The sequence below is a fragment of the Chromobacterium sinusclupearum genome, from assembly GCF_002902845.1.
Taxonomy (GTDB): Bacteria; Pseudomonadota; Gammaproteobacteria; order Burkholderiales; family Chromobacteriaceae; genus Chromobacterium; species Chromobacterium sinusclupearum.
Map to the genome: position 1 here is coordinate 206,492 of NZ_PPTF01000060.1, position 52,261 is coordinate 258,752.

Consider the following 52,261-nt stretch of genomic DNA (forward strand, 5'->3'; position numbering starts at 1 on the left):
GCCGCTGTTTCTGATCGGCGTCTACGTTTGCGATGTCACCGGCAAAGCGCTGGGCGTGCATGACTATGGCGGCATCGTTTGGGACGAAGTGGTGGGCATGCTGCTGGTGCTGGCCTTTGCGCCAGCCGCCTGGGCGGGCTGGTTGCTGGCTTTCGCGCTGTTCCGGTTATTCGACATCGTCAAGCCATGGCCGATCCGCTGGTTTGATCAGCGTGTCGGCGGCGGTTTCGGCGTGATGATCGACGATGTGATCGCCGCTTTGTTCGCGATCGCCGTGCAGGCGCTGATCTGGCGCTGATTTAGCGCGGGGCTAGGCATGCCCGCTGCCGCCGCGCCGGTAAAACCGTTACAATTCGGACATAAAGTGACAGGCGGCTTGGCGGATGCATCCCATCATCAGGCTGCCATGAATAATACTGCCGCGCGCCAGGCGCGGGCGGATTCGATTCGGGGTTTGCGATTGTGTGGTTTGTAGTCATTGCGTTGGTATTGCTGGGGCTGGCCGGCTGGCTGATCAAGAGCGGCCGGATGCCGCTGGACCGCTTGAAGCAAAAGCTGGATAGTGTGCTCGGCGTGGAGGGGCGCGCCGAGCGTTACGAGCCGGATTATTTCGCAGAAGAAGCCGAGCGGCCGTCGGAAGATGAGCCTGCCATGGCGCCGAAGCCTCCCCGCGAGCCAGCGGCGCAGGTCGCGGCTGCGGAGCCGTCACGCGCCGCGCCCGCTACGCCTGAGCCGCCGCTCGCCACGCCGCGGCCCGCTCCCCGTCAGCGTCCGGCCCCATTCCATGCCAGCGCGGAAAAGCCCCGCGAAACCATCACGTTGCCTAAGCGGCGGCCGCCGCAGTTCAGCGCTCCGCCAGCGGATCTGCCGACGCTGGAGCTTTCCCGCGAGCACCGCAAGAAGCCACGCCAGCAGCCGCGCCTGCCCGAGTCCAGTGATCTGCCGGTAATCGGCCTGTCTGAAATGCAAAGCAATATGCGGCAGGATTATCGACGCCGCCAACGCGTGCGCGGCATCGAGCCGGCGGGCAAGGATGAGAAACCCTTGCCGACGATAGCCAGCCAGGAAGTGCGCGCCGCCGTGGCCAATCTGCATGCGCATCGGCGCGCTCCCGAACCTGCCCCCAGGCCGCTGCCGCCGGTGGAGCTGGTGCCGATTCCGCGATCCAAACCGGAGGCCAAGCCGGAGCCGGTCCGCCCCCTGGTGGTGTTGGAGCACTTGCGCAAGCCGGAACCGGCGGCGCCGAGAATCAGCGCAGACCCTATATGGCGCATCACGCCGACCGAGACGCCGCCACAGCCTGCCCAAGCCACTCCCGGAGATGCCGCTCCTCGCGAGCCGATTGTAGTCAACGCAACGCCGCAGGCTGAAAGTGGAGCCGAGCCAGCGCTGCAGTCGCCGATGCCCCTCCAGGTCGAGGCAGACGGCGCCTCCGCCGAGCCTTGGCCGGTGTTGGGCGCGATTGATGAATCCTCTGTTCAAGAGCAGGCGGCGGAGCCGCAGCCCGCCGCATCGGAGGCCGTTGCCCGTATGGACGGTGATGTTGAGGCCGCGCTCGAGCCGACGACGTTTGAGCCATCGGTGGCTCCGGGACTGGCACCGCTGCCGGCGCCTGTGGCGTCGGAGCGCGTCGAGACGACGGCCATGCGCACGCCGTGGCGCTGGCCGCAGACCCGCGAGGTGTTGCCGTCGCCATCTGACGTCAAGCCGGAAAGTGAGCGGAAAGCCCCCGCGCCCGCGGGTATCGAACCTGCCGCCCCGACCCTGGCGGCGGCTGCCTCCAGCCTGGCTGCCACGCCCATGCCGTGGGTGCTGATGGAGGCGCCGGTAGTTGAGCCGGCATCGGAGCCTGAGGCGGACGTTCCGTCGCAGGCTGAAGCCATCTCGGAAACTGCGCCGCAACCGCTTGCCGTCGCCACATCCGCCGAAGAAGAAGGGGCTGCTCCGGTGGCTGAAGCCGAGCCCGCTGTTTCTTTGCCCTGGGTCTTGATCGACAAGCCGGCCGCTGCGATGCCGGCGCCCGTTGCCGACAACGCGCCGCAATCGGAGTCGGCGCTTGCGCCGGAGCCGGTCCCGCGGTCAAGCTACGATGACGCCATGCTGCCGGGCTTGGATTTGCTGCGGCCGGCCGATGGCGTCCAGGAAGCGTGCAGCCAGGACGAATTGATCGAACGCGGCATCGTGATCGAGGAGAAGTGCGCCGAGTTCAAGGTCAAGGTGAGCGTGGTGGATGCTTACGCCGGCCCGGTGATCACCCGTTACGAGGTGGAGCCGGCGGTGGGCGTGCGCGGCAATCAGGTGGTGAACCTGATGAAAGACCTGTCGCGCGCGCTGGGCCTGGCATCGATCCGCGTGGTGGAAACCATACCGGGCAAGACCTGCATGGGGCTGGAGTTGCCGAATCCCAAGCGGCAGATGATCCGCCTGTCGGAAATCTTCTGCGCCGACGTGTTTCAGCAGAATGCCTCGCGCTTGACCTTGGCGCTGGGCAAGGACATCACCGGCGAGCCGGTGGTGATGGATCTGGCCAAGGCGCCGCACCTGCTGGTGGCGGGCACCACCGGCTCCGGCAAGTCGGTGGGCGTCAACGCGATGATTCTGTCCATGCTGTACAAGGCCACGCCGGATGAAGTGCGCTTCATCATGATCGACCCGAAGATGCTGGAATTGTCGGTCTACAACGATATTCCGCACCTGCTGGCGCCGGTGGTGACCGATATGAAGCTGGCCGCCAACGCGCTCAACTGGTGCGTGGGCGAGATGGAGCGCCGCTATCGGCTGATGAGCGCCATGGGCGTGCGCAATCTGGCCGGCTACAACCAGAAGGTGGCGGAAGCCGCGGCAGCCGGGCGGCGCATCGACAATCCGTTCAGCCTGACGCCGGAAACGCCGGAGCCATTGGACAAGCTGCCTTTCATCGTGGTGGTGGTCGACGAGTTTGCCGACTTGATGATGGTGGCCGGCAAGAAGATCGAGGAGTTGATCGCGCGCCTGGCGCAGAAGGCCCGCGCCGCCGGCATCCACCTGATTCTGGCCACTCAGCGGCCTTCGGTGGACGTGATCACCGGCCTGATCAAGGCCAATATTCCGACGCGGATCGCCTTCCAGGTGTCCAGCAAGGTGGATAGCCGGACCATTCTGGACCAGATGGGCGCCGAATCGCTGCTGGGACAGGGCGACATGCTGTTCCTGCCGCCCGGCACCGGCTATCCGCAGCGCGTGCACGGGGCCTTCGTCACCGACGACGAAGTGCATGCCGTGGTGGAGCACTTGAAGCAGTTTGGCGAGCCGGATTATGTAGAAGGCTTGCTGACCGGAGAAAGCGAAGCGGACGAGGAGTCGGCCGCCGCCACCGCCAAGGCGCAGGCGGCGACGGAAACCGACCCGCTGTACGATGAGGCGGTGGAGATCGTGCTGCGCACGCGCAAACCGTCTATTTCGGGCGTGCAGCGCCATCTGCGCATCGGCTACAACCGCGCGGCTCGGCTGATCGAGGAAATGGAAGCCGCCGGCATCGTCAGCCCGATGGAAAGCAATGGCAACCGGACCGTGCTGGTGCCGCAAAGGGACTTCTAAGCTGTCTGGCTGGCCAAGCAAAAGCGCACCCTCGGGTGCGCTTTTTTCATGGCTGCCGCAGAGGCGGGCTTACGGCCACAGCTGGCAGTATTCGGTATTCGCTTCGTAGTTGCCGCTGACCGAACCATCGGCATTGATCTTCTTGACCCAGCCATTGGGCTGGCGGCGAGTGGGCTGCGCGCCGCAATTGGTATGCACCCAGTGGATGCCGACGCCGCTGGTATACAGCTGGCCGCACAGTTGCAGGCGGTCGCCGGCCTGGATGGTGTTCAGCGGGTACGGCACGTCTTCGCCGGCGGAGTCATAACCGGAGGCGAATACATTGTCCATGGCTACGTCATAGGTGCGGCCGTCTTGGTCCGCTTTCAGGCGGACGTGGGTGTGCGACAGCTCCACGCCATTCAGGTTCTGGCCATAGGCATAGCTGGGGCCGCTCACCACGGTGCCGGTCAGGTAGCTGCCGGCGGCAGCGCGGCAGTCGGATTTGGCGTCGGCCAGGGCGGCCAGGGGCAGGGCGAGCAGACAGGCAGCAAGAACGAGTTTCTTCACGACATGATCCTTTGCGGTTATGAATGACATTGTTTTAATGCGCGGCCATTCTAGTGGCAATCAGTCGTGATTGTGTTGCAGCTTTAAGAAGACATGTGAATTTGTATTTCAAGCGGTTTGCAATGCGTGCTTGGCGCGGCAGCAACAAAAAAGCGCGCCAGAGGCGCGCTTTTGCGGGACAAGACGCGATGGGATCAGCGGCGGCGACGAGTTTGCTCGTCAGTCCGGATGCGGATCGGCACCAGCTTTCCTTGCTGTTGAACCGGGGTAGCCAGCAATTTGGCGACAGCGATCACCGCAATGAACAGGGCGGCTAAAAGAAGGATTTGCATGGTATGACTCCCCGTGGCTGAATCCGAGGCGGGTTTCGGATCATGTGTGGCCGCCTCTGAGTTCATTCTGGGCTACAACTTGCTTGGGACTCAAGCAAAAATTTGTGTGCCGACGTTAATTTTTGACCGGAGCGGCGGTTTTTTTCAGATCGCGCATCGCTTGGTCCAGTCCAGCCAGCGTGAGCGGATGCATTCGTTCTCCCATCAGCTGCTTCAGCATGCTCACAGACTGGGTGTAGGGCCAGGCTTCTTCGGCCAAGGGGTTGAGCCAGACGGCGTGTTTGAAGTGCTCCAGCAGCCGGCGCAGCCAGACTTCGCCGGATTCCTCGTTCATGTGCTCGACGCTGCCGCCGGGGAAGGTGATTTCGTACGGACTCATGCTGGCGTCGCCGACGATGATCAGCTTGTAGTCGCGGCCGAAGGTGTGGATCAGATCCCAGGTGGGGAAGCGTTGGCTGTGGCGGCGGTTGTTGTCCTTCCATACCGATTCGTAGACGCAGTTGTGGAAGTAGAAATACTCCAGGTGCTTGAATTCGGTCTTTACGGCGGAAAACAGTTCCTCGCAGGCGCGGATATGGTCGTCCATCGAGCCGCCCACGTCGAACAGCACAAGAACCTTGACGCTATTGTGCTGTTCGCGCTGCATCTTGATATCCAGCATGCCGGCCTTGCGAGCGGTGGCGGCGATGGTGGCGTCGAGATCCAGCACTTCTTCGGCGCCGTCGCGGGCAAACTCGCGCAGCCGGCGCAGCGCCAGTTTGATGTTGCGGGTGCCTAATTCCGTCTTGTCGTCGAAGTTGCGGAATTCGCGCTGGTCCCACACCTTCACCGCGCGGCGGTGGCGCGACTGGTTCTGGCCTATGCGCACGCCCTCCGGGTTATAGCCCCAGGCGCCGAACGGGCTGGTGCCGCCGGTGCCTATCCACTTGTTGCCGCCCTGGTGGCGTTCCTTTTGCTCCTCCAGCCGCTGGCGCAGGGTTTCCATCAGCTTGTCCCAGCCCATGGCCTGCAGCTGCCGCTTTTCTTCTTCGCTGAGATATTTTTCCACCTGCTTGCGCAGCCAGTCCTCGGGAATGGCGCGCTGCAGGTCATCCAGCGCCATTTCCAGCCCCTGGAAGTGATGGCCGAACACTTGGTCGAAGCGGTCGAAGTATTTTTCGTCCTTGACCAGGGCGGCCCGCGACAGATAGTAAAACTCATCCAGATTGCCGAAGGCGACATTGCGTTGCAGCGCCTCCAACAGCAGCAGGAATTCTTTCAGGGTGACCGGCAGGCCGGCATTGCGCAGCGCGTAAAAGAAATCGATCAGCATGGAGTCAGGCGATGGCTAGAGTGGCGATACTGCCGACGATGATACTACGGACGAGGCCGCGTGGCTGTTTGGACTGAGACATAAGCGGCCGGCATAGTGACAGGCGAGGGGGCTGGTGCTAATCTAGGCTAGAGCGCGAACTCTAAACGGTTGTTCGGCTCTTGCAAGCAAGAAGGATCATACATGGACGCCATCAAAATGCCCACAGAAGCCGAGAGCGCGCTGCTCGAGTCGTTTTCCCGGCTCAAGGCCGTCGCGCGGGCGGCGCCGTATCCGTCAGCGGAAACCCGGCGCGCCTGGCTGGCCGCGTTGGAACGCTTGATGCAGGAAAACCGCCAGGCGCTGGTTGACGCCGTCAGCCGCGATTTCGGTCATCGCAGCGATGTGGAAACCCGCCTGGCGGAGCTCTTCCCTTCACTGGAAGGAGTGCGCCATGCCCGTCGCCATTTGCGAACCTGGATGAAGCCACGCCGCCGCAGCGTTTCCATCTGGTTCCAACCGGCCAGCGCCAGCGTGATTCCGCAGCCGCTGGGCGTGGTCGGCGTGGTGGTGCCGTGGAATTATCCGCTGTTTCTGTCTTTTGGCCCTGTCGCCGCTGCGCTGGCGGCAGGCAACCGAGTCATGGTCAAGATGTCCGAATACACGCCGGCCACGGGCGAGCTGCTGCAAAAGCTGGCGCGGCAGTATTTCGGCGATGATCTGCTGACGGTGGTGAATGGCGACGCCGAGCTGGCCCAGGCCTTCACCCGGCTGCCGTTCGATCATCTGCTGTTCACCGGTTCCACCGCGGTAGGCCGCCATGTGATGCGCGCGGCGGCAGAAAACCTGACGCCGGTGACGCTGGAGCTTGGAGGCAAGTCTCCGGCGCTGGTGGCGCGCGGCGCCAATCTCAAACGCGCGGCGGAAGCCATCGTCGCCGGCAAGATGCTGAACGCCGGGCAGACCTGCGTGGCGCCGGATTATCTGCTGGTCAATGCCAAGGATTGCGAGGCGCTGCTCGAGGAGATCCGCGCCGCCGCCAAGCGCATGTATCCGACGCTGGCGGACAACCCGGATTACAGCGCCATCGTCAATCAACGGCATTACAGCCGGCTGCAATGCTGGTTGGATGCCGCCCGCCAGGCCGGGGCCCGCATCGAGAGCCTGAGCCCCGACGGCGAGGCGGCGGAGGGCAGCCGCAAGCTGCCGTTGACGCTGGTGCAAAACTGCCCGGATGACTGCGAGTTGATGCGCGAGGAGATTTTTGGCCCCATCCTGCCGGTGGTCAGCTACGACAAGTTCGACGAGGCGCTGGCCTATATCAACGCCCGGCCGCGGCCGCTGGCCTTGTATTTGTTCGACGATGACGCTTTGCGCGTCGAGCGGGTGCTGAAAGAAACGGTTTCAGGCGGCGTCAGCGTCAACGACACCCTGCTGCATGTGGTGCAGGAGAGCCTGCCGTTCGGCGGCGTTGGCCCTTCCGGCATGGGGCATTACCATGGGCGCGAGGGTTTTCTGACCTTTTCCAAGCTCAAGCCGGTATTCCGGCAGAGCCGTCTGGCCGGCACCTGGATGACCCGGCCGCCTTATGGCCGCCTGGTGGAGTGGATGTTGAAGTTGATGTTGCGGCGCTGACATGCCAAGCAGACGACAGTTTTTGCAGACGGGCGCGCTGGGCGCGGCGGCCTTGGCGCTGGCAGGCTATCTGGCGGCGCCGGCAGTCGAAGACTCGGCTCAAACGGAATGGGGCGCGCTGCGCTGGCTGCGGCCGGCGGATGCGCAGATCATCGCCGCGCTGGCGCCGGTGATGCTGGGGCTTCGTGACCTGCCGCTGGCCGCCGTTGTCGCGGGCGTGGACCAGGCGGTGGCCGGACTGCCGCCGGCCAGCCGCGACGAAGTGCGGCAGCTGTTTGATCTGTTGGGCAATCGTTGGGCAAGGCGTTGGCTGGCCGGCGTGCCCGCGCCGTGGGGGCAGGCTGCGCCGGATGCGCTGGCCAGCTTTCTGCAAAGCTGGCGCAACAGCCGCTTTCTGCTGCTGCGCAGCGCCTATCAAGGACTCCATCAATTGATCAATGCCGCCTGGTATGGAAACCCGGCAAGCTGGGCGGCCATAGGCTATCAGCAGCCTGCCATGGTGATGGAGCGTTTGCCGTGAGCGATAAAATAGTCGATCCCATACGGCAGGGCATCGCGGGAGGCTGGAAGGTCATCGATGGCGCGGCGCAGCGCCAGGATCTCAAGCTGGAAGCCGATGTGGTGATCATAGGGAGCGGTGCCGGCGGCGGCATCACGGCCGAGGTGCTGAGCCAGGCCGGGTTGGATGTGCTGATTCTGGAAGAAGGCGGCCTGTATAGTTCGTCCGATTTCCGCTTGAGCGAGGCGAAAGCCTATCCGCAGTTGTACCAGGAATCGGCCGCGCGCCAGACAGCGGACAAGGGCATATCGATTCTGCAGGGCCGCGCGGTTGGCGGCGGCACCACGGTCAACTGGACCAGTTCGTTCCGTACGCCGGGCGATACTCTGCGCTGGTGGCGGGATCAGCACGGCCTGACGGCTCTCAGCGAAGACGCCATGCGGCCGTGGTTCGACAAAGTCGAGCAGCGGCTGGGCATCGCGCCTTGGCAGGGTGAGCCGAACGCCAACAATCTGGTGCTGGAGCGCGGCTGTCTGGCGCTGGGGCTGCGCCACGCCCGGATCAGCCGCAATGTGCGCGGTTGCTGGAATTTGGGGTATTGCGGCATGGGTTGTCCGACCAATGCCAAGCAATCCATGCTGGTGACCTGTATTCCCGCCGCGCTGGACAAGGGCGCGCGGCTGTTGACGCGGGCTCGGGTAGACCGCTTGCAGCCTGACCAGGCGCAGCGCCGCATCGCCGAGGTGCAGGGCAGCCTGCTGTCGGCCGACGGGGTTACGCCCAGCGGGCGCACATTGTCGGTGCGCGCGCGCCATGTGGTGCTGGCGGCCGGCGCGATCGGCACGCCCGCCATCATGCTGCGCAGCGGACTGGCCGACCCGTCCGGCTTGACCGGAAAACGCACCTTTCTGCATCCGGTGGCGCTGTCTGCAGCGCTGATGCCGGAGCGGGTGGAGCCTTACAATGGCGCGCCGCAAACCGTCTATTCCGACCATTACATGCATACCCAGCCGCTGGATGGCCCGCTTGGCTTCAAGCTGGAGGTGCCGCCTATCCATCCTTTGCTCGCCAGCGTGACGTTTCCGGGCTTCGGCCCGGAGCAGGCCGGGCTGTGGCGCAAGTTTCCGCATCTGCATGCCACCTTGGCGCTGCTGCGTGATGGCTTCAATGAAGACAGCGTCGGCGGCGAAGTGAAGCTGCGCGGCGATGGCTCGCCGCTGCTTGATTATCCGCTGAATGACGTGTTGTGGGATGGCGTGCGGCGCAGTTGGCTGGCGATGGCGGAGATACAGTTCGCGGCCGGCGCGAAAATCGTGCTGCCCTTGCACGAGCAGTCCAATCCGGCAAGCCGTCTTGGCCAGGCCAAGGCGATGATAGAGGCACTGCCCTTGCAGGCGCTGCAGGCCAAGTTAGTCAGCGCCCATGTCATGGGCGGCATGGCGATGGGCGACGATCCGGCGCGCAGCGTGGTCGATGACCATGGACGCCACTGGTCATGGCGCAATCTGACGGTGGCGGATGGTTCGATATTTCCCACCAGCATAGGCGCCAATCCGCAGCTTTCCATCTATGCCTTTGCCTGGCGGGCGGCGATGGCCTTGTCTGCGCAGCTGGCTAGGCGAAGTTAGGGGCGGCTCGCCAGGCTTGATGAGGCGGGGCGCACTGGCTGCATCATCGATTCTGGAAAGCCGCATCCAAACGCGGCCGTGATGTTCATGCGGACTCTGGCTTGTCCTCGCCTATCGCCTGCCGCAGCAGGTGGATTGACGAAGCGGCCGCGCTGATCGCCACATCCAGGGCATCATCGTCCAAGGCGCGCGCCGCGTCTTGAAACCGGCGCTGATTGATCAGGCGCGCGATCTGGCCGGCTTCGCGATGGAGCATGGCATGGCGGCTGATGCAGGTCTGCAGGATGCCCAGGCCGCCATAGGCGCCTTTGGCATGACTGTGCAGCCATTGGCCCAGTTCGCAGCGGTCGTCACGGGAGACCGTATCAGCATCCAGGGTGTTCTGCCTGGACAGCGCTTCTTTCAGGCATTGTTTCAACTCGGCGTGGTTGGCTAGTTCTTGTTCCAAATCCATGGCTACCTCGGCAGGCCGGTGGCGACCGGGCGAGCCATCCTGCGCAACTCGCCGGGTTCGAGAGATCAGTATCCTAGGTATTTATAACTAGAAGATCGCCGATTGTCTGCGTTAGAACTTAGATTCTGGCATGACGAACCAAGCGCCAGCGTATGCGCTAGCGCCTGGCGCGGGTCAGTTCTTGGTGGTGTCGGCCGGCGCAGTTTCGGCTTCCGCGGCCGGCGCCACAGAAGCGGGAGGGATGAAGAAGCGCAGCGGCTGGCGCAGGAAGCTCTTGGCCAGCATGGGAATCAGCGGCAGCAGCAGCGAACCGGACAGCTTGCGCGAGCGCAACGCCACCCACAGCGCGAGGAAGAAGCTGACCGCCAGGTTGACCACGCCGATCAAGGCTACCCCGGCGACGCCCAGCAGCACGACGGTCAGCGGCACCTGGAAATCCAGCGCCACGGTGGCGAAGGCAAGGTTCGCCGACGAGAAGGTGATGTGGCGGATATCCAGCGGCAGGCCCAGGATGGTGCCTATGGTGCCGGTCAGACCCAGGAACATGCCGAAGTAGAAGTTGCCGGCCAGCGCGCCCAGATTATGCTCGATGTAATGCCCAAGCCGCCAGGCGCGGTTCTCTCCCAGCACCTTGCGCAGCAGGCGGTGGCCGGCGATCCGCTCCGGAATGCGCCGGTAGATGGCCTTGTTGTCGTAGTAGCCGGCGATCAGGCCAGACAGGAACAGGAATATCCCGGCGATGGCGGCGTGCGGCAGTGCCAGGCTGTGGATGGGATCGATCTCGTGCAGCAGCTTTTGCGCCTTGGCAGCGTCGACCACCGGCGCGCCGAACAGCGCGTTCCAGCCCAGCGCGATCAGCGCCGCCGTCGGGATGGCCAGCATCACGTTGCCCATGATGGCGACGAACTGGGTGCGCACCACCTTGACGATCAGCTCCGCCAGTTGTTCCAGCTGCTTCTTGCGGCCGTGTTGTTCATGCAAGACCGCGGCCAACCGGGCCGCCGTCATGGCCGGCTGCTTGGTGGCGATGGTGAAGTGCAGGATCTGCACGATGATGAAGCCGATGGCGTAGTTCAGGCCAAAGCCTATGCCCTCCCACAGCAGCGGAAGGTGGCCGCGCGCCAGCATCAGCTTGATCAGGGCCATGAAGCCGACGATGAAGCCCGCGCCCATCGCCGCCTTGCCCATCTTGGACCAGTCGCGGCGGTCTTCTGCGATGTAATGCTCGCCGTGGCGGCCGGCGTGCTCGGTTACCTGCAGCGCCAGCAGTTCGGTATTGGATTTGAACAGGTCGCGCACGCTGTACTTGCGGTTTTCGGCGCGGGCGAAATCCACCAGCAGGCGGAACAGCTGCGGTCGCTGCGCCGGATCATGTTCCGGAGATAGCAGCTCCAGCAGCGCGCGCAGCCGCGCGATGCTTTGCGCCAGGCGCAGGCTGTGATAGGTCAGATTGACTGAGATGCCGTAGCGCGCGGCGTTTTTGCGTACCCGGCCCAGGATGGCCTCGCACTGCTCCAGCAGCACCAGCACCTGTTTTTCGTCTTCCGGCGGCGGCACGCCATCCACCAGCGCCTGCCGATAGCTGTCGACGTAACGCTGCACTTCGGCGTTCAGGTGCATGAAAGGCGAGGCGAAGCGTTCCACTTCCGGACACACCCGCACCAGTTCCGGCTCCAGGCCGATGGCGGTGATGCGCGCCGACAGCACCTGCACTGATTCCAGCAATTGCAGGCGCGTCTGGCGCTCGCTGTCCTGGCGCGGCGTTTCATGCCAGGCCATGGCGCGCCACAGGGCGTGCCAGGTGACGTCCGGCACCGCGCCCAGCCATTGGTAATCATCCTGTCGGTTGAACAGCAGGCCGAAGCGGTCGCGCAGGGAGTCGGGGTTGTAGGGCATGGGCAGCATGCGCTCGCCCAGGCGGTGCAGCAGGGTGGCGCCGAAGCCGTCATTGGCCAGAATGCCGGCCTCGGTGTACAGCGGAATCTGCCGGCTCTCCGCCAGCAGCGTGCTGAGCGACTGCCGCAATGCCTGGCGGTAGTCGGCGTGATGTTCCAGCAGGAAGGACAGCGCCTGCAGGCTGATGGTCGCCTGTTGAGGCGCTTGTCGCTTATCGGGTCGCAGCGCGGCGATCAGCCCCGCCAGGGCTTCGGTCTGGCCGGGTTCGCGGCACAGGCGGCGCAGGGCGGATTCCAGATCGGGAGCAATGTGTTCGGTCATGTTTTGGCAGAATGGGCGCGCGGGGCGCGCGTTTCGGGAATAGGAGCAGCCATCATTTTAGTTTATGTGGCACCGCTCCGGACAGAGGAACGCCGCAGCGGGAGCGGCGATTGACACCTTACTAACCAGTAAGTAGAGTGTTTCGATGCATAATGGTTCCGACAGCAAAACCGACACCCGCAAGCGCATTCTCGATCTGGCCGAGGAGTTGCTGCTGACGCGCGGCTTCAACGGTTTCAGTTACCAGCACATCAGCAGCGAGCTGGGTGTGCGCAATGCCGCCATCCATTACCATTTTCCCAAAAAAAACGATCTGGGGGTGGCGTTGATCCAGCGCTATCGCCGGCGTTTTCAACGCTTTATCGAGCAGCAGGCCGGCTGGGGCGCAGCCGAGCAGTTGGAAAGCTACTTCGGACTGTCGGACCAGTATTACCAGCAACGCAAGCAGATCTGCCCCAGCGGAATTTTCAGCACCGAATTCCAAACGCTGCCGGAAGACATGCGGCAGGAAGCCGCCGCCTTCATCGACGAGATGCGGCAGTGGGCGGTGGCCATCGTGCGCAAGGGCCGCGAAGTCGGCGCCATGCGCTATGCCGGCACCCCGGAAGCGGTAGGCATGCTGCTGTTCGCCGCGCTGCAGGGCGGCTTGCAGTTGGCGCGCATCGACGAGAACGCATTGCCGCTGTTGAAGGAGCAGGCAAGGGTGATGCTGGGCCTGAAACAAATATAACGACACGAGAACCATAATAGAGGGGGTAGCATGGAGTATCGCAAGAACAGCATGAGTCGTATCGCGGACAAAGTCGGCAAGTTGCCGGTAGGCTGGCGCCGGCCTGTGCTGTCGATGATGTTCGGCAAGATCGTCCCGTTCCTGGCCACCGCGGGCCTGCGCTTCGAGGAAGTCGGCCATGACCGGCTGACGGTATCGATCCGCAATCGCAAGAAAGTGCAGAACCATATCCGCGGCGTCCATGCGGCGGCGATGGCCTTGCTGGCGGAAACCTCCACCGGCTTTGTGGTGGGGATGAATATGCCCGACGACAAGCTGATGCTGCTCAAATCGATGAAGGTCAACTACATCAAGCGCTCGCAGGGCGATATGCGAGCCGTGGCGACGCTGACCCCGCAACAGATCCAGTCCATGTACGATCAGGACAAGGGCGAAGTGCTGGTTGCCGTGAACGTCACCGACGAATCGGGCGAGTCGCCCATCGTCTGCGAGATGCTGTGGGCCTGGATTCCCAAAAAACGTCCCGAGGTAAGCGCGGCATGATCTCTTTGCAAACGCTGACGGTTGAGCTTGACGACAAGGTGGCGCTGATCCGCTTCAATCGCGCCGACAAGGCCAATGCTTTGAATTGGCAGATGTGGCAGGACTTGCGCAGCGCCATGGACTGGGCCGATGGCGAGCCTTCGGTGCGGGTGGTGGTGTTGGCTGGCAACGGCAAGCACTTTTGCTCCGGCATCGATCTGACCATGATGGTGGGGCTGCAGTCGCAGATCGACGACAAATGCGAGGCGCGCAAGCGCGACAAGCTGCGCCGCCTCATTCTGGACCTGCAGGACTGCGTGAGCAGCCTGGAGCGTTGCCGCAAGCCGGTGATCGCCGCGATCCACGGCGCCTGTCTGGGCGGCGGGCTGGACATCGCGCTGGCCGCGGATTTCCGCCTGGCGGCCAAGGATGCGGTATTCGGCGTGCGCGAAGTGGATATCGGCATGGTGGCGGATGTCGGTTCTTTGCAGCGGCTGCCTCGGGTCGTCGGGGAAGGCGTGGCGCGCGAGATGGCGCTGACCGGACGCGATGTGGTGGCGGACGAGGCGCTGGATGTCGGCTTGGTCAACCGGGTGCTGGCGGACGAAGAGGCCCTGCTGGCCGCCGCCATGCAAAGCGCCTGGCTGATTGCCGGCAAGTCCCCGCTGGCGGTGCGCGGCACCAAGGAAGTGATGAACTACAGCCGCGATCGCAGCGTGGCCGATGGGCTGCAGTTTGTCGCGGGATGGAACGCGGCGATGCTGATCTCGGAAGACATTCAGAAAGCCGCGATGGCGGCGATGATGAAGCAGCAGGTCAGCTTCCGCGATTGATGGGCGGGCATGGCCGCCGCTGGATCCGGCGGAATAAAAAAAAGAGGCGCCGGTGGCGCCTCTTTCTGTTTCCATCTCTGCGCTTACTTGGCTTCGCCGCCGACGGTGGACACCACTTCCCACTTGCCGTTCTTCACCTGGTACACGGTGACGGCGCCGTTCTTGATGTCGCCCTTGTCGTCAAAGGCGATGTGGCCGGTCACGCCCTGATAGTCGGTCTTGCCCACTTCCGGCAGATAGACTTTCGGGTCGGAGGACTTGGCGCGCTTCATCGCGTCAACCAGCACCATCACGGCGTCGTATTCAAACGGCGCGTAGATCTGCACGTCGGTGTTGAATTCCTTCTTGAACTTGTCGTCGAAGGCCTTGAAGCCCGGCATCTTGTCGCGCGAAATGCCGCAGCTGGAGGCGTATTGGCCATCGGAAGCGTCGCCGGCCAGCTTGATGAACTCCGGAGTCTGCCAGCCGTCGCCGCCCATCAGCTTGGCCTTGATGCCTAGGCGCTGCATCTGCTTGGCCAGCGGGCCGGCCTGCGCGTCCATGCCGCCGTAGAACACCAGGTCAGGCTTGGTGGACTTGATCGAGGTCAGGATGGCGTTGAAGTCGGTGGCGGTGTTGTTGGTGAACTCGCGCTTGACCACTTCCGCGCCATTGGCTTTGACCGAACCCTCGAACTGGTCGGCCAGGCCTTGGCCGTAGGCGGTGCGATCGTCAATGATGGCGATCTTCTTGGCCTTCAGCTCCTTGGTGGCGAACTCGCCCAGCGCCTTGCCTTGCTGCACGTCGTTGGCGATCACGCGGAAGGTGGTCTTGAAGCCCTGCTTGGTGTAGTCCGGGTTGGTGGCGGACGGGGAGATTTGCGGAATGCCGGCATCGGAGTAGATCTTGGAGGCCGGGATGGTGGTGCCGGAGTTCAAGTGGCCAACGACGCCCACTACGCCGGCGTCAACCAGGCGCTGCGCGACTTGCGTGCCGATTTTCGGGTCGCCCTGGTCGTCTTCCGACACCAGTTCGAACTTGACCTTCTTGCCGCCGATCTCGACGCCTTGGGCGTTCAGGTCTTCAATGGCCAGCTTGGCGCCGTATTCGTTGTCCTTGCCCAGGTGGGAGATCGGACCCGACATCGGCGAAACCTGGCCGATCTTGACGGTGGAGCTGTCGCCGCCGGAAGCGGCTTGGGCAGGAGCGGAGGCGGCCTGTCCCGAGGCCGGCTGTTCCTGTTTGCTGCAGGCAACCATGGCGAGCGCGGCGGTGGCGATCAGGCTGAGGCGAGCATATTTATTCATAGAGATTTCCCCTGAATCTTTCTGTGTAGACTTTGATGATCTCTTTCGGTAAACCAACTACACCTTTTTGCGGTGGTCAGTTGCAACTGATTATGGTGACCAGTTTATCGGGGTGTCAATGTGGAATGCCGCAGACCTAGTGAATATAGGATTATTATTTACATTTTGCGCAAAACAAATTGAAAACGGGCATGTCGCGAAAATCGCAATATGCCCGATGACGGTTTTTTGTCTTTGATTTGTAAGGATTTGTCAGAATGAGGGGCGCGGTCGTCTTGCGCTTGATGTCAGTGGGTTGCCCCCATGTCATGGGCGCGGGCGGCGCGGGTACGGCCATCTTCTGCCGGCTTTTCCAGCCAACCCGGCAGATTGTTTTTTACAATTGTCGCCAAGCCGGTGATCCATTGCGGGTCTTCGTTCAGGCAGGGGATGTAGCGGAATTCGCCACCGCCGTTGCTGAGAAAGGTTTCCTTGCCTTCCATGGCGATTTCTTCCAGCGTTTCCAGACAATCGCCGACAAAGCCCGGGCAAATGACATCCACTTTGCCGGTTTTCTCCTTGCCTAGCTGGGCCAGCACTTCGCTGGTATACGGTTTGAGCCATTCGGTGCGGCCGAAGCGGCTCTGGAAAGTGATGACGTATTGATCCGGCCGCAGTTGCAGGGCCTCAGCCAGCAGGCGGCCGGTTTTCTGGCATTCGCAGTGATACGGATCGCCCTTGTCGCGTGTGAAGCGCGGCACGCCGTGGAAGCTCATCACCAGCTTGTCCGGCTGTTGGCCGTATTGCCAGTGCTTGCGCACCTGCGCAGCCAAGGCGGCGATATAGCCCGGATCGTCGTGAAAATGCCGCACGGTGCGGACTTCCGGCATATTGCGCAGCCGCGTCAAGACGCGGAAGGCTTCATCCAACGCGGTGGCGCTGGACGAGGCGGCATATTGCGGATACAGCGGCAGCAGGAGCAGCTTTTCCACGCCTTGCTCGCGCATTTTGCCGATGACGCTTTCGATGGACGGATTGCCATAGCGCATCGCGTAATCCACCACCAAGTCGCGCAACCCCATTTCGCCCAGCTGGCCTTTGAGCAATTTGGCCATATTGCGGGTGTGCAGCAGCAGCGGCGAGCCGTCCTTGGTCCAGATGCTGGCGTACTTCTTGGCCGATTGCTTGGGACGGGTGTTGAGGATGATGCCGTTGAGGATCAGCCACCATGGCAGGCGCGGAATCTCGATCACGCGCGGATCGGACAGGAATTGCTTCAGATACGGGCGCAGCGCCTGCGGGGTAGGCGCGTCTGGCGTCCCCAGGTTCATCAGCAGCACGCCGATTTTGGGCGTGTAATCGTGGCGGAATGCGGGTTCGGGCAGATAGCGGGGCATGGCCATCCTTATTGATATCGAAGAAAGGGCGCGCGGCGCCCCGAGGGCTTAATCGTCTTGCCGGGCCGGCGCCAGCACGGTGCGGTTGCCATTGCTTTCCATCGGCGAAACCAGGCCGGCGCTTTCCATCTGCTCGATCAGCCGCGCCGCGCGGTTATAGCCTATGCGCAGATGGCGCTGCACCGAGGAGATCGATGCTTTGCGCGTTTTGACCACGATGGCGACGGCTTCGTCGTACAGCGGGTCGGACTCGGCATCGCTTTCGCCGTCGATGCCGGCGCCGGCGGCGCTGTCGTCTCCGTCAGCCTGGCCGGTGAGGATGCCTTCGATGTAGTCCGGTTCGCCGGTTGTCTTCAGGAACTCCACTACGTGGTGGACTTCCTCGTCGGATACGAAGGCGCCATGCACGCGGTTGGGGTAGCCGGTGCCCGGCGGCAGGAACAACATATCGCCCTGTCCCAGCAAGGCTTCCGCGCCCATCTGGTCCAGAATGGTGCGGCTGTCTATCTTGCTGGATACCTGGAAGGCGATCCGCGTCGGAATATTGGCCTTGATCAGGCCGGTGATGACGTCGACCGATGGCCGCTGGGTGGCCAGAATCAGGTGGATGCCGGCGGCGCGGGCTTTCTGCGCCAGGCGGGCGATCAGCTCCTCGATCTTTTTGCCCGCCACCATCATCAGGTCGGCCAGTTCGTCAATCACCACCACCACCAGCGGCAGGGTGTCCAGCGGCTCGGGCGTTTCCGGCGTCAGGCTGAACGGATTGGGAATCTTCTCGCCGCTCTTTTCGGCATCTTTGATCTTTTGGTTGAAGCCCGCCAGATTGCGCACGCCCAGCTTGGACATCAGCTTGTAGCGGCGCTCCATCTCGCCGACGCACCAGTTCAGCGCGTTGGCTGCCTGCTTCATATCGGTCACCACCGGCGCCAGCAGGTGCGGGATGCCTTCGTAGACAGATAGCTCCAGCATTTTCGGGTCTACCATGATCAGCCGCACTTCCTTGGGCGTGGCCTTGTACAGCAGCGACAGAATCATCGCGTTGATCGCCACCGATTTGCCGGAGCCGGTGGTGCCGGCCACCAGCACGTGCGGCATTTTGGCCAGGTCGGCCGATACCGGCTGACCGGCGATGTCCTTGCCGAAGGCGATGGTGAGCTTGGACGCCATGTTCTGGTAGCTGTCCGAGCCTATGATCTCGGTCAGGCGGACGATCTGGCGTTTGGGGTTAGGCAGCTCCAGACCCATATAGGTCTTGCCCGGTATGGTTTCCACTACCCGGATGGAGACCAGCGACAGCGCGCGCGCCAAATCCTTCATCAAATTGACGATCTGCGCGCCCTTGACGCCGACGGCGGGTTCGATCTCGTAGCGGGTGATCACCGGGCCGGGATAGGCGGCGATCACCTTCACCTCCACGCCAAAGTCCGCCAGCTTGCGCTCGATCAGCCGCGATGTGTACTCCACGGTCTCCTGCGATACCGGCTCCTGCTGCTCCTTGGGCGCGTCGAGCAGGCTCAGGCCGGGCAGGGCGGCGTCCTTGGGGTCGGCGAACAGCGATTGTTGCACCGGCTTCTGCGCCTTGGCCGATACCGGCACGTCTAGCACCGGCGGTTCGATGCGAACCGGCGCGGCTTCTTCAATCTTCTTCTTGGCGACGGAAACCTTCTCTTCGCGCTTCTGCGCGGTTTCCTTGCCGATTTCCCTGTCTTTTTTCGCTTGCCAGCTCTGCCAAAGATTAATGACTCCGTCTTCGATCGCGCCGCCTATTTTTTCCATCAGGTCCAGCCAGGACAGGCCGGTGAACAGGGAAAAGCCGATGGCGGACAGCACGCCCAGCAACAGATAGGCGCCGGACAGCCCCAGGCCATGGGCAAAGTGCTTGCCCAGGTAGTGGCCCAGCATGCCGCCCGCGTCCAGCGGCAGCGTCACCATTTTGCCATCCAGCACAATGGCCTCGAAGCTGGCGCTGGAAAGCAGCAACAGGAAGAAGCCGCCGACGGCGGCGGCGGTGATGGGATTGAACTTGAAGCCCAGGCTTTCGATTCGGCGGTAACCCCAGCCTATGGCTACCAGGCAGAACACCACCAGCCACCAAGCGGAGAAGCCGAAGACATACAGCAGCATGTCGGACAGCCAAGCGCCGAACGAACCGCCGTAATTGCGCACGGTGGGGTCGGATGAGCTGTGCGACCAGGACGGGTCAAGCGGCGAATAGCTGGCCAGCACCAGCACCAGATAGACAGCCGCCACCGCCATCAGCAGCCACCATGCTTCGCGGAGCAGGGAGACCAGCTGCGGCGGCAGCGGTGTTTGATTATTCTTGACTACGGCCTTGCGCTTGAAAAATCGCATTTTTTTCATATTTGGCTATGACAGCTGCTGATTATAGCCTGATGTGCCGTTTTCAGCTCACCGCGGATGCAACACGCCAAGAATGCGCGGGCCTTGCGCGCCGGTCACCGCCGGCAGATTGCCCGGCTGGCGGTGGACGAAGCGCCAGCCCAGCCAGGCGAAGGCGATGGCTTCGATCAATTGCGCCGGCATGCCCAGCGTCTCGATGGGCAAGACGCGCTGGCCATCCAGCAGGCGCGCGATCTGATTCAGCAGCGCGCCGTTGCGCGCGCCGCCGCCGCAGACGTAGACCGCCTGATTGCCGGGGCAGTGCGCCAGGATGGCGTCGGCGATGCTGCGCGCGCTGAAGGCGAGCAGCGTGGCCTGCACGTCTTGCGGCGACGGCATGGATTGCTGCGCCGCCAGCTTGGCTTCCAGCCAGGCGTCGTCGAACAGGTCTCGGCCGGTGCTTTTGGGCGGAGGCTGTTGCAGATACGGCTCGGCCAGCATGGCCGCCAGCAAGGGAGGGTGAATATTGCCGCCGGCGGCCCAGCGGCCATCGTCGTCAAACGGCTGCCCGGTATGGCGCAGACACCAGGCATCCATCAGCATATTGCCGGGGCCACAATCGAAGCCGATGGCGGGCTGGCCGTGGTGCAGCCGGGCGAGGTTGCTGATGCCGCCGATATTCAGGATCACCCGTTTTTCATCGGGCGACGCGAACACGCTCTGCTGGAAGGCCGGCACCAGCGGCGCGCCGTGGCCGCCGGCCGCCACATCGCGGCTGCGGAAGTCCGCTATCACGTCGATGCCGGAGAGCTCCGCCAGCCGCGACATATTGCCCAGCTGTATCGTGTAGCCGTCTTGCGGCGCATGGCGTATGGTCTGGCCGTGGCAGGCGATGGCGCGGATGGCGTCGGCTTGCAGGCCGGATTTGGCCAGCAATTCGCCAACGGTCTGGGCGTAGATTTCGGCCAGGCGCGCGGCCAGCGTTTCGCTGCGGTGCAGTTCATCGTGGCCGCGCGGCTGCAGCGCCAGGACGTCGGCCTTGATCTCGGCCGGATAGGGCAGGGCGTGGTCGGCCAGCAGCTCGGGGCGGCCGGCCTCGTCAAAGCGCACCAGCACGGCGTCCACGCCGTCCAGGCTGGTGCCGGACATCATTCCGATATATAGGTCGTTCATCAATCGATCATGGCAACGTTGGCCGGGATGCTCTGCAGCAGATTCAGCTTGGCGCTCAGCGCGACGCGTTTGGCGCCGAACTGGGCGAGCTGGGTCTGGCTTAGCCCCGGCGTGGGCAGGGCGTTGGTGGCCGGATCCACCGGCTGATCATTGATTCTAACCTCAAAATGCAGATGCGCGCCGGTGGAGCGCCCCGTGCTGCCGACATAGCCGATGATGTCGCCAGCCTTGACTTTGACGCCCGGCTTGATGCCCTTGCCGAAAGCGCTCATGTGGGCGTACAGCGTGGTCAGCCTGCCGTTGTGGCGTATCATCGCCACATTGCCGTAGCCGCTTTCGCGTTGCGCCTTCACCAGCTCGCCGTCGGCTGGCGCCACGATGGGGGTGCCGGCGCTGGCGGCGTAGTCGATGCCGGAGTGCATGCGCAGCGTGCGCAAGATGGGATGCTTGCGCAGGCCGAAGCCAGAGCTGATGCGGGCGCCGGCCACAGGCTGCCGGCTGAAGCCCTTTTTCACCGGCTTGCCGGCGGCGTCGTAGAAGGCGCCGCTTTCGCTGTCATGGGCAAAGTAAAAGGCCTGGTACAGTTGCCCCGCGCGTTGAATGGAAACCGCCAGCAGGTTGCCGCTGGCGATGGGGGTGCCGGCGTACACCATGGTCTCGTATACCAGATTGATGCTGTCGCCCGCTTTCAGGCTGGACAGCTCGAACTGGTCGGAGAACACTTCGGCCAGTTGATTGCGGATGTCGGCCGGCACGCGGGCGGCGGCCAATTCGCTGGCCGCGTTGCGTTTGATGGTGAGGGAGCGCACGGTTTCCATGCTGTCCGCCGCCACCGGATCGGCGCTGGCCTGCCATTTGCCGTCGCGTTGCTCCAGCGCCACCAGGTTTTGCTCGCCGTTGTCGTCATCCTGCAGGAAGCGCAGGCCGAACAACTCTCCGGCATCGTTGGTCTGCACTGACAGCGTCGCGCCGACTTTCAGCTTCAGCAGATTCTTGGCTTGGGCGTTGTCGCCGTAGAGCAGGGCGCGCACCTCGTTGGCGCGTATGCCCACGCGGTTCAGCACGCGGGCGATGGTGTCGCCGCGCTTGACGGACTCGTCGCGCCAGTAGCGCGTTTGGCTGTCGACAAAACGAAACTCCGGCAGCGCCAGCCGCTCCACCACCTGTTGCTGTAGGATCGGCGGCGGGAGGGTTTCCTGAGCGCCGTTGGCCACGGCGAAGGCGGTGGCGGTGCCCAGAAGCGGCAGGCAAGCGGCCGCGCCCAGCCAGCTCAGGTGGTGGTTGATCAAGCGGTCGGCGCACTTTTGCGGGATGTGTAGCAGTTTGCGATAATCCATCACTTTTCCAGGCGGGCGGCGGCCCGCCTTGATGCAAGATATTGACGAGGTTGGGCACCGCGGCGGCGAATGCCAAAGCGTGTTTGGCGAGCGGCCGGGGCGATAGTTCCAGCTAGATGCGACAGTTTGCCTGATATCATGGTCCCCGCCTAATTCCTATCGGCCAAAATGGCCTTTGCTTTCAATCATTTGGCAAGAAGATGAAACTGACTCTGTTATTGCCCGGCCTGTGTTGGCTGGATGCGCACGACGGCGCGGAAGTCAGCAAGGGGCTGAGCCTGCCTGCGCTGCAGCGGCTGCTGGGCCAAGGTGTCCTGCAGCGCCGCGGGCAGGGTTTTTCGGCCAGCATCGCCGGCCTATGGGGCGCGCCGCCGGCCGGTCTGGCCCGGCTCGCCGCGCGCCAGGCCGGCCTGGACGCGGGGGCTGGCGAGTGGCTGCTGGCCGATCCGGTGCATCTGCGCATAGACCGCGACCGCGCGCTGCTGGCCGATGTCGGCGTGATGCAGGTGGCGCGCGACGAGGCCGTCAAGCTGACCGACGCGCTGAACAGGCACTTTGGCGAGGATGGCCTGACTTTCCATCCGCTGCAGCCCGGACGCTGGCTGCTGCACGCGGCCAAGCCGCTGGCCGCCAGCTTCACGCCCTTGTGGGACGTGGTGGGAGAGGACATCAACCATCATCTGCCGCAGGGTGAAGCCGGCCTGGCCTGGAGCCGCATGTTGAACGAGCTGCAGATGCTGCTGTACACCCAGCCAGTCAACGACGAGCGCGAAATGCGCGGCGAACTCGCCATCAACAGCGTGTGGCTGTGGGGCGAGGGCCAGCCGGCAGCGTGGCGCGCGCCGGCGCCGCGCCTGTTGGCGGACGACGAGGTTTTGCACTGGCTGGCCGCTGAATCCGGCATGCAGGCGGACAGCGCGCCGTTCGCCTTCGATGGTTTGGAGGGCGAGGCGGACGCGCTGCTGGTGCTGGACGCCTTGCAGGCGGCGGCGCAATATCGCGACGCCTGGGGCTGGCGCGAGGCGCTGGAGCGCCTGGAGCGCGACTGGTTTGCCCCGCTGTTACAGGCTTTGCGTCGCAGAAAGCTGGCGCAACTGACGATTATCGCCACCGGTCCGGCCGGTTTTGAGCTGAGCATCGCGCCGGCGGATCTGTGGAAATTCTGGAAACGAGCGCGGCCGCTGGCGGCGCTGTATTGAGAGACCATGTCGCAAATCGTTACCCGAGAAGTCCCCGCCGAGCTGCAGCAGAAATTGCTGGGGCAAGGCCTGACGCCGCTGCAGGCGCGGCTGTACGCCGCCCGCGGCATTGTCGACAGCACGGAACTGGATTATGGCCTGAAAGGCCTGCTGCCTTATCAAACGCTCAAAAACGTCGAGACTATGGCGCGCCGCCTGGCCGATGCCATCGCCGCCGGCCAAAGGCTGCTGGTGGTGGCCGACTATGACGCCGACGGCGCCACCGCCTGCGCGGTGGCGGTGAAGGGCCTGTCCGCCCTGGGCGCGACCATAAGCTACATTGTCCCCAACCGTTTCGAGTACGGCTACGGCCTGACGCCGGAAATCGTCGAGCTGGCGGCGCAGAAACGGCCAGACATCATCGTCACCGTGGACAACGGCATCGCCAGCGTGGCCGGCGTCGAGGCCGCCAAGGCGCGCGGCATCGACGTGCTGGTGACCGACCACCATCTGCCGGGCGACACCTTGCCGGATGCCTTGATCGTCAACCCCAATCAGCCGGGTTGCGAGTTCCCATCGAAAAACCTGGCCGGCGTCGGTGTGATGTTCTACGTGCTGATGGCCTTACGGGTGGAGATGCGGCGGCGCGGGGTGTTCGACGAAAAGACCCAGCCCAATCTAGGCGAACTGCTGGACCTGGTGGCGCTGGGTACGGTGGCCGATGTGGTGCGGCTGGACCGCAACAACCGCACCTTGGTGGAAAACGGCCTCAAGCGCATGCGCGCCGGCCGGATGGCGCCCGGCATCGCCGCCTTGTTCCGCGTGGCCGGCCGCGCCCACTTCAAGGCCAATACCTTCGACCTGGGCTTCACGCTGGGGCCGCGGCTCAATGCCGCCGGCCGGCTGGACGATATGAGTCTGGGCATCGCCTGCCTGCTGTCCAGCAACGAAGAGCAAGCGATGCGGCTGGCGCAGGAGCTGGACAAGCTGAACCGCGAGCGGCGCGGCATCGAGGCCGGCATGCAGGACGAGGCGCTGGCCGCGCTGTCCGGCATCGACGCCGGCAACCGCTACACGCTGAGCCTGTATCGCGACGACTGGCACCAGGGCGTAGTGGGGATTGTGGCTTCCCGCTTGAAGGAGCGCTTCCATCGGCCATCCATCGTCTTCGCGCCCGGCGACGAAGGCGAGATCAAGGGTTCCGGCCGCTCGATTCCCGGTTTTCACCTGCGCGACGCGCTCGATCTGGTGTACAAGCGCCATCCGGGGCTGATCCTGAAGTTTGGCGGCCATGCGATGGCGGCCGGCCTGAGCCTGGATGAAAGCCGCTTCGGCGAATTTCAGCAGGCTTTCGAGGCGGTGGCGCGCGAGTTGATGGATGAGAAGCAGCTTACCCGCACCATTGAAACCGACGGCAGCCTGCCTGCGCGCGAATTGAGTCTGAATCTGGCAGAGACCTTGGCGGCCGAAGTGTGGGGGCAGGGCTTCCCCGTGCCTTACTTTCACGATCAGTTCATGGTGGTGAACCAGAAGCTGGTGGGCGACAAGCACTTGAAGCTGCGCCTGGCCCGCGAGGGCTGCGAATTTGACGCGATGCTGTTCAATCACGCCGATTGGCTGCCCGACCGCATCCAGGCGGTGTACCAGCTGATCGCCAACGAATGGCAGGGGCGCAAGGAGCTGCAGGTCTATCTGCAACACTGGGCGGCGGCGTGACGTAGGGCGGAAGCCCGGCAAAGCCGGGCGTTCCGCCTGTTTATGGCAAGCGATACATGGCGGATCGCCCTGTGGGCATCCGCCCTACGCCTGGCATCGATGGGGGAGATGGAATGGAAATGTTGATCATCGGCCTGCTGGTCGGTTTGATGGGCGGCGGCGCGGCCTGGTTTGCCGCGCGCAGCAGGGCGGCCAGGGAGCTGGCGCAAATCAGCCAGCAGGCCGCTCAGTTAGACGCGCAATGCCAGGGATTGCGCATGCAGCTGGACGAGGCGAGGGCGCGCGAGCAGGAGGCCGTCCGCGCGCAGCAAGCGCAAGCGCAGCAACTGGCCGACAGCCAGACTCAGCTTGGCGCCTATATTGCCCGCGCCCAGCGTGTGCCGGAACTGGAGAAGCAGTTGCAGGAGCGCGAGCAGGCGCTGGCCTCGGCTCAGCGCGAGTTGCGCGAGCTGGCGTCGCAACTCGCGGCGCGTGAGGAGCAGGGGCGGGTGCTGGAAGCGCTGGAGGCGCGCAGTCTGCAGCAGGGGCAGGACATCGTGCGCCTGACCGCGCGCGAGCAGGAACTGGTCACCACGCTGCAGCAGGAGCGCCAGCAGAGCCAGGAAAAGCTGGCTTTGCTGATGGAGGCGCGGCAGACCCTGTCCGACCAGTTCAAGGCCCTGGCCGGCGACATCCTGGAGGAGAAATCCAAGCGCTTCACCGAGCAGAATCAGCAAAACCTTGGCGCGCTGCTGACGCCGCTGCACGAGCGCATCCAGAACTTCGGCAAGCTGGTGCAGGACACCTATGACAAGGACAGCAAGGAGCGGCTGACGCTGGAAACCGAGCTGAAACGCTTGCAGGAGCTGAATACGCGCCTGGGCGACGATGCGGTGGCGTTGACCAACGCGCTGACCGGCGCCAGCAGCAAGGCCCAGGGCACCTGGGGCGAAATGGTGCTGGAGAAGGTGCTGGAGACCTCTGGCCTGACCAAGGATCGCGAGTATCGGGTTCAGGTGTCGGACACGCTGGAAACCGAGGACGGCAACAAGCGTTACCAGCCGGACGTGGTGATAGACCTGCCGGAAGGCAAGCAACTGGTGGTGGACTCCAAGGTGTCCTTGAACGCCTATGTCCGCTACACCGCCGCCGACAACGACGCCGCGCGCGAGGCGGAGCTGAAAGGCCATATCGCCGCCATCCGCGCCCATATCCGCGCGTTGTCGGAAAAGCGCTACCAGGACTTGTACAAGCTGAACACGCTGGACTTCGTGTTCATGTTCATACCCGTTGAGCCGGCTTATCTGCTGGCGGTGCAGCACGATATGAGCCTGTTCAACGAGGCCTTCGAGCGCCGCATCATGATCGTCGGCCCCAGCACGCTGCTGGCCACGCTGCGCACGGTCGCCAGCATCTGGCGCTATGAGTACCAGAACCAGAACGCGCAGGAGATCGCGCGCCAGGGCGGGGCGATGTACGACAAATTCGTCGGCTTCGTCGGCAATATGGAAAAGCTGGGCAAGCAGCTGGATGCCGGTCGCGACACCTTTGCCGATGCGATGAAACAGCTGTCCAGCGGCCGCGGCAACTTGATGACCAGCGCGGAAAAATTGCGCAAGCTGGGCATACGCAACAACAAGCAGCTGACCGCCCCGCTGCAGCTGGAGGACGATGGCGACGAGTAAGTTGTATTGCCCATGTCATGCTTGCGGAAGTTCGCTAAGATGAGTGCTTTTGAGCGAACAGGCGATGGCGCATGAGCAAGATACGGGTGGGTTTGATTTTCGGCGGGCAGTCGTCCGAGCATGAGGTGTCGCTGCAGTCGGCCAGAAACATTCTGGATGCGCTGGATAAAGACAAGTTTGAAGCATCGCTGATCGGCATCGACAAACACGGGCAATGGCATGTCAGCCAGCCGGCCAATTTCCTGCTGAATGCTGACGACCCGGCGCGGATCGCGCTGCGCCAGTCCGGTGATGGCGTGGCCCTGGTGCCGGGACAGAGCGAGCAGCAACTGGTGGCTGCCGCCGACGCGCATCCGCTGGCGCAGATCGACGTGGCGTTTCCCATTGTTCACGGCACCTTGGGCGAAGACGGTTCGCTGCAAGGCTTGTTGACCATGGCCAATATCCCCTTCGTCGGCGCGGATGTGCTCGGTTCGGCCATCTGCATGGACAAGGACGTGGCCAAGCGGCTGCTGCGGGATGCAGGCCTCAAGGTGGCGCCGTTCGTCACGCTGACGCGAACCCGCGCGGCCCAGGCGGATTTCGCCGCCATCGTCGCTCAACTGGGGCTGCCGCTGTTCGTCAAGCCTGCCAATCAGGGCTCGTCCGTCGGCGTGAGCAAGGTGCGCAACGAGGACGAGTTTCATGCGGCGCTGGCGCACGCGCTGCGCTTTGATCACAAGGTGCTGGTGGAGCAGGCCGTGACGGGCCGCGAGATTGAGTGCGCGGTATTGGGCAATGCCCATCCGCAGGCCAGCGGCTGCGGCGAGATCGCGCTGAACGATGAGTTCTATGCCTACGACACCAAGTATCTGAACGAAGACGGCGCCCGAGTGGTGGTGCCGGCCGATATCCCGGATCAAGCCTGCCAGCGTATCCGCCGCATTGCCGTTGAGGCCTTCCAGGCGCTGGAGTGCAGCGGCATGGCACGCGTCGATGTGTTCCTGACGCCGGATGGCGAGGTGGTGATCAACGAGTTGAACACCTTGCCCGGCTTCACCAATATCAGCATGTACCCTAAGCTATGGCAGGCCGCCGGCTTGTCTTACCGCGATCTGATCAGCGCCCTGATCGAGCTGGCCTTGGAAAAAGGCAGGCAGGACGCGGCATTGTGCCGCAGCGCGGAGCTGCCGATGTGAGCGCTTGTTTTTAGATTTTCAGACAATCTTATCTATATTTGTTTACACGAGGGGTGGTGCTGGGTAGAATCTCGCCGCTTCAATTGGCGAGTTGTATGCGCCGCCCGCGGGCGGCGCTTTGCATATGCCATCTGTCCCGTTCGCCGCGCTCCAGGGAGCTTAACGGCGCGACGCGTGCCTCGTTGAAGCGCCGGTTCGACCCGGTCGGCCGGCAGTCCATCTCAAAACTACTACTAGAAAAGTTGATGAAAATGACATTTGCGATCAAGACCGCAGCTTGCGCCGTAGCCGCAGCTCTGGTGGCCGGCCCGGCGCTGGCCAAGGACTTCTCCGTTGCCGTGGTCTACGACCAGGCCGGCAAGTTCGACAAGAGCTTCAACGAAGCCGCCTACACCGGCGCGGAACGCTTCAAGAAAGAGTTCAAGATTGATTACCGCGAAGGTCAGCCCACCAACGACGCGCAGAAGGACCAAGTGCTGCGCAATATGGCGCGCAAAGGCGCCGATCTGGTAGTGGCCGTCGGCTTCGCTTACACCCAGTCCATCGAGACCGTGGCCAAGGAATTCCCCAACACCAAGTTCACACTGGTGGATGCCGTGGCCAAGGGTCCCAATGTGCAGAGCATCGCCTTCAAGGAGCAGGAAGGCTCCTTCCTGGTCGGCATGGCCGCCGCGCTGAAGTCCAAAACCGGCAAGGTAGGCTACCTGGGCGGCATGGATGTGCCGCTGATCCGCGCCTTTGGCTGCGGTTACGCGCAGGGCGCCCGCTATGTGAATCCGAAGGCCGTCGTCCTGCAGAACATGCTGGGCACCACCCATACTGCTTTCAACGATCCGTCCCGCGGCAACGAACTGGCCAAGAGCCAGTTTGATCGCGGCGCCGACGTGATTTTCGCCGCCGCCGCGCTGTCCAATGTGGGCGTGATCCAGGCCGCCAAGGGCGCCGGCAAGTTCTACATCGGCGTGGACAGCAATCAGAACTACATGCAACCGGGCACGGTGCTGACCTCCATGGTCAAACGCGTCGACAACGCCGTGTATGAAACCATGCGCGACGCCAAGAACGGCACCTGGAAGCCCAGCGTCAAGCTGATGGGCCTGAAGGAAAACGGCGTGGATTGGGCTTTGGACAAGTACAACCGCGCGCTGATCACGCCGGAAATGGAAAAGAAGATCGTTGCCGCACGCCAGGACATCGTCGCCGGCAAGATCAAGGTGGTGGACTACCGCGCCAACAACAGCTGCCCGGTCAACTGATAATCGGTAGCCGCGTCAGACAAATAGCCTCGAAATAGCCTCGAGAGAGGCAATGCCGTTCACTGAAGCAAGTGAGCGGCATTTTTTTTGACGCGTCGCGTTAGCCGTGAGGACCATTTCCATGGTGTTTCTGCCCGTCAGGCGGGCCAAGGGGATTTGCCGGGTGCAAGCGGCTTTATTTTAAATGCATTTTGTTGTCGGGGTGGGTGGTCGTTTGTCGTTTTCACTGCGCACGGTCTGCAACAGGAGTGATATGATTTTACCCATGAAAACGTCATCTCATTCTTCCTGCCCCTTTCATGCTGGCGGTCAGCCGCCTGTTCCTACTCAGCATCCGATTGGCCGCTGGCCGCCCGGACCGAAGTCTGGCTTGACCGGCTGGGGGGTGCTTGGGCAGATGTCGCGCGATTTGATGGGCACGCTCGCGGGGTGGCAGCGCGAGTTTGGCGACTTGGTGCATGTGCGGACCTGGCCCGAGCATCAAATCATTGTGGCCGATCCGCAATTGGCGCGGGAGCTGCTGGTCAATCAGGCCGATGCGCTGCAGCGCTGGGAGCGCGCCTTGAGCGTGTACCGGCGCGTGCATGGCCATAGCGTGCTGATTGCGGAAGGCCAGGCCTGGCGCGATAAGCGGCAGGCTCTGCAACCGGATTTCACGCGCAAATCCGTTCAGGCTTTTTCTCCGTCGATCGTCGAGGCGGCGCGCCTCGCTTTCGAGCAATGGCCGGCGGGCGACAAGGCCTGGCCCATCGAGAGCGAACTGACTTCGCTGACGATGGAGGTGATTCTCCGCATGATGTTCTCCAGCGGCATGGGCGATGAGGCCCAGCAGGCGGAGGAGGCGGTGCATACCTTGATGGTGGCTTCCACCGCCGAATTATGGCGGCCGGCCAGCTTGCCGGATTGGGTGCCGTGGCAGCATAAAAGACGACGCGCGCGCCTGCTGCTGAATGGATTGATCGAACGGCACTTGCAGGCCCGGCTGGCTATGCCGCAGGATGCCTGGCCGGATGATTTGCTGGGCCGGCTGCTGCGCCTGCATCGAGAGCATCCGCAAGACTGGCCTTTGCAAGCGGTGCGGGACGAGTGCAAGACGGCTTTTCTGGCTGGGCATGAAACCGTTGCCGCCTCCCTGGTCTGGTGGTCATGGAACATGGCTGCCCACCCGGAGATTCAGGACCGGGCACGCGCCGAGGCGCAGGCGGCCTGGCCTGGCGCGGAAGGCGACGCGGTGGAGATGTCCGCTCTGCAATACGTGAGCCAGACGCTTCTGGAGTCCATGCGCTTGCATCCGGCGGTGCCGTTGCTGATGAGCCGGCGCGCAGTCAAGCCGGTAACGCTGGGGGCGTGGACTTTCCCGGCCAGAACGGTCTTTATGGTGCCCATGCAATTGATGCAGCATGACGCACGCTGGTTTCCGGAGCCGCTGGCCTATCGCCCGGAGCGATTCGATCCGGATGCGGCCAAGCCGCCGCTGGGGGCTTACCTCCCCTTTGGCGGCGGGCCGCGCGTGTGTCTTGGCCAGCATCTGGCTTTGGCAGAGATGACGCTGGTGGCGGCGCAGCTATTGCGTCGTTACCGACTGTCCATACCCGATGGCGCGTTGCCGCCTAAGCCGGTGTTCCATGTGTCGCAACGGCCTGATCAGCCATTGAGGCTGCATATCGAGCGGGCGTGAGGAATTCGATGCTTGCGCGGCGGCGGGTAGGCATTCACCGTTGCTGGCCATGGCGGATGGTGTCATTGCCGCTGATGGCATGTAATGATTGAATTGACTTGAGCATTTCCATTTTTGAAAATGCCAAGCCAAATCCAATTGGCATTTCTGGCTGGCGCGTCAGGCGGGTGATCGGCAATATGTGCAGCGGCAAAACCGTTTCTGTATTGCCGTTGCTATCTTGAAGATTATTTTTCTTATATCGCGGTGATGAAGGACTCGCCTTGATAGCTTGCTGTGGCGATGCCATAGGCCGAGCGGAAAGTCACCAGAAAGCGGCGGCCAATTTGCTTGATGGACAGTACTTCAAAAAGGACGGTGGCATTGTCCAGGTGTTGGGTGATTTTGTCGCCCTGTTTTAGTTCTTGGATTTTCATTTTATATTTCCTGCGGGCCATATTGATGGCCCTTGATAATGATCCTCGCGAAAAGCATGGTGAGAAATGCCATGGCTATGGCTTATGGAATCGGATTCCATATGGGATCGAGTAATGGTCCCTTGCTGCTTCAATCCATCTTTGGATAATCGATGTATTGCCGCTGCGGCATCTTGTTTTTATAACGGCAGACGAGAGCGACATTGGGTTGCAGCAAGTGCTGAGCCAGCTGCTGCGTGAAAGACAAGATGTGGCGGTGAGGCTATTCAAAATCTCAGCGCCATTATTGTTTTGATAGAATTTCAAACGAAATTCACAGGCAGGAACAAGGCGGGTACTTGGTCCGATGATCAACTCCATTACAGAGAATGTCAGCGGACGGATTTGTGAAGCTTGTCTTGTTTAGATAGGCACACAATTTTCCAATTATAAAGGAAAAATCTCACTTGTCAATATGGTGCTGCCAGAAGCGGTGATCCGGCAGGGCTTCAGGCGGATTTGTCACGCGCCTTTAACGGCAATTCTTCGTTGCTTCGCACTGGCAGTGCGTGCCATGCCAGTGCGGTGTGCCTCGCTTCGTTGCGAGATCCGCGCTGGCGCGACCGCTCAGCAAACATCAGCCGCCGCCAGCGGCAGACAGAACACGATGAAACGCCCGGCCGCGCCATGGCCGGAAACGCCTTGGCAACCCACTTGATTGAAGCGGCCGCGCGTTTCGCCATCCACGACTTCCGGGGTGCCCATGTCCACATGGCGGGACAGGTGGGTCAGATACGGCGTGATCTTGCCGACGATGGTATTGGCGATTTCCGCGCCCACGCTATCGGCGAGTCCGGCGATCTCCTCATCCGCGCAGTCCGGCTCAAAGCGCCGCGTCATTTCCAGCAGCAGCGGACGGTCAACTGAAATGCCCATGGCGATGTCGACGCCGCTGCGCAATGGCACCATGGCGGTGAATTCCAGCAGGTCCGCGGCAGCCAGTTGACGACTGCCGCCATCCAGCGCCACGGCCATTCCCAAATGGCCGCGGCAAAAATCCGCGGTAAGCTGCGCAAGCGGTTGCAGCAGCTCGCCGCCGGCGCCAGCCGACCGCGGGGGATGCCGCGGCTGCAGCGCAGCTTCATAGGGCAGGATGAAGCTCATGCGGGTGCCTTGGCCTATGGAGGATTCAATGCGTAGTTCGCCGCCCAGGCGCAGCAGCTCCTGGTGAGCGGCGGACAGGCCCACGCCGCGGCCGGATACGGCGTTGGCAGCGGAGGCGGTGGACAATCCATCCGCAAGCACCAGCCTCAGCGCTTCCTGATCGTTCATATCGCTAGCGTCGGCGATGCTGATCAGGCCCTTGTCGATGGCGGCGGCGCGCACCGCGGCCGGGTCCATGCCTTGCCCGTCATCCGTAATGGCGATCGTCAGCGTCTCGGCCGATGCCGAGATATGGCAGTGTATGGCGGCAAGTTCGCTTTTATCGGCCAGCAGGCGGGCATCGGCGTCTTCTATGCCGTGGTCAACCGCATTGCGGAACACATGGATCAGCGTTTTGCAGAATGCGCCGTAGCGCAGCGGGTCCACCAGGGGATCGTCGCCCTCGCACGTCAGCGGGGCCAATGGCTTGCCTTGCCGCAAGGCGAGTTGCTCTGCCGCCTTGAAATGCGGCGCGATCATCCGGCTGATAGGCACGAAGCGCAATTGCCGGACCAGCGCGGCCAGGCGGGAGTCTGGCCCGCAGGTCTGGCGCACCTCGGCTTCCAGGCCATCCAGAACCGGAGCGGGCACCTGGATCAGACGCTCTGCATCAAGATAATCGGGGCCGAGTTTTTCGCGCAGCACGGCCAAGTCCGCCTCCAGCGCCGCGCCCAGGTCGGTCTGGCCTAGGGCGAGTTTGATGTCGTTGACGTCCGCCTCCCGCTCCCGCAACGGATTCAGGCGGGACTCCAGCTCATGCAGGGCGCGCGGCAGAGTGGGCAGGCAGGCTTGAGCGAACAGGCCTTTGAAGGTATGGACGCGGCGAAACAGCTCGGCGAGCAAGGCCTTGGCATCGGGTTGGAAGTTCAGCAGATTGGGCAGCGCGCAGCGTCGGAAGTCATCGTAGTCGCGCAGCATTTCCAGCAGGTCATCGCGATTTTCCAGCGCGTTGACGATGAAGGCCAGCCGCAATTGCTCGCTGGCCAGGCGGGCTTGCAGCTTTTTCTGGGCGCTGACGTCAGTGAGGATCAGCATCATCTGATCGCCGCTCAGCAAACGGTATTCCGCTCGGAGAAATTGCTCGCCCAACTGATATTCCGCAGGCAATAGATTGAGATAGGCGTCGCGGCGCAAGTCGTTGTCAGCGCTGTCTAGGGCCAGGCGCAAGGTCTTGGCGACGAATTCGCGCTGCCCGGCGTCGTCAGGCGCCAGCAGCTCGGGCAGCGGCAAACCCTGGATTTCGCGGCCGAAGATGCGGGTGCATTCGCGGCTGTAGCCCGGGTGGATGCGCAGATCTGCGTCGAAGGACAGGAAGCCCTGCCCGGAGTTGTCCAGCAATCGGGCGACTTCTTCGCTCTTTTGCAACAAATCGCTCGTGCGTTGCCGCACGCGAGACTCCAACGCCTCTACCTGGCCGGCCAGCGCTTGGCGACTGGATTCCAGACTCAGCGCCAATTGGCCGATCTCGTCCTCGCTGGCGCAGGCAATCGGGTCGGTCAGATTGCCTTGTTTCAGCGCCAGCGCGGCGCGGGCCAGATCGAGTATCGGTTTGGTTAGCCGCTCCGAATAGAGTATGGCGCCTAGCGTGCCGATGGCTAGAGCAAGCAGGCCAAACAGGCCGGAATACAGAATCAGCTGGGCGATGGGTTCCCGAATGTCATTGCTGGAGGCGACGCCGATCAGGGTCAGCGGCCCGGCTTGTAGCGGGTGGTGGCGGATGACCAGCGAGCCGAATTGCTCGGGCAGATCGGCGGCGCGCCGCAGCTGTGACGTGACGGCATGGAAATCGGCAAGCGATTCCGCATTGCCATCGATGCGGGAGGGGACCGCGATGCCGCCATCCGGCAGCGAGGCGGCGATGGCGACGAAGCCATGGCCGCCGATATGCATTCTTTCGAACAATGCCCGCTGCACTTGGTCCAGGTCCAGCACCAGCGCGATGAATGCGCCCTGCAAGGCTGTGCCTTCCTTGAGCAGCGGGCGCTTGAGCACCAGGGCGTAGCGGTCCGATCCGCCATCCAGCCGCTTCAGGTTCAGGACGGAGACCCCGCCATCCGGCAGGCCGCGCAGCCAGCTTGCGACGGCGCGGGCGCCGGGCGTGGACTGGAGAGTGCCGCTGTCGTCATAGACCAGCTGATTGTTTCGCAGCAGCAGGATGTGCGCGATCCAAGGCTCGTGTGCCCGCGCACCCGCGAAATAGTTGCGCAGACTGGGCGCAAACACCGCCGCGAGGGCGGGATCGTTGAACATGGCTTCGGACAGCGGATTGGCGGCCCACAGGTTCAGATTCGATTCGCGCACGGCGAGGAAGTTGGACATCAAGGCGGCGCTCTGTTCCAAGCCTTGCGCCAGTTGGCGTTCCGACGCTTGGCGCAGCATGCTGGCCGCGGCCATGGCGATGACCAGCGTCAGCGCCCAAACCACCCCTACCACGATGAGGCAGGTCATCGCGATCAGTCTGGCGCGGATGGAGTGGCGTAGCCGGGCGCGTAGCGCATGGATCAGGAAGGGCATGGTTTATTCGGTAGAATTCACCAGGATGATCAGTTTGTTCAGGCTCAGGCCATAGTAGCGAGTCCATATCCGATTCAGGTCGGAGTGTTCGGATTTTCGCTGTTGCGCGAAAAAATCCGCCACGGCTGCCTGCAGATCCTTGTCCTCCTTGCGCATGCCCCAGCCTATCTCGTCCTTGCCGCCCACCGGGAACGCCACATAGGCGTGTTTGAACTGATGGCGGGTGCTCCAGATGGCGATATCGGAATCCAGCAGCGTGAAATCCACTTGGCCATCGTCTACCGCGCGCAGGCTGTCCTCCACGCTCATCAATTGCAGGCGCACCGGATTGGCGCGGTAACGCGATACGTTCTGCTCCAGCAGCCAGGTGTAATAAGTGCTGTTCTTCAGGACTGCGGCGCGCCTGCCGGCCAATTGATCCGCGGACAGCAGCTTGCCTTGCTGCGAAGCGTGCGCCACCACCATCAGCCGGCTGGAGAACAAGGTGACAAAGTCCATTTTCTTCAGGCGCCATGCATTCTTGGTCAATCGGTTGGGGAAGACGTCGCAGCTGCCATCGGCCAGCAGCTTGGGGGTGTAGCTGGCTTCCCGGTCGGTTTGATCATGCTGGTTGAAGAACTGCTCATCCCATTCCACACGCAGCGTTCTCAGCCGGATGGCTTTGCCCAGATAACGGGAGAAGGTTTGCACTTCATCGTATACCGGCCCGGAGAAATGGCAGTTTTCGCGGCAGGCCGGCGGTGCGGCGGTGGCGGCTGCGGGGTGGAAGGCCACGATGCAGGCGCGCAGCTCATGCGTCCTGACAATTTCCGCCAGCGAGCGAGCTGGCGCGGGCGCCGACAAGCACAGCATGGCCAAGCATGCCGATGCTGGCGACAACCGGCTCAGGAAGGGGAGGCGTGCCATGGCGGTATTCTCGTCTCGCCCGCGCTCAGTGCACCGCCGCCACCAGCGCGATGAAGTCGGTCAGCGAGTGGCCGTGGTAACGCAGCCATATCCGATTCAGCTCCGAATCGGGGCGCTGGCGCTGTTCGTCGAAGAATTTGGCCGCTGCGGTTTGCAAGTCCTTGTCGTCTTTGCGGAAGGCCCAGCCTATCTCGTCCTTGGGGCCCACCGGAAACGCCACGTAGGTATTCTGCAACTGATGATGGGTATGCCAGATCGCCACATCGGCATCCATCAATATGAAATCGACCTTGCCAGCATTGACCGCCTGCAGCGCTTCTTCGGAGGTCATCAATTCTATTTTGATCGGGTTGGCTGAGAATGTGCTTCGGTTCTGCTCCTGCAGCCAGGTGTGGTAGGACGTGTCCTTGGTTGTGGCGGCGCGCAGGCCAGCCAGTTGCGCGCTGCCATGCAGCCGTTCGCGCAGGCTGGCATTGGCGACCACCATCATGCGGCTGGGAAACATGGTGACGAAATCGAGCTTTTTCAGCCGCCAGGCTGTCTTGGTGAGGTGGTTGGGATAGAGGTCGCAAGCGCCCGAGGCCATCAGTTGCGGGGTATAGCTGGCTTCCAGCTCGGTCTTGCCGGTCTTGTCAAAGAACTGTTCATCCCATCCCACGCGCAACGCCTTGATCCGCATGTCCTTGCCCAGGTAGTGCGTGAAAGCCAGCGCCTCTTCATAGACAGGGCCGGAAAAAACGCACTGTTCGCGGCAATCCTTGGGCGTGGCCTGCGCCACCGCGGGGTGAAGCGGCGCAATGCAGACTCTGAGCTGATGGGTTTTGAGGATGTCCGCCAGGGGGCGCGCCTGCGCGGGCAGGGCCAGCAGGCAAGCGGCCAGCAGCGCAGAGGCGCGACGCAGAGCGGGGGTAAGCAAGTCAACAGGCGGTTTCATGGGGCCATCCTCTAAGGGGCGCGGCGTCGTGCTCAATCGTCCCGGAATACCTTGTTCAGCACATCCTCCACCTTGTCCTTCTCGATAGGCTTGCAGATGAAGTACTTGGCGCCGGCGGCGATGGCATCCACCACCGTGCTTTCCTGGCCATGGGCGGTAATGATGATGACCGGTTTGTCTGGTTGCTCCAGCAGGATATGGCGGGTGGCTTCCAGCCCGCCCATTTCCGGCATCTGGATGTCCATGGTGATGGCATCCGGCCGCAGCGATCTGGCTTTGTCTATCGCTTCCAGCCCGTTGGCGGCGGAGCCGACCACCTGATGGCCGAGGGATTCCAGAATCAGGCTCAGTCGTTTGACCACGGCGGGGGAGTCGTCGACGATCAGGAAGCTTTTCTTGCGCATGCCTCGTTTTCCAAAGATAGGGCCTGGCTAGGCCAGGGCCTCGACGCGATTTCGCCCATTGGCCTTCGCCAGATACAGCGCCTTGTCCGCGCGCGCCACCAGGTCCTTGATGTTTTCGTCCGGCCGGATCTGCGCGATGCCGAAACTGGCCGTCTTGTGGCCTACCGCGGGGAAGACGTAGGCGGAAATGGTCGCGCGCAGTTTCTCCGCCAATTGCGAGGCATTGTCCAGCCCGGTTTCCGGCAGGATGGCCAGGAACTCCTCGCCGCCCCAGCGGCCCAGCGTGTCGGTAGCGCGGATATTGGACTGCAGCAGGCGGGCGAGATCGATCAGCACCGCGTCGCCGGCCGGATGGCCATAGGTGTCGTTGACCTGCTTGAACTGGTCGCAGTCGGCCAGCAGTACCGAAAACGGCTTGCCATAGCGGCGAAAGCGCTGGAATTCGCTGGTGATCACCTGATCCAGCTGGTAGCGGTTGTACAGGCTGGTGAGCCGGTCCGTGCGGGCCGAGATTTCCAGTTCGCGATTTTTGAAGGCCAGCGTGGCATGAGCCTCGGTCAGATCTTTCTGCAGCCGCTTCAACGCGTTGATTTCGCTGAGCACGAACACGATCTTGGGCGACCCGTCTATCCAGGCGATCTGGCGCTGCTGGACGTGATACCAGTTTTCGGATTCATCGTCGTAGTACTCGGATTGCAGAGGCGGCGGCGCAGCTTCGGCGCCGTGCTGCTGGTTGTAGCTGATGAAATGGTGCGCCCCGCCGGCGCCGGAGAATTGCTCGGCGAAGCGGCGGCCCACGCAGTCTGCCCCCAGTGTGTCCCGCATGTATTGATTGGCGTAGACGATGGTGCCGTCGCCTTGATCCACCACGAAGATCAGGTTGGCAAGGTCATAGACGACGGTCAGCAGAAAACGGTCGAAGTCCTGCATGGCGAATTCCGAGTGACTCCATGGTGCCCTATAACATGGCTTCACTATAGGCAACGGATCAAAAGTATGGCTGGGAAGCGCATCCTCCGCTTGGCACGTAGCGCGCGAGGATGGACATGGGCAGTAGAGGCGGGTGATGAATGAGATATGCTCATGAATAAATGCTAAATGATATTTTGTTGCATTAAAGTAACAACTCAAGAAGTTGGGTGGCGGGATTCGGACAGTTTTCCCCACAAATTGTGCTTTTGCTTCTAGTATTAGACTTTGTTAATAATTGTTGCAAAAGTAAATTTGTATGAATAAGAAGACAGCACCCTTCCTGATAACGGCGCTCACCCTGGCATTGACGGCTTGCGGCGGAGGAGGGGGTGGCGGCTCCGACTCCCGCCAAGACGGCGGGTCTGGCGCGGCTGTTTCTCAGCAGGGCATGCCGCCGCTTGCCGCCGCAGAGGCGGCATCGGGGGAAATCGTTTGCATGGGCAATCGCTGCCAGTTGCCCAAAGAAGCGATCGCTGCGCCGGGAGGCTCCATCTACCGATTTCACAACGCCTCGAACGATGAGCAGGAGCTGGTGGTGTCGGGCCTTGCGTCTGAAATGTGGCAGGCGGCTTTTGCATAGGTAAGTGGCGCGGGCGTGCCGACAGCGTGGGAGAGGCAAATCGTGACAGCTTCATGACATTTGTTTAGTATTTGCCCACACCTGTCCCAATGCAAAGCTGTCATGTCCGAAGCAAAAAGCCTTACCTTGCCGGAGGCGGTGCCTGCTTCCAAAGAGGGTTCGCCCCGCCGCTCCTTGTGGGCCGCCTGCGGCGCGCATGCCGTCCACGATGGTCTGACCGACCTGATCTATGTGCTGCTGCCGATCTGGCAGGCGCAGTTCGCCATCAGCTACGCCATGGTGGGACTGCTGCGTGGCAGCTATTCCGGCATGATGGCAGGGTTCCAGCTCTTGGCAAGCCGGCTGGCGCGGCGTTGGGGACGCAAGCGGCTGCTGGTCGGCGGCACGGCCTTGGCCGGTGTCGCTTATCTGCTTGCCGGGCAGGCCGGTGGCCTGGCGATGTTGTTGCCCGCGTTGATGCTGGGCGGACTAGGCGCCAGCGCGCAGCATCCGTTGGCGTCGTCGCTGGTGGCCGACAGCCATGAGGCCGGAGGCGGCGTCAGGCAAGCGCTGGCGCAGTACAACTTCGCCGGCGATATCGGCAAGACGCTGATCCCGGCGCTGGTTGGGCTGCTGCTGACAGTGGCGAGCTGGCGTCTGAGCGTGACGCTGGCCGGCCTGTTGGGCTTGGCCGCGGCGGTCGCGCTATGGTGCTTGGTGCCGGCCACGCCGGGCGTCGCCGCCGGCAAGGAAAAACCGGGCAAGGCTGCTGGCCCGGGATCGGCCGGCGGGTTGCGCGCGCTGCTGGCCACCGGCGCCATTGATAGCGCGGTGCGCATGGGCTTCCTGACTTTCTTGCCCTTTGTGCTGAAAAGCAAAGGCGCCGGCAGCGCCGGCATTGGCCTCGCCTTGTCGTTGCTGTTCGTCGGCGGGGCGTTCGGCAAACTGTTTTGCGGCTATCTGGGCGCGCGCATCGGCATGATGAAAACCGTGTGGCTGACCGAGTCCATGACCTCGCTGCTGATCATAGCCGCTCTGGCCTTGCCGCTGGCGGGCGTGATGGCGATGTTGCCGTTGCTGGGCCTGGCGCTGAATGGCACTTCGTCGGTGTTGTATGGCACGGTGGCGGAACTGGCCGGCGCCGGCCGGCGCGAGCACGCCTTCGCCTTGTTCTACACCGGCACCATAGGCGGCGGGGCGCTGTCGCCGGTGCTGTTTGGCCGCCTGGGCGACATGACGGGTGTGCCTTCGGCGTTGCTGGCCTTGGCGGCTATCCTGCTGCTGACCCTGCCGCTGTCCTGGCGAGTGCAGCGAGGATTGGAAGCGCGCTAGGGGCGGTGGATTCGAAACAGGCGAAAACGCAAAACGCCGCCAACCGTAATGGTCGGCGGCGTTTTGCCTGTTTGGCAAGGCGTCAGGCGTCCAGCCCGTCGCGCACCATTTGCGCGGCGCGCAGCACGGCGCGCGCCTTGTTCTGCGTTTCCTGCCATTCCGATTGCGGCACCGAGTCGGCGACGATGCCTGCGCCGGACTGGACGTATAGCATGCCGTTCTTCAGCACCGCGGTGCGGATGGCGATGGCCAGGTCCATATCGCCGTTGAAGCCCAGGTAGCCCACGGCGCCGCCATAGATGCCGCGCTTGGTCGGCTCGAACTCGTCGATGATCTGCATCGCCCGCACCTTGGGCGCGCCGGACAGCGTGCCGGCCGGGAAGGTGGCCTTGATCACGTCGATATTGCTGATCTGTCTATCCACCGTGCCTTCCACATTGGACACGATGTGCATGACGTGGGAGTAGCGCTCGATGGCCATATTGTCGGTGATCTTCACCGTGCCGATGTCCGCCACGCGGCCGATGTCGTTGCGGCCCAGGTCCATCAGCATCACGTGTTCGGCGATTTCCTTCGGGTCCGCCAGCAGCTCGGCGGCCAGTGCTTCGTCCTGCTCGCGAGTCTGGCCGCGCGGGCGGGTGCCGGCGATGGGGCGCACCGTCACGGTTTCGCCGTCGCGGCGTACCAGGATTTCCGGCGACGCGCCCACCACGTGGAAATCGTCAAAGTGGTAGAAGAACATATACGGCGACGGGTTCAGATTGCGCAACGCCCGATACAGCGCGATGGGCGAGCCGCCGAACCGCTGCTGCATGCGCTGGGCCAGCACCACTTGCATGATGTCGCCGTCGTGGATGTAGCGCTGACAGGCGGTGACGGCCTCCTTGAAGGCGTCTTCGCCGTATTCGGACACCGCTTCGACGTTTCCGTCCAGAGGCAGCGACAGCGGAATGGCCAGCGGCTCGCGCAGCATGGCGCGCAGCTGAGCCAGCCGCGCTTGCGCTTTTTGCAAAGCGTTGGGGACTTCCGGGTCGGCGTACACCACCAGGTAGAGCTTGCCGGACAGATTGTCCACCACGGCGATTTCCTCGGACAGCATCAGCAGGATGTCCGGCGTGCCTACCGGGTCCGGCTTCTGGGTGTCCGCCAGCCGTTTCTCCACGTAGCGTATGGTGTCGTACCCGAAATAACCAACCAAGCCGCCGGAGTAGCGCGGCAGGCCGGGCAGCTCCGGGATGCGGAAACGGTTCTGGAATTGTTCGATGAAGGCCAGCGGGTCGCCATCGTGGCGCTCGATCACCTTGTCGCCGCACTCTACCTGCACCCGGCGGCCATTGACGCGCAAGCGGGTGTCGGCCGGCAGGCCGACGATGGAGTAGCGGCCGTGGCGCTCGCCGCCCACCACCGACTCCATCAGGTAGCTGTAGGGGCGGTTGGCCAGCTTCAGATAGATGGACAGCGGGCTGTCCAAGTCGGCCAGCAGTTCCTGGACCACGGGGATGCGGTTGTAGCCGGCGGCGGCCAGGCGATCAAAGTCTTGCGCGTGCATGGGATTCTTCCTTGAGAGTGTCAGTTGGGGCGCGGGCGTGCGAAGCGTAGTGCGGGCGACGCCATCGCCAGCTGGCGGGGCAGGGAAGAAAAGCCATGGATGCGTGCATTCCTTTTAGCGTTGAAGCGGATCAGTCATTCTTCATCAAATCGTACAGCTCGGCAACACTGTCCACCGCCAGGTCCGCGCCCAGCGTGGAGGCGTCGGCATAACCGTAGCGGACAGCGATGGCGGTGCTGCCTGCCGCGCGCGCGGCCGCCACGTCGTTGGCGGAGTCGCCCACCATGGCCAGGTCCTGCGGCGGGATGCCCAGCACCTGGCAGGCGTGCAGCAGCGGCAGGGCGGACGGTTTTTTCTCCGGCAGCGTGTCGCCGCCCAGGATCAGGCTGAAGTGGTCGCGCAGGCCCAGTTCTTCCACCAGCGGCACGGCCAGTCGTTCCGATTTATTGGTGATCAGCACCAGCGGCAACTGGCGCGCGCGCAACAGGGCGAGGCCGTCGCGCACGCCGGGGTAGACGGTGGTGTGGTCGGTCAGGTGCTCGCGGTAGTGCTGGATGAAGTAGCGGTAGCCGCGCTCCCATGCCGGGCCGTCCGCCTCGGCGTGGCGCTCGTCGGTGATGGCGCGGTGCACCAGGCTGGCGATGCCGTCGCCGACATGGCTCTGAATGCGCTCGGCGGCGAGCGGCGGCAGGCCCAGGTGTTCGCGCATGGCGTTGGCGGCATTGGCCAGATCAGGGATGGAGTCGACCAGGGTGCCGTCCAGATCAAAGGCGACGGCTTGGATATGCTTGAGATTCATGTTCTTGCTTCGTTGGCCGCGGCCTGGCGGCCACGGCGGAGTGGTGATGGATAAGGCACTTACAGCTCGCGGATATCGACGACTTGCAGCTGGCCGAAGGCCGGGGAGACCAGATAGTCGACGATTTGGCGGGCGGCGGCGGCCGGCGAGGCCAGCGCGCCTTCGGCCTTGTAAGCGTCGAAACGGCCCTTCTGCGGGAATTGGGCTTCATCGCTGCCGCGGATATTGCCCTGCATGTCGGTGTCCACCACGCCCGGATACAGCGCGACGATTTGCGCCGGATTCGCCTTGTCCTGCTGTTCCAGCGCCACGCAGCGGCTGAAATGGTCCAGCCCGGCCTTGGTGGCGCAGTACACGCTCCAGCCCGGGTATGCCTTGGCGGCGGCGCCGGACGAGATATTCATGATGCGGCGGCGCGCCGGCAGATGGTCCGTCGCCGACAGCAGCGCATTGGTGGCCAGCATCGGCGCGGTGACGTTGATGGCAATCGCTTGCACCAGCTGATCGGTCGGATAGTGGCCGGCCTGGGCGATAGGGGTCACCACGCCGGCGTTGTTGATCAGCGTGATCGTCGCGCATTCCGGCAACGGCAGCTGCTGCAGCGCGGTATGCACCGCAGCGTTGACTTGCGCGGCATCGGACAGATCGGCGTTGACCGCCAGCAGGCGCTCCGGATGGCGGGCGGCCAGACCTTCCAGCGCCGGGCCGGCATTGCGGGCGATGCCGACCACGAAGTAGCCGTCGTTCAGCAGCGCCTCGCAGATGGCGAACCCCAGGCCGCGCGAGGCGCCGGTGACGATGAATGCATGCATAAATAGATTCCCCTGAAGTGTCGGAAATAAAGCCGCCGCGTGTTTATGCTTCTACACGGGCCAGCTCGGCGCGCATGGCGGCGATGACGGCCTGGTAGTCAGGTTGGCCGTAGATGGCGGAGCCGGCCACGAAGGTGTCGGCGCCGGCTGCCGCCACCTGGGCGATGTTGTCCACCTTGACGCCGCCGTCCACTTCCAGCCAGATCTCGCCGCCATGCTTGGCGGTGTAGGCGTCGATGCGCTGGCGCGCCAGTTTGATCTTCTCCAGCGCGTGCGGAATGAACGATTGTCCGCCAAAACCCGGGTTGACCGACATGATCAGAATCATGTCCAGCTTGTCCATCACGTGGTCCAGATAGGAAAGCGGCGTGGCCGGGTTGAACACCAGGCCGGCCTTGCAGCCGGCATCCTTGATCAGGCCCAGCGTGCGGTCGATGTGTTCCGAGCCTTCCGGGTGGAAGGTGATGATGTCGGCGCCGGCCTTGGCGAAGGCGGCAGCCAGCGCATCCACCGGTTTCACCATCAGGTGCACGTCGATGGGAGCGCTGCTGTGCGGGCGGATGGCCTCGCAGAACATCGGGCCCATGGTCAGATTGGGGACGTAGTGGTTGTCCATCACGTCGAAGTGGATGATGTCGGCGCCGGCGGCGATGACATCGCTGACTTCCTGGCCCAGACGGGCAAAATCGGCGGACAGAATGCTGGGGGCGATACGGAAAGTGCGCATGGCGAGGCTCTGGAACGAAAAACAAGGAATGCCGGGCATTCTACCGCGCCAAAAGCGCTTTGGCCGGATAAAATGAAGGACATATTGATCCGGAGGAGCCGAAATGGCCGAGAAAGTCTATCAAGTTGAAGTGGAGGCGGAGCCCCAATACATCGCCGAACAGTCCAATATGGCCAACGACATCTATGTCTTCGGCTATCGCGTCCGCATAGTCAATACCGGCAGCGAGCCCGCCCAGCTGGTAAGCCGCCACTGGATCATCACCGACGCCAACCAGCAGGTGCAGGAAGTGCGCGGCATGGGCGTGGTGGGCGAGCAGCCGCACCTGGAGCCGGGCCAGGCTTTCGAGTACACCAGCGCCACCCATCTGAAGACGCCTTACGGCAGCATGAAGGGCAGCTACCAGATGGTGGCGGACGACGGCCAGCGCTTCGAGGCCGACATTCCCGAGATGACGCTGGTGGCGCCGCGCGTGCTGCACTAATCGCGTTTACAGGACGGGTCCTCGTCCTTGCGCGGCCAGGTCCACCAGACAATGAAGGAGGCGAGCGCCCCGGCGCCCAGTGCTTCCAGCAATAGAATCCACATGATGTCTGCCCCTTTGCGAGTGTAGCCTTTTCACTCTGGGCCAGACCCCAGCCACAGGCAAGCTTTTATGCGCATTACCCATACCGGCCCGGCGCCGACAGACCGCAACGACTGGCAGACCCTTAAAACGCTGTTTCCCTATTTATGGGCCTTCAAGTGGCGGGTGACGCTGGCGCTGGCTTGCATGGTGCTGGCCAAAGTGGCGGCGGTGACGGTGCCGCTGTACCTGAAGGACATCGTCGACCAGTTGTCCGTGCCGGCCACGCTGTTGGCCATCCCGGTGCTGGCCTTGACCGGCTACGGCGTGGCGCGGCTGCTGTCAGGGGTGCTGGGCGAGTTCCGCGACGCCATTTTCGCCCGGGTGATCCAGGGCGCGGTGCGCAGCGTGGCGCGCAATGTGTTCCGCCATCTATTCAGACTGTCGCTGCGCTTTCATCTGGAGCGCCACACCGGCGGCATGAGCCGCGACATCGAGCGCGGCACCAAGGGCATCGGCTTTTTACTGAACTTCACGGTGTTCAACATTCTGCCTACGCTGCTGGAAATCGCCATGGTTACCGGCATCCTGCTGCACCGCTATTCCTGGACTTTCGCGGTGGTGACGCTGGGCACCATCGCCATCTACATCGCCTTCACGCTGCTGGTCACGGAATGGCGCACCGTCTACCGCCGCACCATGAACGACCTGGACTCCAAGGCCAATTCCAAGGCGATAGATGCCTTGCTGAACTACGAAACGGTGAAGTACTTCAATAACGAGGAGTACGAGTCCAAGCGCTACGACCGCAATCTGGAAGCCTGGGAGTCGTCGGCGATCAAGAATCAGGTGTCGCTGTCGCTGCTGAACGCCGGCCAGGCCGCCATCATCGCCGTCGGCGTCACCCTGGTGATGGTGCTGGCGGCGCGCGACGTGGTGGCGCACAAAATGACGGTGGGCGATGTGGTGCTGGTGGCGACCTTCATCACTCAGCTGTATGCGCCGTTGAATTTCCTGGGCTTCGTCTACCGGGAGATCAAGCATTCGCTGGCCGATATCGAACGCATGTTCAAGCTCTTGGGCGTGAATCTGGAAGTGGCCGATGCGCCGGATGCGCAAGCCTTGGACACCCGCAGCGCGACGGTGCGCTTCGAGCGCGTGGGTTTCGCCTATGAGTCCAAACGGCAGATACTGCACGACGTGGACTTCACCATCCCGGCCGGCCAGACGCTGGCGGTGGTCGGCGCCAGCGGCGCCGGCAAATCGACGCTGTCGCGGCTGATGTTCCGCTTCTATGACGTCACGGCCGGCGCGGTGAAGATCAACGGCCATGACATCCGCCAACTGACGCAGGATTCGCTGCGCGCGCACATCGGCATCGTGCCGCAGGACACCGTGCTGTTCAATGACAGCGTCTACTACAACATTGCCTATGGCAAACCCGGCGCGACGCGGGAGGAAATCATCGAGGCGGCCCGGTCGGCGCATATCCACGATTTTGTCAGCAGTCTGCCGGACGGCTACGACACCCTGGTGGGCGAGCGCGGGCTGAAGCTGTCGGGCGGCGAGAAGCAGCGCGTAGCCATTGCGCGCACCATCCTGAAAAACCCGCCCATCCTGATCTTCGACGAGGCCACCAGCGCGCTGGATTCGCGCACGGAAAAAGCCATCCAGAACGAACTGGCCGCCATTTCGGCCAACCGCACCACGCTGATCATCGCGCACCGGCTATCCACCATCGTCAACGCCGACCGCATCCTGGTGCTGGATGCCGGCCGAGTGGTAGAGCAGGGCAACCATCGCGAGCTGCTGGAAAAAGGAGGGCGCTATGCCGAGATGTGGCGCTTGCAGCAGGAGCGGGAAGCCGTGGCGGAGTAGCGGGGCGCTGCAGCCGGCTCAGGCTTTGGCGCGCCGGGCTGGCCGCTGGCAGACGTCAACGTCCCTAGTTAATTTGAACTATGAAGGTCTTATCATGAAGTAGCAGGGTCTCGCGGGCAAAAAGTGCTTACACTAGCCGCAGGAGAGCCTGAAATCATGAATTCTGTCCCTTCATCCCATACCCTGGTGGATGCCTATGGTCGCCGAATCGATTATTTGCGTTTGTCGGTGACCGATCGTTGCGACATGCGTTGCAGCTATTGCATGCCCAAAGGCTTTCAAGGTTATACGGAGCCGGAGGATTGGTTGAGTTTTGCCGAGATCAACCGGGTGGTGCGGATTTTTGCAGGTTTGGGCGTCGGGCGTTTCCGTTTGACCGGCGGTGAGCCTTTGCTGCGTCGCAACCTGGTTGAACTGGTAGGGCAACTGGCCCGCCTTCCGGGGGTGGATGAGTTGTCGCTGTCCACCAATGGCAGCCGCCTGCTCAAACATGCGGCTGCGCTGAAACAAGCAGGACTGGCCAGAATCAATGTCAGCCTGGATTCGCTGGATAAGAACTGCCTGCAGCAGGTGACGGGGCGGGATAGCCTGGATGCGGTCATGGCCGGAGTGATGGCGGGCAAGGCTGCCGGGCTGACCCCAATCAAGCTTAACATGGTGTTGATGCGTGGCATCAATGATCATGAAGTTGAGCGCATGGCGGCTTTCTGTTTTGAACACGGTTTTATTCTTCGCCTGATCGAGGCCATGCCAATGGGAGAAACCGGCCGCAATGCAGCTTATATGCGGGTGGCGGACATTCTCCCCGCGCTTGCGGCGCATTTTGGGCTGGAGCCGGTTGCGCTGACGCTGGGCGGCGGCCCGGCAAGCTATTGGCAAACCGCGGATGGCCGCAACCAGCTGGGGGTCATCACGCCGGTCAGCCAGCACTTTTGCGCCACTTGCAACCGTGTGCGCTTGACGGTGGATGGCGTGCTGCATCTTTGCTTGGGCCAGGAAGACAGGCTGGAGCTGCGCCCGTTGCTGCGCGGCGGCGCTGACGACGACTGTCTGCGCATGGAGATCGTCAAAGCCATCCATCGCAAGCCGGAAAAGCACCACTTCAATGAAGCGCCTGCGAAAATGGTCCGTTTCATGTCTCAAACGGGCGGATAGGCGACATGCCCATGTCTGAAGGCTCGTCCGCCCCCATCCGCTTGAGCACCCGCGTTGTCGGCTTCTTGTTATTGAGTCTGCTGATCGGACTGGGAGCCATAGGCACAACCCTTTACCTGTCCTGGCAGCTGGAGGGCGGCGCGGCTGCCATCAATGCCGCCGGCAGTTTGCGCAAGCAGACTTATCGCTTGTCGCTTTCGCTGTACGAATATGCCGGCCAGCCTGATCAGGCCCGGCGCCAGCGAATCGCCGATGATCTGGCGGTGTTTGACCGCACGCTGAATCTGCTCCGCCATGGAGACCCCGCCCGCCCCTTGTATCTGCCGCAAGACGAGGCGGTTTATCAAGCGTTTGCCCGTGTTCGCGCCCATTATGCGAACAATATTCTTCCGCCCGCGCGGGCGGTGCAGGCCGGCGCGCCGGTGCCGGATGCGGCGGCGCTGCGGCGTAATGCGGACGATTTTGTCGATCAATTGGATGGCTTGGTCGGCCTGGTCGAGCACTATAACGAACGACGCACCATGTTGCTGCAGGCCTCGCAGGTGATACTGATCATCATGGCCATCGTCGGATGCACGACGCAGATTTATCTGATGTTCTTGCTGATTTTCCGTCCTCTGGAGTTGCTCGGTGAGGGCATGCAACGGATGGCGGCGCGGGATCTGAGCGTGCGCTTGCCGGTTGAAACCCGCGACGAATTCGGCGCGCTGGCGGCGGGGTTCAATGATATGGCGGACCAGTTGTCTGAGGTGTATGACACGCTTGAAATGCGGGTCAATGACAAGACCGCCATGCTTAACGAGCAGAATCGCGAACTGTCGCTGCTATATGGCACGACCGCCTTGTTGAATGAAAATTTCGAGGGGCAGGAGTTGTGCCAGGGTTTTGTTGAATATCTGCGCGCTTGGTTCGGCGCCGCCGCCTGCAGTGTCCGGGTGGCGGATCCATCGGCCAGCCAGGCGCATTTGCTGGCATCTGACCAGTTGCCCAGCCTGTTGGCGGAAGCGGCCGAGTGCCGGCAGATTGACGACTGCCTGTGCGGGCAGGTGTTGCGCCAGAATCACGCCGTGATTCAGGACTTCCGCGCCGGCGTGCCCGAGGGCTTCCCGGCAACCTGCACCCGCCTCGGCTTCGCGCAGGTTTCGGCTTTCCCGGTGCGGACGCGCCAGCGTCAGACGGGCTTCTTTACTCTCTATTTCCATGAGCCGCATGACTTCAGCCCGCGCGACATGCAATTGCTGGATAGTTTGGGCAATCATCTAGGCAACGCGCTGGAAAATCTGCGCTTGTCTGCCAGCGAACGGGAGCTGGCGGTAACCCAGGAGCGGAACTTGCTGGCGCAAGGCTTGCATGACAGCATCGCCCAGGGTTTGTCGTTCCTGAATCTGCAGGTGCAAATGCTGGATGCCGCGTTGCAGCGAGCGGATGTGGATGAGGCGCGGAGCATTGTGCCGCTGCTGCATACCGGGGTGCAGGAGAGTTATGAAGATGTGCGCGATCTGCTGCAAAACTTCCGCGCCCGGCTGGGGGAGGATGACTTGCGCGCCGCGCTGGAGGCGACAGTGAGCAAATTCCGTCGCCAAACCGGCTTGCCGGTTACGTTCAGCGCCAGTGGGCATGGCGTGCCGCTGCCAACCGATTTACAGATACAGGTGCTGTTCATTTTGCAAGAAGCCTTATCCAACGTGCGCAAGCATGCGCTTGGCGCCGATCATGTCTGGGTTGACTATGTCGAGGGGCCCGACCTGAAATTGACCATCCGTGACAACGGCGCGGGATTTGCCGATGCGAGGATGGCGGATCAGGGCGAGCGCCATGTCGGTCTGCGCATCATGCACGAGCGGGCGGACCGTCTTGGCGCCTCGCTGAATATTCAATCCGTTGACGGTGTGACCGTCAGCCTGGTTTTGTCGGCTCAGCAGCGCGGCAAGCATTCAAAGGAAGTTTCATGACTGAGCCGATACGCATTTTGCTGATCGATGACCATACGCTTTTTCGCAGCGGCATCACGCTGTTGTTGTCCAAGCAGCCGGACATGCATGTCGTGGGCGAGGCCGCGGATGGCGTCGAGGGCGTGAAGCAAGCGCATGCGCTGAAGCCTGACGTGGTATTGCTTGACCTGAACATGCCAGGCCTCTCCGGACTGGAGGCATTGCAGTTGATTTTGCAGGATGCGCCGGACCTGGCCGTCTTGATGCTAACCGTGTCAGAGGATGCGGAGGATTTGGGCGCCGCCTTGCGCGCCGGGGCGCGCGGCTATTTGCTGAAGAACATCGATGCTGATTTCTTGACCAGCGCGATCCGTCGGGCGCATGACGGCGAAGCGGTGATCGCCGAGGGCATGACGGCCAAGCTGGTGCAGCAGTTTCGCGCGGCGGGCCAGCCGAGCAGCGGCGCTGGCGACAAGGCGAAGTTGACGCCGCGTGAATGTGAAATTCTGGGTTGCCTCGCCCGCGGGGACAGCAACAAGGTGATCGCGCGCAAGCTTGATGTGGCGGAAAGCACGGTCAAAATCCATGTGCAGAACATTCTTAAGAAGCTCGGTTTGTCCAGCCGGGTGCAGGCGGCGGTTTATGCCGTCGAGCATGGTTTGGGCTGAGTATCTGTCCATGCCCATTTCTCGAATCGGCCATCCCCCATCTGGCGGATGGCCGAGATTTATCTTAACCAAGCGGACTAGCCCGGCTGCCGGCCGGGACTCGGCCATGCGGCGAATGGCGGCCATGGCTGCTCATCCCTAAGCTTTCCGGTGATAACCCCTCAAGCCGTTTCAGGGCGGAGGGGCGCAAACCTGGAGAGCCAATATGTCTCATGACGCCTCAGTCCTGAAGTGCTGGGAGCCGGAAAACCCCACTTTCTGGCAACGTACCGGCCGCAGCATCGCCTTGCGCAATCTGTGGATTTCCATCCCTTGTCTGATGCTGGGCTTCATTGTCTCGGTTCTATGGTCGATGGTGACCCTCAACCTGCCGAATGCCGGATTTACTTTCAGCAAGGAGCAACTGTTTCTGCTGACGGCCTTGCCTCAGCTGTCCGGCGCCACCTTGCGCATCTTTTACGCCTTCTTGCCAGGTCTGCTTGGCGGCCGCCGTTGGACAGCCATTTCCACCGGCTTGTTGCTGATTCCCGCGCTGTGGCTTGGTTTCGCCGTTCAGGATCCTTCGACATCCTACCCGGTGATGCTATCCATTGCCTTGCTGTGCGGGCTGGGCAGCGGCAATTTTGCCAGTTCGATGGCCAATATCGCGCACTTCTTTCCGGCGAAGGAAAAAGGCAAGGCCAATGGCCTGAATGCGGGTTTCGGCAACCTGGGCGTCTCCCTGGCGCAATTGCTGATTCCGTTGGCCATCACGCTGCCGTTGTTTGGCGGATTCGGCGGCGAGGCTCAGCATTATCTCAAGGACGGCGTTGAGAAGAGTTTGTGGCTGCAAAATGCGGGATTCATGTGGGTGCCGTTGATCGTCGCCGCCACGTTTGCCGCCTGGTTCGGCATGAACGATATGGAAGACGCCAAATCGACGTTCAGCGAACAGGCCATCATCTTCAAGCGCCATCACAATTGGCTGATGTGTTATCTGTATCTCGGCACCTTTGGCAGTTTCATTGGATTCGCGGGCGCCTTTGCCCTGTTGACCAAAACCCTGTTCCCGCTGGTGCCGGTGACGAAAATCGCTTTTATCGGCCCGCTGCTGGGCGCATTGATCCGCCCGGTTGGCGGCATGATTTCCGACCGTCTCGGCGGCGCGCGGGTCACGCTGTTGGTGTTCTGCTGCATGGTGCTGGGCATTTTGGGTGTGTTGAGCGCCTTGCCTGTCGCGGGAGGGGCCGGCAACTGGCCGCTGTTCTTCGGCAGTTTCATGGCCTTGTTTCTGTTTTCCGGCATCGGCAACGGCTCGACCTACAAGATGATTCCTTCTCTGTTCATCGGCTTTTGCCTGAAGCAGGCCCATGAAAAGGACGAGGCTGCCATGCAGCAAGCCAGGCAGGACGGCGTGCGCGAGTCCGCGGCCGCGGCGGGTTTCATCAGCGCGATCGGCGCCTATGGCGGCTATTTCATTCCGCAGATTTTTGGTCTGTCGGTCAAAATGAGCGGAGGGGCGGAGTATGCGCTGTATTGCTTCATGCTGTTCTATGTGAGCTGCATCGCGCTGACCTGGGTGTTCTTTGCGCGCAAGCATGCTCCGATGCCGTGTTGAGTCCGCTGTTGCCGTCCCGAGATAACCCGCCGCAAGGCGGGTTATTTCATTGCGGCTTTGCGTGCCTTGCCGGCAGCGGCGCGCTGGGGCTGCCTACCTGTACGAAAGGACTATGCCGACTAGTCCTTTAATCAGGACTGTATTGCTGCCTTTGGTGAATGGGGAAGTGGCGCATGGGGGCGTAGGCTGATAGCGGTAAACCAATGCCGCTGTGGAGACGCCATGAGTCACTTTCTTGATCGCTTGAAGTTCCTGTCGCGAACCAGCGAAACCTTTGCCGATGGCCACGGAGAAGTGGTCCGTGAAGACCGCCAGTGGGAGGATGCTTACCGTCAGCGCTGGCAGCAGGATAAGGTGGTGCGCTCCACCCATGGGGTCAATTGCACCGGATCGTGCAGTTGGCGCGTTTTTGTCAAGAACGGCTTGATCACCTGGGAGTTGCAGCAGACCGACTATCCGCGCACTCGGCCGGATCTGCCCAATCACGAACCGCGCGGCTGTCCGCGCGGCGCTTCGTATTCCTGGTATGTCTATTCCGCGCAGCGCGTGAAGTATCCGATGATTCGCGCTGAATTGATGGCTTTGTGGCGCGAAGCGCGGCAGACGCTGGCGCCGGTGGAAGCCTGGGCGGCGATTACCGCGGACCCGGCCAAGGCGGCGCGCTACAAACAGGCTCGGGGTCTGGGCGGTTTTGTGCGGGCTGACTGGGATACCGCCACCGAAATCATCGCCGCCGCCAACGCCCACACCATTCAGGCTTACGGTCCGGACCGCATTATCGGCTTCTCGCCCATCCCTGCGATGTCCATGGTGTCTTATGCGGCCGGCAGCCGCTACCTCAGCCTCATCGGCGGGGTGTGCATGTCGTTCTATGACTGGTATTGCGACTTGCCGCCAGCCTCTCCGCAAGTGT

The 52,261-nt window shown here is 62.7% G+C and carries 44 protein-coding genes; 23 read left to right on the forward strand and 21 right to left on the reverse strand.

The features are described from left to right. Together C2134_RS12990 and C2134_RS12995 are read left to right on the forward strand one after the other, a co-directional pair. Positions 1-298 (forward strand): phosphatidylglycerophosphatase A family protein (locus C2134_RS12990; RefSeq protein ID WP_146042159.1); only part of this gene is annotated, 298 nt, incomplete at its 5' end. Positions 299-462: 164 nt separating this feature from the next. After that, positions 463-3,576 (forward strand): DNA translocase FtsK, encoded by a 3,114-nt coding sequence (locus C2134_RS12995; protein ID WP_233196439.1) that lies wholly within the window; start codon positions 463-465, stop codon positions 3,574-3,576. Positions 3,577-3,645: 69 nt separating this feature from the next. Here the strand turns inward: C2134_RS12995 and C2134_RS13000 are convergent, their stop codons facing one another. The 3 genes from C2134_RS13000 to C2134_RS13005 form a co-directional block, all read right to left on the reverse strand. Beyond that, complete coding sequence (locus tag C2134_RS13000) at positions 3,646-4,125, reverse strand: hypothetical protein (RefSeq protein WP_199152768.1); 480 nt, start codon at positions 4,123-4,125, stop codon at positions 3,646-3,648. A 194-nt stretch (positions 4,126-4,319) separates the two neighbouring features. Beyond that, positions 4,320-4,457 (reverse strand): hypothetical protein, encoded by a 138-nt coding sequence (locus tag C2134_RS21565; RefSeq protein WP_158248768.1) that lies wholly within the window; start codon positions 4,455-4,457, stop codon positions 4,320-4,322. Positions 4,458-4,572: 115 nt separating this feature from the next. Further along, positions 4,573-5,769 (reverse strand): vWA domain-containing protein, encoded by a 1,197-nt coding sequence (locus tag C2134_RS13005; RefSeq protein WP_103320598.1) that lies wholly within the window; start codon positions 5,767-5,769, stop codon positions 4,573-4,575. Between the two features lie 183 nt (positions 5,770-5,952). On the opposite strand from C2134_RS13005, the gene C2134_RS13010 reads away from it, so the two are divergent. The 3 genes from C2134_RS13010 to C2134_RS13020 are packed head-to-tail and all read left to right on the forward strand — an operon-like array spanning position 5,953 to position 9,510. Next, a complete protein-coding gene (locus tag C2134_RS13010; RefSeq protein WP_103320599.1) occupies positions 5,953-7,383 on the forward strand; it encodes a coniferyl aldehyde dehydrogenase in 1,431 nt (476 codons plus the stop codon). A gap of 1 nt (position 7,384) precedes the next feature. After that, positions 7,385-7,903, forward strand: coding sequence for a twin-arginine translocation signal domain-containing protein (locus tag C2134_RS13015; RefSeq protein ID WP_103320600.1), 519 nt, complete (start codon positions 7,385-7,387; stop codon positions 7,901-7,903). Then, positions 7,900-9,510, forward strand: a complete 1,611-nt coding sequence (locus C2134_RS13020; RefSeq protein WP_233196440.1) for a GMC family oxidoreductase — start codon at positions 7,900-7,902, stop codon at positions 9,508-9,510. Before C2134_RS13015 ends, C2134_RS13020 begins: the two co-directional genes overlap by 4 nt. 85 nt (positions 9,511-9,595) lie before the next feature. On the opposite strand, the gene C2134_RS13025 is transcribed toward C2134_RS13020, so the two are convergent. After that, entirely contained in the window at positions 9,596-9,964 is a 369-nt protein-coding gene (locus C2134_RS13025; protein WP_103320601.1) for a CZB domain-containing protein, read from the reverse strand. A gap of 174 nt (positions 9,965-10,138) precedes the next feature. Further along, a complete protein-coding gene (locus tag C2134_RS13030; protein WP_103320602.1) occupies positions 10,139-12,181 on the reverse strand; it encodes a site-specific recombinase in 2,043 nt (680 codons plus the stop codon). Positions 12,182-12,326: 145 nt separating this feature from the next. Here C2134_RS13030 and C2134_RS13035 point away from each other — a divergent pair, with 145 nt between their 5' ends. The 3 genes from C2134_RS13035 to C2134_RS13045 are packed head-to-tail and all read left to right on the forward strand — an operon-like array spanning position 12,327 to position 14,266. Continuing rightward, the gene (locus C2134_RS13035) at positions 12,327-12,911 is read left to right on the forward strand and encodes a TetR/AcrR family transcriptional regulator (RefSeq protein ID WP_103320603.1); all 585 of its coding nucleotides are present in this window, start codon (positions 12,327-12,329) and stop codon (positions 12,909-12,911) included. Positions 12,912-12,962: 51 nt separating this feature from the next. Further along, positions 12,963-13,454: a DUF4442 domain-containing protein gene (locus tag C2134_RS13040; RefSeq protein WP_233163821.1), complete on the forward strand. Its 492-nt coding sequence runs from the start codon at positions 12,963-12,965 to the stop codon at positions 13,452-13,454. Continuing rightward, positions 13,451-14,266, forward strand: a complete 816-nt coding sequence (locus C2134_RS13045) for a crotonase/enoyl-CoA hydratase family protein (RefSeq protein WP_199179935.1) — start codon at positions 13,451-13,453, stop codon at positions 14,264-14,266. Before C2134_RS13040 ends, C2134_RS13045 begins: the two co-directional genes overlap by 4 nt. A gap of 83 nt (positions 14,267-14,349) precedes the next feature. On the opposite strand, the gene C2134_RS13050 is transcribed toward C2134_RS13045, so the two are convergent. From C2134_RS13050 to C2134_RS13070, 5 genes are all read right to left on the reverse strand, one after another. Beyond that, positions 14,350-15,552: a branched-chain amino acid ABC transporter substrate-binding protein gene (locus tag C2134_RS13050; protein ID WP_103320605.1), complete on the reverse strand. Its 1,203-nt coding sequence runs from the start codon at positions 15,550-15,552 to the stop codon at positions 14,350-14,352. Positions 15,553-15,839: 287 nt separating this feature from the next. Further along, positions 15,840-16,928 carry a ferrochelatase gene (gene hemH / locus C2134_RS13055; RefSeq protein ID WP_103320649.1) on the reverse strand — a complete coding sequence of 363 codons (1,089 nt, stop codon included), beginning with the start codon at positions 16,926-16,928 and terminating at the stop codon, positions 15,840-15,842. A 48-nt stretch (positions 16,929-16,976) separates the two neighbouring features. After that, positions 16,977-19,280, reverse strand: coding sequence for a DNA translocase FtsK (locus tag C2134_RS13060; protein ID WP_103320606.1), 2,304 nt, complete (start codon positions 19,278-19,280; stop codon positions 16,977-16,979). A 57-nt stretch (positions 19,281-19,337) separates the two neighbouring features. Then, the gene (locus C2134_RS13065; RefSeq protein WP_103320607.1) at positions 19,338-20,441 is read right to left on the reverse strand and encodes an anhydro-N-acetylmuramic acid kinase; all 1,104 of its coding nucleotides are present in this window, start codon (positions 20,439-20,441) and stop codon (positions 19,338-19,340) included. Beyond that, positions 20,441-21,778, reverse strand: coding sequence for a peptidoglycan DD-metalloendopeptidase family protein (locus C2134_RS13070; RefSeq protein ID WP_103320608.1), 1,338 nt, complete (start codon positions 21,776-21,778; stop codon positions 20,441-20,443). Before C2134_RS13070 ends, C2134_RS13065 begins: the two co-directional genes overlap by 1 nt. Positions 21,779-21,978: 200 nt before the next feature. Here C2134_RS13070 and C2134_RS13075 point away from each other — a divergent pair, with 200 nt between their 5' ends. The 6 genes from C2134_RS13075 to C2134_RS13100 all read left to right on the forward strand — a co-directional run bounded on the left by C2134_RS13075 (position 21,979) and on the right by C2134_RS13100 (position 30,448). After that, complete coding sequence (locus C2134_RS13075; RefSeq protein ID WP_103320609.1) at positions 21,979-22,977, forward strand: hypothetical protein; 999 nt, start codon at positions 21,979-21,981, stop codon at positions 22,975-22,977. A 6-nt stretch (positions 22,978-22,983) separates the two neighbouring features. Then, positions 22,984-24,672, forward strand: coding sequence for a single-stranded-DNA-specific exonuclease RecJ (gene recJ / locus C2134_RS13080; protein WP_103320610.1), 1,689 nt, complete (start codon positions 22,984-22,986; stop codon positions 24,670-24,672). A gap of 113 nt (positions 24,673-24,785) precedes the next feature. Next, the gene (locus tag C2134_RS13085; protein WP_103320611.1) at positions 24,786-26,336 is read left to right on the forward strand and encodes a DNA recombination protein RmuC; all 1,551 of its coding nucleotides are present in this window, start codon (positions 24,786-24,788) and stop codon (positions 26,334-26,336) included. A 71-nt stretch (positions 26,337-26,407) separates the two neighbouring features. Then, positions 26,408-27,514 (forward strand): D-alanine--D-alanine ligase, encoded by a 1,107-nt coding sequence (ddlA, locus tag C2134_RS13090; protein ID WP_103320612.1) that lies wholly within the window; start codon positions 26,408-26,410, stop codon positions 27,512-27,514. A 245-nt stretch (positions 27,515-27,759) separates the two neighbouring features. Continuing rightward, positions 27,760-28,770 (forward strand): BMP family lipoprotein, encoded by a 1,011-nt coding sequence (locus C2134_RS13095; RefSeq protein WP_083340818.1) that lies wholly within the window; start codon positions 27,760-27,762, stop codon positions 28,768-28,770. Positions 28,771-29,035: 265 nt separating this feature from the next. Further along, complete coding sequence (locus tag C2134_RS13100) at positions 29,036-30,448, forward strand: cytochrome P450 (protein WP_103320613.1); 1,413 nt, start codon at positions 29,036-29,038, stop codon at positions 30,446-30,448. A 34-nt stretch (positions 30,449-30,482) separates the two neighbouring features. On the opposite strand, the gene C2134_RS21570 is transcribed toward C2134_RS13100, so the two are convergent. From C2134_RS21570 to C2134_RS13130, 7 genes are all read right to left on the reverse strand, one after another. Continuing rightward, positions 30,483-30,737, reverse strand: a complete 255-nt coding sequence (locus C2134_RS21570) for a hypothetical protein (protein WP_158248769.1) — start codon at positions 30,735-30,737, stop codon at positions 30,483-30,485. Then, positions 30,685-30,864: a hypothetical protein gene (locus C2134_RS13105; RefSeq protein ID WP_103320614.1), complete on the reverse strand. Its 180-nt coding sequence runs from the start codon at positions 30,862-30,864 to the stop codon at positions 30,685-30,687. The genes C2134_RS21570 and C2134_RS13105 overlap by 53 nt, the downstream gene beginning before the upstream one ends. 606 nt (positions 30,865-31,470) lie before the next feature. Then, positions 31,471-34,560 (reverse strand): ATP-binding protein, encoded by a 3,090-nt coding sequence (locus tag C2134_RS13110; RefSeq protein WP_103320615.1) that lies wholly within the window; start codon positions 34,558-34,560, stop codon positions 31,471-31,473. A gap of 3 nt (positions 34,561-34,563) precedes the next feature. Continuing rightward, positions 34,564-35,466 (reverse strand): type 2 periplasmic-binding domain-containing protein, encoded by a 903-nt coding sequence (locus C2134_RS13115; protein ID WP_103320616.1) that lies wholly within the window; start codon positions 35,464-35,466, stop codon positions 34,564-34,566. A 25-nt stretch (positions 35,467-35,491) separates the two neighbouring features. Further along, positions 35,492-36,400, reverse strand: coding sequence for a type 2 periplasmic-binding domain-containing protein (locus C2134_RS13120; RefSeq protein WP_103320617.1), 909 nt, complete (start codon positions 36,398-36,400; stop codon positions 35,492-35,494). Between the two features lie 32 nt (positions 36,401-36,432). Then, on the reverse strand, positions 36,433-36,804 hold the full coding sequence (locus tag C2134_RS13125; protein ID WP_103320618.1) for a response regulator: 372 nt from the start codon (positions 36,802-36,804) through the stop codon (positions 36,433-36,435). Positions 36,805-36,831: 27 nt separating this feature from the next. Continuing rightward, positions 36,832-37,734: a diguanylate cyclase gene (locus tag C2134_RS13130; protein ID WP_103320619.1), complete on the reverse strand. Its 903-nt coding sequence runs from the start codon at positions 37,732-37,734 to the stop codon at positions 36,832-36,834. Between the two features lie 298 nt (positions 37,735-38,032). On the opposite strand from C2134_RS13130, the gene C2134_RS13135 reads away from it, so the two are divergent. Together C2134_RS13135 and C2134_RS13140 are read left to right on the forward strand one after the other, a co-directional pair. Continuing rightward, entirely contained in the window at positions 38,033-38,356 is a 324-nt protein-coding gene (locus C2134_RS13135; RefSeq protein ID WP_103320620.1) for a hypothetical protein, read from the forward strand. A 102-nt stretch (positions 38,357-38,458) separates the two neighbouring features. Further along, positions 38,459-39,667 carry an MFS transporter gene (locus C2134_RS13140; protein ID WP_103320621.1) on the forward strand — a complete coding sequence of 403 codons (1,209 nt, stop codon included), beginning with the start codon at positions 38,459-38,461 and terminating at the stop codon, positions 39,665-39,667. An 82-nt stretch (positions 39,668-39,749) separates the two neighbouring features. On the opposite strand, the gene trpE is transcribed toward C2134_RS13140, so the two are convergent. From trpE to rpe, 4 genes are all read right to left on the reverse strand, one after another. Then, entirely contained in the window at positions 39,750-41,216 is a 1,467-nt protein-coding gene (trpE, locus tag C2134_RS13145; RefSeq protein ID WP_103320622.1) for an anthranilate synthase component I, read from the reverse strand. Between the two features lie 130 nt (positions 41,217-41,346). Continuing rightward, entirely contained in the window at positions 41,347-42,015 is a 669-nt protein-coding gene (locus C2134_RS13150; protein WP_103320623.1) for a phosphoglycolate phosphatase, read from the reverse strand. A 59-nt stretch (positions 42,016-42,074) separates the two neighbouring features. Next, positions 42,075-42,827, reverse strand: a complete 753-nt coding sequence (locus C2134_RS13155; RefSeq protein WP_103320624.1) for an SDR family oxidoreductase — start codon at positions 42,825-42,827, stop codon at positions 42,075-42,077. Between the two features lie 43 nt (positions 42,828-42,870). Next, the gene (rpe, locus tag C2134_RS13160; protein ID WP_103320650.1) at positions 42,871-43,554 is read right to left on the reverse strand and encodes a ribulose-phosphate 3-epimerase; all 684 of its coding nucleotides are present in this window, start codon (positions 43,552-43,554) and stop codon (positions 42,871-42,873) included. 103 nt (positions 43,555-43,657) lie between these two features. On the opposite strand from rpe, the gene apaG reads away from it, so the two are divergent. The 7 genes from apaG to C2134_RS13195 form a co-directional block, all read left to right on the forward strand. After that, positions 43,658-44,038, forward strand: coding sequence for a Co2+/Mg2+ efflux facilitator ApaG/CorD (apaG, locus tag C2134_RS13165; RefSeq protein WP_071108910.1), 381 nt, complete (start codon positions 43,658-43,660; stop codon positions 44,036-44,038). 171 nt (positions 44,039-44,209) lie between these two features. Further along, positions 44,210-45,997 carry an ABCB family ABC transporter ATP-binding protein/permease gene (locus C2134_RS13170; RefSeq protein WP_103320625.1) on the forward strand — a complete coding sequence of 596 codons (1,788 nt, stop codon included), beginning with the start codon at positions 44,210-44,212 and terminating at the stop codon, positions 45,995-45,997. Positions 45,998-46,153: 156 nt separating this feature from the next. After that, positions 46,154-47,152, forward strand: coding sequence for a GTP 3',8-cyclase MoaA (moaA, locus tag C2134_RS13175; RefSeq protein WP_103320626.1), 999 nt, complete (start codon positions 46,154-46,156; stop codon positions 47,150-47,152). A 5-nt stretch (positions 47,153-47,157) separates the two neighbouring features. After that, positions 47,158-49,104, forward strand: coding sequence for a type IV pili methyl-accepting chemotaxis transducer N-terminal domain-containing protein (locus C2134_RS13180; protein WP_103320627.1), 1,947 nt, complete (start codon positions 47,158-47,160; stop codon positions 49,102-49,104). Then, complete coding sequence (locus C2134_RS13185; protein ID WP_103320628.1) at positions 49,101-49,751, forward strand: response regulator; 651 nt, start codon at positions 49,101-49,103, stop codon at positions 49,749-49,751. Before C2134_RS13180 ends, C2134_RS13185 begins: the two co-directional genes overlap by 4 nt. Positions 49,752-49,956: 205 nt before the next feature. Beyond that, complete coding sequence (locus tag C2134_RS13190; RefSeq protein WP_103320629.1) at positions 49,957-51,348, forward strand: NarK family nitrate/nitrite MFS transporter; 1,392 nt, start codon at positions 49,957-49,959, stop codon at positions 51,346-51,348. Between the two features lie 222 nt (positions 51,349-51,570). Continuing rightward, positions 51,571-52,261 (forward strand): molybdopterin-dependent oxidoreductase (locus tag C2134_RS13195; RefSeq protein ID WP_158248770.1); only part of this gene is annotated, 691 nt, incomplete at its 3' end.

Excerpts from the sequence above, each read along its gene's own strand:
- C2134_RS21565 (WP_158248768.1), bottom strand. The coding sequence starts at position 4,457 with ATGCAAATCCTTCTTTTAGCCGCCCTGTTCATTGCGGTGATCGCTGTC.
- C2134_RS13005 (WP_103320598.1), bottom strand. The coding sequence starts at position 5,769 with ATGCTGATCGATTTCTTTTACGCGCTGCGCAATGCCGGCCTGCCGGTC.
- C2134_RS13010 (WP_103320599.1), top strand. The coding sequence starts at position 5,953 with ATGGACGCCATCAAAATGCCCACAGAAGCCGAGAGCGCGCTGCTCGAG.
- C2134_RS13015 (WP_103320600.1), top strand. The coding sequence starts at position 7,385 with ATGCCAAGCAGACGACAGTTTTTGCAGACGGGCGCGCTGGGCGCGGCG.
- C2134_RS13025 (WP_103320601.1), bottom strand. The coding sequence starts at position 9,964 with ATGGATTTGGAACAAGAACTAGCCAACCACGCCGAGTTGAAACAATGC.
- C2134_RS13030 (WP_103320602.1), bottom strand. The coding sequence starts at position 12,181 with ATGACCGAACACATTGCTCCCGATCTGGAATCCGCCCTGCGCCGCCTG.
- C2134_RS13035 (WP_103320603.1), top strand. The coding sequence starts at position 12,327 with ATGCATAATGGTTCCGACAGCAAAACCGACACCCGCAAGCGCATTCTC.
- C2134_RS13040 (WP_233163821.1), top strand. The coding sequence starts at position 12,963 with ATGAGTCGTATCGCGGACAAAGTCGGCAAGTTGCCGGTAGGCTGGCGC.
- C2134_RS13045 (WP_199179935.1), top strand. The coding sequence starts at position 13,451 with ATGATCTCTTTGCAAACGCTGACGGTTGAGCTTGACGACAAGGTGGCG.
- C2134_RS13050 (WP_103320605.1), bottom strand. The coding sequence starts at position 15,552 with ATGAATAAATATGCTCGCCTCAGCCTGATCGCCACCGCCGCGCTCGCC.
- hemH (WP_103320649.1), bottom strand. The coding sequence starts at position 16,928 with ATGCCCCGCTATCTGCCCGAACCCGCATTCCGCCACGATTACACGCCC.
- C2134_RS13060 (WP_103320606.1), bottom strand. The coding sequence starts at position 19,280 with ATGCGATTTTTCAAGCGCAAGGCCGTAGTCAAGAATAATCAAACACCG.
- C2134_RS13065 (WP_103320607.1), bottom strand. The coding sequence starts at position 20,441 with ATGAACGACCTATATATCGGAATGATGTCCGGCACCAGCCTGGACGGC.
- C2134_RS13070 (WP_103320608.1), bottom strand. The coding sequence starts at position 21,778 with ATGGATTATCGCAAACTGCTACACATCCCGCAAAAGTGCGCCGACCGC.
- C2134_RS13075 (WP_103320609.1), top strand. The coding sequence starts at position 21,979 with ATGAAACTGACTCTGTTATTGCCCGGCCTGTGTTGGCTGGATGCGCAC.
- recJ (WP_103320610.1), top strand. The coding sequence starts at position 22,984 with ATGTCGCAAATCGTTACCCGAGAAGTCCCCGCCGAGCTGCAGCAGAAA.
- C2134_RS13085 (WP_103320611.1), top strand. The coding sequence starts at position 24,786 with ATGGAAATGTTGATCATCGGCCTGCTGGTCGGTTTGATGGGCGGCGGC.
- ddlA (WP_103320612.1), top strand. The coding sequence starts at position 26,408 with ATGAGCAAGATACGGGTGGGTTTGATTTTCGGCGGGCAGTCGTCCGAG.
- C2134_RS13095 (WP_083340818.1), top strand. The coding sequence starts at position 27,760 with ATGAAAATGACATTTGCGATCAAGACCGCAGCTTGCGCCGTAGCCGCA.
- C2134_RS13100 (WP_103320613.1), top strand. The coding sequence starts at position 29,036 with ATGAAAACGTCATCTCATTCTTCCTGCCCCTTTCATGCTGGCGGTCAG.
- C2134_RS21570 (WP_158248769.1), bottom strand. The coding sequence starts at position 30,737 with ATGGCATCGCCACAGCAAGCTATCAAGGCGAGTCCTTCATCACCGCGA.
- C2134_RS13105 (WP_103320614.1), bottom strand. The coding sequence starts at position 30,864 with ATGAAAATCCAAGAACTAAAACAGGGCGACAAAATCACCCAACACCTG.
- C2134_RS13110 (WP_103320615.1), bottom strand. The coding sequence starts at position 34,560 with ATGCCCTTCCTGATCCATGCGCTACGCGCCCGGCTACGCCACTCCATC.
- C2134_RS13115 (WP_103320616.1), bottom strand. The coding sequence starts at position 35,466 with ATGGCACGCCTCCCCTTCCTGAGCCGGTTGTCGCCAGCATCGGCATGC.
- C2134_RS13120 (WP_103320617.1), bottom strand. The coding sequence starts at position 36,400 with ATGAAACCGCCTGTTGACTTGCTTACCCCCGCTCTGCGTCGCGCCTCT.
- C2134_RS13125 (WP_103320618.1), bottom strand. The coding sequence starts at position 36,804 with ATGCGCAAGAAAAGCTTCCTGATCGTCGACGACTCCCCCGCCGTGGTC.
- C2134_RS13130 (WP_103320619.1), bottom strand. The coding sequence starts at position 37,734 with ATGCAGGACTTCGACCGTTTTCTGCTGACCGTCGTCTATGACCTTGCC.
- C2134_RS13135 (WP_103320620.1), top strand. The coding sequence starts at position 38,033 with ATGAATAAGAAGACAGCACCCTTCCTGATAACGGCGCTCACCCTGGCA.
- C2134_RS13140 (WP_103320621.1), top strand. The coding sequence starts at position 38,459 with ATGTCCGAAGCAAAAAGCCTTACCTTGCCGGAGGCGGTGCCTGCTTCC.
- trpE (WP_103320622.1), bottom strand. The coding sequence starts at position 41,216 with ATGCACGCGCAAGACTTTGATCGCCTGGCCGCCGCCGGCTACAACCGC.
- C2134_RS13150 (WP_103320623.1), bottom strand. The coding sequence starts at position 42,015 with ATGAATCTCAAGCATATCCAAGCCGTCGCCTTTGATCTGGACGGCACC.
- C2134_RS13155 (WP_103320624.1), bottom strand. The coding sequence starts at position 42,827 with ATGCATGCATTCATCGTCACCGGCGCCTCGCGCGGCCTGGGGTTCGCC.
- rpe (WP_103320650.1), bottom strand. The coding sequence starts at position 43,554 with ATGCGCACTTTCCGTATCGCCCCCAGCATTCTGTCCGCCGATTTTGCC.
- apaG (WP_071108910.1), top strand. The coding sequence starts at position 43,658 with ATGGCCGAGAAAGTCTATCAAGTTGAAGTGGAGGCGGAGCCCCAATAC.
- C2134_RS13170 (WP_103320625.1), top strand. The coding sequence starts at position 44,210 with ATGCGCATTACCCATACCGGCCCGGCGCCGACAGACCGCAACGACTGG.
- moaA (WP_103320626.1), top strand. The coding sequence starts at position 46,154 with ATGAATTCTGTCCCTTCATCCCATACCCTGGTGGATGCCTATGGTCGC.
- C2134_RS13180 (WP_103320627.1), top strand. The coding sequence starts at position 47,158 with ATGCCCATGTCTGAAGGCTCGTCCGCCCCCATCCGCTTGAGCACCCGC.
- C2134_RS13185 (WP_103320628.1), top strand. The coding sequence starts at position 49,101 with ATGACTGAGCCGATACGCATTTTGCTGATCGATGACCATACGCTTTTT.
- C2134_RS13190 (WP_103320629.1), top strand. The coding sequence starts at position 49,957 with ATGTCTCATGACGCCTCAGTCCTGAAGTGCTGGGAGCCGGAAAACCCC.